The sequence below is a fragment of the Klebsiella sp. NPDC088457 genome, assembly GCF_044900465.1.
Taxonomy (GTDB): Bacteria; Pseudomonadota; Gammaproteobacteria; order Enterobacterales; family Enterobacteriaceae; genus Klebsiella.
Genome location: NZ_JBJDNH010000011.1, coordinates 56565 through 114235 on the forward strand (window position 1 = coordinate 56565; position 57671 = coordinate 114235).

General features: G+C 59.3%; 51 protein-coding genes (1 of these 51 only partly in view). 24 read left to right on the forward strand and 27 right to left on the reverse strand.

Going from position 1 to position 57671, the window contains the following annotated elements; translation table 11 throughout:
- The coding region (gene lipA / locus ACI2JR_RS09175; RefSeq protein ID WP_462478377.1) for a lipoyl synthase at window positions 1-875 on the forward strand (875 nt) is incomplete at its 5' end.
- Between the two features lie 238 nt (window positions 876-1113).
- Here the strand turns inward: lipA and tatE are convergent.
- Together tatE and ACI2JR_RS09185 are read right to left on the reverse strand one after the other, a co-directional pair.
- Entirely contained in the window at window positions 1114-1320 is a 207-nt protein-coding gene (gene tatE / locus ACI2JR_RS09180) for a twin-arginine translocase subunit TatE (protein WP_462478378.1), read from the reverse strand.
- 127 nt (window positions 1321-1447) lie between these two features.
- Window positions 1448-2236, reverse strand: a complete 789-nt coding sequence (locus ACI2JR_RS09185) for a deaminated glutathione amidase (RefSeq protein ID WP_462478379.1) — start codon at window positions 2234-2236, stop codon at window positions 1448-1450.
- A 90-nt stretch (window positions 2237-2326) separates the two neighbouring features.
- On the opposite strand from ACI2JR_RS09185, the gene crcB reads away from it, so the two are divergent.
- Complete coding sequence (crcB, locus tag ACI2JR_RS09190; RefSeq protein ID WP_132728891.1) at window positions 2327-2710, forward strand: fluoride efflux transporter CrcB; 384 nt, start codon at window positions 2327-2329, stop codon at window positions 2708-2710.
- Between the two features lie 57 nt (window positions 2711-2767).
- Here crcB and cspE read toward each other — a convergent pair whose 3' ends face one another.
- Both cspE and pagP read right to left on the reverse strand, forming a co-directional pair.
- Entirely contained in the window at window positions 2768-2977 is a 210-nt protein-coding gene (gene cspE, locus ACI2JR_RS09195; RefSeq protein ID WP_004859511.1) for a transcription antiterminator/RNA stability regulator CspE, read from the reverse strand.
- A 195-nt stretch (window positions 2978-3172) separates the two neighbouring features.
- Window positions 3173-3748, reverse strand: coding sequence for a lipid IV(A) palmitoyltransferase PagP (gene pagP / locus ACI2JR_RS09200; protein ID WP_165905688.1), 576 nt, complete (start codon window positions 3746-3748; stop codon window positions 3173-3175).
- A gap of 290 nt (window positions 3749-4038) precedes the next feature.
- Here pagP and dcuC point away from each other — a divergent pair, with 290 nt between their 5' ends.
- The 4 genes from dcuC to uspG all read left to right on the forward strand — a co-directional run bounded on the left by dcuC (window position 4039) and on the right by uspG (window position 7504).
- Window positions 4039-5400: an anaerobic C4-dicarboxylate transporter DcuC gene (dcuC, locus tag ACI2JR_RS09205; protein WP_462478380.1), complete on the forward strand. Its 1362-nt coding sequence runs from the start codon at window positions 4039-4041 to the stop codon at window positions 5398-5400.
- A gap of 82 nt (window positions 5401-5482) precedes the next feature.
- A complete protein-coding gene (rna, locus tag ACI2JR_RS09210) occupies window positions 5483-6280 on the forward strand; it encodes a ribonuclease I (RefSeq protein WP_462478381.1) in 798 nt (265 codons plus the stop codon).
- Between the two features lie 189 nt (window positions 6281-6469).
- Window positions 6470-6880 carry a nucleoside diphosphate kinase regulator gene (rnk, locus tag ACI2JR_RS09215; RefSeq protein ID WP_132728885.1) on the forward strand — a complete coding sequence of 137 codons (411 nt, stop codon included), beginning with the start codon at window positions 6470-6472 and terminating at the stop codon, window positions 6878-6880.
- 195 nt (window positions 6881-7075) lie between these two features.
- Complete coding sequence (gene uspG, locus ACI2JR_RS09220; RefSeq protein WP_132728883.1) at window positions 7076-7504, forward strand: universal stress protein UspG; 429 nt, start codon at window positions 7076-7078, stop codon at window positions 7502-7504.
- Between the two features lie 68 nt (window positions 7505-7572).
- Here uspG and ahpF read toward each other — a convergent pair whose 3' ends face one another.
- Window positions 7573-9138, reverse strand: coding sequence for an alkyl hydroperoxide reductase subunit F (gene ahpF / locus ACI2JR_RS09225; protein WP_462478382.1), 1566 nt, complete (start codon window positions 9136-9138; stop codon window positions 7573-7575).
- Between the two features lie 241 nt (window positions 9139-9379).
- On the reverse strand, window positions 9380-9943 hold the full coding sequence (gene ahpC, locus ACI2JR_RS09230) for an alkyl hydroperoxide reductase subunit C (protein ID WP_086871483.1): 564 nt from the start codon (window positions 9941-9943) through the stop codon (window positions 9380-9382).
- A gap of 409 nt (window positions 9944-10352) precedes the next feature.
- Between ahpC and dsbG the strand changes: the two genes are divergently transcribed.
- The 4 genes from dsbG (at window position 10353) to ACI2JR_RS09250 (ending at window position 14180) form a co-directional block, all read left to right on the forward strand.
- Window positions 10353-11099 (forward strand): thiol:disulfide interchange protein DsbG, encoded by a 747-nt coding sequence (gene dsbG / locus ACI2JR_RS09235; protein WP_462478383.1) that lies wholly within the window; start codon window positions 10353-10355, stop codon window positions 11097-11099.
- Between the two features lie 192 nt (window positions 11100-11291).
- On the forward strand, window positions 11292-12191 hold the full coding sequence (locus ACI2JR_RS09240; RefSeq protein ID WP_462478384.1) for a LysR family transcriptional regulator: 900 nt from the start codon (window positions 11292-11294) through the stop codon (window positions 12189-12191).
- Between the two features lie 154 nt (window positions 12192-12345).
- The gene (locus ACI2JR_RS09245) at window positions 12346-13569 is read left to right on the forward strand and encodes a phosphoadenosine phosphosulfate reductase (RefSeq protein ID WP_132728877.1); all 1224 of its coding nucleotides are present in this window, start codon (window positions 12346-12348) and stop codon (window positions 13567-13569) included.
- On the forward strand, window positions 13554-14180 hold the full coding sequence (locus ACI2JR_RS09250; protein WP_132728875.1) for an IbrB-like domain-containing protein: 627 nt from the start codon (window positions 13554-13556) through the stop codon (window positions 14178-14180). The genes ACI2JR_RS09245 and ACI2JR_RS09250 overlap by 16 nt, the downstream gene beginning before the upstream one ends.
- Here ACI2JR_RS09250 and ACI2JR_RS09255 read toward each other — a convergent pair whose 3' ends face one another.
- Entirely contained in the window at window positions 14181-15326 is a 1146-nt protein-coding gene (locus ACI2JR_RS09255; protein WP_165905697.1) for a pyridoxal phosphate-dependent aminotransferase, read from the reverse strand.
- A gap of 170 nt (window positions 15327-15496) precedes the next feature.
- Here ACI2JR_RS09255 and mtnC point away from each other — a divergent pair, with 170 nt between their 5' ends.
- Window positions 15497-16186, forward strand: a complete 690-nt coding sequence (gene mtnC / locus ACI2JR_RS09260; RefSeq protein ID WP_132728872.1) for an acireductone synthase — start codon at window positions 15497-15499, stop codon at window positions 16184-16186.
- A complete protein-coding gene (locus tag ACI2JR_RS09265) occupies window positions 16183-16725 on the forward strand; it encodes a 1,2-dihydroxy-3-keto-5-methylthiopentene dioxygenase (protein WP_132728871.1) in 543 nt (180 codons plus the stop codon). Before mtnC ends, ACI2JR_RS09265 begins: the two co-directional genes overlap by 4 nt.
- 51 nt (window positions 16726-16776) lie before the next feature.
- On the opposite strand, the gene ACI2JR_RS09270 is transcribed toward ACI2JR_RS09265, so the two are convergent.
- Entirely contained in the window at window positions 16777-19095 is a 2319-nt protein-coding gene (locus tag ACI2JR_RS09270) for a molybdopterin-dependent oxidoreductase (RefSeq protein WP_462478385.1), read from the reverse strand.
- Between the two features lie 416 nt (window positions 19096-19511).
- Between ACI2JR_RS09270 and ACI2JR_RS09275 the strand changes: the two genes are divergently transcribed.
- The 5 genes from ACI2JR_RS09275 to ACI2JR_RS09295 are packed head-to-tail and all read left to right on the forward strand — an operon-like array spanning window position 19512 to window position 24979.
- Complete coding sequence (locus ACI2JR_RS09275) at window positions 19512-20492, forward strand: sugar ABC transporter substrate-binding protein (protein ID WP_132728868.1); 981 nt, start codon at window positions 19512-19514, stop codon at window positions 20490-20492.
- A 44-nt stretch (window positions 20493-20536) separates the two neighbouring features.
- Entirely contained in the window at window positions 20537-22042 is a 1506-nt protein-coding gene (locus tag ACI2JR_RS09280) for a sugar ABC transporter ATP-binding protein (protein WP_165905696.1), read from the forward strand.
- A complete protein-coding gene (locus ACI2JR_RS09285; protein ID WP_132728864.1) occupies window positions 22039-23025 on the forward strand; it encodes an ABC transporter permease in 987 nt (328 codons plus the stop codon). Before ACI2JR_RS09280 ends, ACI2JR_RS09285 begins: the two co-directional genes overlap by 4 nt.
- A complete protein-coding gene (locus ACI2JR_RS09290; RefSeq protein ID WP_132728862.1) occupies window positions 23025-24023 on the forward strand; it encodes an ABC transporter permease in 999 nt (332 codons plus the stop codon). The genes ACI2JR_RS09285 and ACI2JR_RS09290 overlap by 1 nt, the downstream gene beginning before the upstream one ends.
- A gap of 11 nt (window positions 24024-24034) precedes the next feature.
- On the forward strand, window positions 24035-24979 hold the full coding sequence (locus ACI2JR_RS09295; RefSeq protein WP_132728860.1) for a carbohydrate kinase family protein: 945 nt from the start codon (window positions 24035-24037) through the stop codon (window positions 24977-24979).
- Window positions 24980-24994: 15 nt separating this feature from the next.
- Here ACI2JR_RS09295 and ACI2JR_RS09300 read toward each other — a convergent pair whose 3' ends face one another.
- From ACI2JR_RS09300 to mtnA, 4 genes are all read right to left on the reverse strand, one after another.
- Window positions 24995-26023 carry a 2-hydroxyacid dehydrogenase gene (locus tag ACI2JR_RS09300; RefSeq protein ID WP_132728858.1) on the reverse strand — a complete coding sequence of 343 codons (1029 nt, stop codon included), beginning with the start codon at window positions 26021-26023 and terminating at the stop codon, window positions 24995-24997.
- On the reverse strand, window positions 26020-27516 hold the full coding sequence (locus ACI2JR_RS09305) for an FGGY-family carbohydrate kinase (protein ID WP_462478386.1): 1497 nt from the start codon (window positions 27514-27516) through the stop codon (window positions 26020-26022). Before ACI2JR_RS09305 ends, ACI2JR_RS09300 begins: the two co-directional genes overlap by 4 nt.
- Before the next feature lie 25 nt (window positions 27517-27541).
- Entirely contained in the window at window positions 27542-28153 is a 612-nt protein-coding gene (locus ACI2JR_RS09310) for a methylthioribulose 1-phosphate dehydratase (RefSeq protein ID WP_132728854.1), read from the reverse strand.
- A gap of 386 nt (window positions 28154-28539) precedes the next feature.
- Entirely contained in the window at window positions 28540-29571 is a 1032-nt protein-coding gene (gene mtnA, locus ACI2JR_RS09315; protein ID WP_462478387.1) for an S-methyl-5-thioribose-1-phosphate isomerase, read from the reverse strand.
- Window positions 29572-29674: 103 nt separating this feature from the next.
- Here mtnA and mtnK point away from each other — a divergent pair, with 103 nt between their 5' ends.
- Window positions 29675-30874: an S-methyl-5-thioribose kinase gene (gene mtnK, locus ACI2JR_RS09320; protein ID WP_132728850.1), complete on the forward strand. Its 1200-nt coding sequence runs from the start codon at window positions 29675-29677 to the stop codon at window positions 30872-30874.
- A gap of 55 nt (window positions 30875-30929) precedes the next feature.
- Here the strand turns inward: mtnK and ACI2JR_RS09325 are convergent, their stop codons facing one another.
- Genes ACI2JR_RS09325 through ACI2JR_RS09340 form a run of 4 tightly spaced genes read right to left on the reverse strand, consistent with a single transcriptional unit; the run spans window position 30930 to window position 35768 of the window.
- Complete coding sequence (locus ACI2JR_RS09325; RefSeq protein ID WP_132728848.1) at window positions 30930-32174, reverse strand: LVIVD repeat-containing protein; 1245 nt, start codon at window positions 32172-32174, stop codon at window positions 30930-30932.
- Between the two features lie 9 nt (window positions 32175-32183).
- Window positions 32184-33251 (reverse strand): sugar ABC transporter substrate-binding protein, encoded by a 1068-nt coding sequence (locus ACI2JR_RS09330; RefSeq protein ID WP_132728846.1) that lies wholly within the window; start codon window positions 33249-33251, stop codon window positions 32184-32186.
- Between the two features lie 19 nt (window positions 33252-33270).
- Complete coding sequence (locus tag ACI2JR_RS09335; protein ID WP_132728844.1) at window positions 33271-34269, reverse strand: ABC transporter permease; 999 nt, start codon at window positions 34267-34269, stop codon at window positions 33271-33273.
- A complete protein-coding gene (locus tag ACI2JR_RS09340; protein ID WP_132728842.1) occupies window positions 34266-35768 on the reverse strand; it encodes a sugar ABC transporter ATP-binding protein in 1503 nt (500 codons plus the stop codon). Before ACI2JR_RS09340 ends, ACI2JR_RS09335 begins: the two co-directional genes overlap by 4 nt.
- A gap of 163 nt (window positions 35769-35931) precedes the next feature.
- On the opposite strand from ACI2JR_RS09340, the gene ACI2JR_RS09345 reads away from it, so the two are divergent.
- Window positions 35932-37029 carry an oxidoreductase gene (locus ACI2JR_RS09345; RefSeq protein ID WP_462478388.1) on the forward strand — a complete coding sequence of 366 codons (1098 nt, stop codon included), beginning with the start codon at window positions 35932-35934 and terminating at the stop codon, window positions 37027-37029.
- A 92-nt stretch (window positions 37030-37121) separates the two neighbouring features.
- Here the strand turns inward: ACI2JR_RS09345 and ACI2JR_RS09350 are convergent, their stop codons facing one another.
- The 7 genes from ACI2JR_RS09350 to entC all read right to left on the reverse strand — a co-directional run bounded on the left by ACI2JR_RS09350 (window position 37122) and on the right by entC (window position 44540).
- Window positions 37122-37319: a YbdD/YjiX family protein gene (locus ACI2JR_RS09350; RefSeq protein WP_032688939.1), complete on the reverse strand. Its 198-nt coding sequence runs from the start codon at window positions 37317-37319 to the stop codon at window positions 37122-37124.
- A 49-nt stretch (window positions 37320-37368) separates the two neighbouring features.
- On the reverse strand, window positions 37369-39474 hold the full coding sequence (gene cstA, locus ACI2JR_RS09355) for a pyruvate/proton symporter CstA (protein ID WP_462478389.1): 2106 nt from the start codon (window positions 39472-39474) through the stop codon (window positions 37369-37371).
- Between the two features lie 236 nt (window positions 39475-39710).
- Window positions 39711-40124, reverse strand: a complete 414-nt coding sequence (gene entH, locus ACI2JR_RS09360; RefSeq protein ID WP_132728833.1) for a proofreading thioesterase EntH — start codon at window positions 40122-40124, stop codon at window positions 39711-39713.
- Window positions 40125-40880: a 2,3-dihydro-2,3-dihydroxybenzoate dehydrogenase EntA gene (entA, locus tag ACI2JR_RS09365; RefSeq protein ID WP_462478390.1), complete on the reverse strand. Its 756-nt coding sequence runs from the start codon at window positions 40878-40880 to the stop codon at window positions 40125-40127.
- Window positions 40880-41731: an enterobactin biosynthesis bifunctional isochorismatase/aryl carrier protein EntB gene (entB, locus tag ACI2JR_RS09370; RefSeq protein ID WP_462478391.1), complete on the reverse strand. Its 852-nt coding sequence runs from the start codon at window positions 41729-41731 to the stop codon at window positions 40880-40882. The genes entA and entB overlap by 1 nt, the downstream gene beginning before the upstream one ends.
- Before the next feature lie 13 nt (window positions 41732-41744).
- Window positions 41745-43352: a (2,3-dihydroxybenzoyl)adenylate synthase EntE gene (gene entE, locus ACI2JR_RS09375; protein WP_132729031.1), complete on the reverse strand. Its 1608-nt coding sequence runs from the start codon at window positions 43350-43352 to the stop codon at window positions 41745-41747.
- Between the two features lie 9 nt (window positions 43353-43361).
- A complete protein-coding gene (gene entC / locus ACI2JR_RS09380; protein WP_132728827.1) occupies window positions 43362-44540 on the reverse strand; it encodes an isochorismate synthase EntC in 1179 nt (392 codons plus the stop codon).
- Window positions 44541-44729: 189 nt separating this feature from the next.
- Between entC and fepB the strand changes: the two genes are divergently transcribed.
- Window positions 44730-45689 carry a Fe2+-enterobactin ABC transporter substrate-binding protein gene (gene fepB / locus ACI2JR_RS09385; protein ID WP_132728825.1) on the forward strand — a complete coding sequence of 320 codons (960 nt, stop codon included), beginning with the start codon at window positions 44730-44732 and terminating at the stop codon, window positions 45687-45689.
- A gap of 103 nt (window positions 45690-45792) precedes the next feature.
- Here fepB and entS read toward each other — a convergent pair whose 3' ends face one another.
- The gene (entS, locus tag ACI2JR_RS09390; RefSeq protein ID WP_462478392.1) at window positions 45793-47034 is read right to left on the reverse strand and encodes an enterobactin transporter EntS; all 1242 of its coding nucleotides are present in this window, start codon (window positions 47032-47034) and stop codon (window positions 45793-45795) included.
- Between the two features lie 236 nt (window positions 47035-47270).
- On the opposite strand from entS, the gene fepD reads away from it, so the two are divergent.
- From fepD to fepC, 3 genes are read left to right on the forward strand one after another with little or no spacing between them, the layout of a single operon-like run.
- The gene (fepD, locus tag ACI2JR_RS09395) at window positions 47271-48278 is read left to right on the forward strand and encodes a Fe(3+)-siderophore ABC transporter permease (RefSeq protein ID WP_132728821.1); all 1008 of its coding nucleotides are present in this window, start codon (window positions 47271-47273) and stop codon (window positions 48276-48278) included.
- A complete protein-coding gene (gene fepG / locus ACI2JR_RS09400; RefSeq protein ID WP_165905687.1) occupies window positions 48275-49267 on the forward strand; it encodes an iron-enterobactin ABC transporter permease in 993 nt (330 codons plus the stop codon). Before fepD ends, fepG begins: the two co-directional genes overlap by 4 nt.
- Entirely contained in the window at window positions 49264-50058 is a 795-nt protein-coding gene (gene fepC / locus ACI2JR_RS09405) for an iron-enterobactin ABC transporter ATP-binding protein (RefSeq protein WP_132728819.1), read from the forward strand. Before fepG ends, fepC begins: the two co-directional genes overlap by 4 nt.
- Window positions 50059-50192: 134 nt before the next feature.
- Here fepC and entF read toward each other — a convergent pair whose 3' ends face one another.
- The 3 genes from entF to fes form a co-directional block, all read right to left on the reverse strand.
- Entirely contained in the window at window positions 50193-54074 is a 3882-nt protein-coding gene (entF, locus tag ACI2JR_RS09410) for an enterobactin non-ribosomal peptide synthetase EntF (protein WP_462478393.1), read from the reverse strand.
- A complete protein-coding gene (locus ACI2JR_RS09415; protein WP_132728815.1) occupies window positions 54071-54289 on the reverse strand; it encodes an MbtH family protein in 219 nt (72 codons plus the stop codon). The genes entF and ACI2JR_RS09415 overlap by 4 nt, the downstream gene beginning before the upstream one ends.
- 98 nt (window positions 54290-54387) lie before the next feature.
- Window positions 54388-55632, reverse strand: a complete 1245-nt coding sequence (gene fes / locus ACI2JR_RS09420) for an enterochelin esterase (RefSeq protein WP_462478402.1) — start codon at window positions 55630-55632, stop codon at window positions 54388-54390.
- A gap of 238 nt (window positions 55633-55870) precedes the next feature.
- Here fes and ACI2JR_RS09425 point away from each other — a divergent pair, with 238 nt between their 5' ends.
- Window positions 55871-57671: the 5' portion of a TonB-dependent siderophore receptor gene (locus tag ACI2JR_RS09425; protein ID WP_462478394.1), read on the forward strand. Its footprint extends 455 nt past the window's final position; 1801 of the gene's 2256 nt are visible here — the first part of the coding sequence; it begins with the start codon at window positions 55871-55873; its stop codon lies beyond the right edge, outside the window.

Here is a 57671-nt window from a genome sequence, read left to right on the forward strand (position 1 = left end):
GTGAAGCTCTGCTCAGAAAACCGGAATGGATGAAAATCAAACTTCCGGCTGACTCGTCCCGTATCCAGGGTATCAAAGCAGCGATGCGTAAGAACGGTCTGCACTCCGTGTGCGAAGAAGCTTCTTGCCCGAACCTTGCGGAATGCTTCAACCACGGAACAGCAACCTTTATGATCCTCGGCGCGATTTGTACCCGCCGCTGCCCGTTCTGTGACGTTGCACACGGCCGTCCGGTTACCCCGGATGCCAATGAGCCGCAGAAACTGGCGCAGACTATCGCCGATATGGGTCTGCGCTATGTCGTGGTCACTTCCGTTGACCGCGACGATCTGCGCGATGGCGGCGCCCAGCACTTTGCCGATTGCATCAGCGCTATTCGTGAGAAAAGCCCATCGATTAAGATCGAGACTCTGGTCCCTGACTTCCGTGGACGTATGGATCGGGCGCTGGATATTCTCAAGGTGACTCCGCCGGACGTGTTTAACCACAACCTGGAAAACGTGCCGCGTCTGTATCGCCAGGTTCGTCCAGGCGCCGATTACAACTGGTCGCTGAAGCTGCTGGAGCGTTTTAAAGAAGCGCACCCGCAGATCCCGACCAAATCGGGTCTGATGGTCGGTCTGGGTGAGACCAACGCAGAGATTATCGACGTCATGCGCGACCTGCGTCGCCACGGCGTGACAATGCTGACTTTAGGCCAGTACCTGCAGCCAAGCCGTCACCACCTGCCGGTTCAGCGCTACGTCAGCCCGGATGAGTTTGAAGAGATGAAAGCCGAAGCGTTGGCAATGGGCTTCACCCATGCCGCCTGCGGTCCGTTCGTTCGTTCGTCTTACCATGCCGACCTGCAAGCCAAAGGGATGGAAGTGAAATAAGTTTCGCCTCCCCCGACCGCTGGGTGGAACACCTCACGCAGCGGTCCGTTTATCCCCCACTTCACCGCTTTCTTTGCCGCCTGCCCCACTTATCTGGTAACACTTACTTGCACTTTTTTATACTGCGCCGATTGCAGGCAATAAAAAGAGGCCGCAACGGTCGTCGTTGCAGCCTCTTTCACCTTCAGACTCGCGCCTGTCGGTTAGCCCCTCCCGTCGTCGGGGAAGGCGCCGTTAATTACTCTTTATGAGAGAGCTTCTGTGCCGGAGTTTCTTCTTCCGCACTGGTTTTCTTCGCGCTATCGTCATTGTCGTTCATGGCTTTCTTAAAGCCTTTGATAGCGGAACCCAGGTCTCCACCCAGCGTACGTAGTTTCTTGGTACCAAACACTAAAATAATCAGTGCTGCGACAACCAGCAGTTTGGTAATACTAATCTCACCCATAGCTAACCTTCTTCTCTAAAACAAGCTGCGAATACGCCATCATACACGCGAACAATTAACGGCTATTTGACGCGCGGACACAATAGCAATCTGTAACAAGGTGAATCAAGCCTTGTTTAAAAAAACATCACAATAATTGCGGTGGCGCAAAACGACGGTTCTGCAACACCGGCAAACGCTCGCGAACCTGGCGCAGTGCGTCCAGCGAAATATCGGCCATGATCAGCTGCGGCCTGTCCGCCGCTCCCGCCAGCGTCGTTCCCAGGGGGTCGATAATACGGCTCTGGCCAATATTACGCGTTCCGCACTCGCCAGCCGCCACAATATAGCAGGTGGTATCCAGCGCTCGGGCGGCCAGCAGCGTGGCCCAATGATGCTCCTTCAGCGGTCCTCGTACCCATGCGGTGGGTAAAACCAGCACCTCAGCCCCCTTAAGCGCCAGCGCTAACGCCAGCTCGGGAAAGCGTAGATCGTAGCAGGTCATCAGCCCGACCTGCACGCCGTTGACGTCAATCAGCGGGGGGATGTGTTGCCCGGCATCAACCAGCCGTGACTCCTGCATATTAAACGCATCGTACAGGTGGAGCTTCTGATATTGGGCAATCACCTCACCCTGGCGTATCGCCACCAGCGTGTTGCTCGCACGACCGTCGCCAGACGGCACGTGTAACGTCAGGATCGTGGTCAGGTTATTATTCCGGCTCTCCTCGCGTAGCCGCTGCATAAAGCCGCCGTCTATCGCCTGCGCCGATTTTACCGATAAATCCGGGTCATTGTCGTCACGAGCCAGCAGGGCTTCCGGTAAAACCAGCAATGCAACTCCCACCCCGGCCGCCTGCTCCATCAGCGTCACGCAGGTTTGCGCATTGATTCGCCAGTCTGGCGTTACAGCAAATTGTCCAGCAGCAACCAACATCTTCGTCTCCCGTCAGGTAATTCGTAGCCAGCCACGTATTTTGCGCGTTAAACTTAAATCCCTATATTAACCAAATAGCAGGGAACGACAGTGTCACAACTACTTTTAGCCGTTTTTGTCGGCGGCGGTACCGGCAGCGTATTACGCTGGTGGTTAGGAATGAAGTTCAATCCGATGCATCATGCCATACCCATTGGCACACTCACCGCCAACCTGCTGGGCGCGTTTATTATTGGTGCCGGGCTGGCGTGGTTTAATCGCCTGACGGATATTGACCCGATGTGGAAGCTGCTGATCACCACCGGTTTCTGCGGCGGTCTGACCACCTTTTCCACGTTTTCCGCCGAGGTTGTCTTCCTGCTGCAGCAGGGCCGCATCAGCTGGGCGCTGCTGAACATTCTGGTCAACCTGCTGGGTTCATTCGCCATGACCGCCGCAGCATTCTGGCTCTTTTCTCACGCCGCCAGCCGCTAGCAACAGGCGAAAAAAAACCCGCTAAACGCGGGTTTTTATATTCTACTGACGCAAGGCTTAGATAGCGTTTACGTTTGCAGCAGAAGGGCCTTTGGCACCGTTAGTGATTTCGAACTCTACACGCTGACCTTCAGCCAGAGTTTTGAAACCGTTGGACTGGATTGCAGAGAAGTGTACGAATACATCTTTGCTGCCATCTTCCGGAGTAATGAAACCGAATCCTTTGGACTCATTAAACCACTTAACGTTACCTTTAATCTTAGACATCAAAATTACCTTTATATGAAAAAACGACACTAATACTGTGTCGGACACCAGTACATCAATTGTGGTGCCTTTTGTCCAGTCCAACTTTGCTAAAAAGTGACAAAAGTCGCTATCTTTTTTAGGAGGTCACGCTTTAGTTGTTGTTTTTCCACAGGACAAACGGTTTATCTCATTTGTGGCTAAGTTATGCCAAATTTAAAACTGAAAGCGGGCCCACGCAAAGTAAACGTTGCCGTTATTGTAGGTCCCCGGGATATAGGTCATCTGAAAAGTTGCGGGGCCATAACCGATTGATGCCAAAGGTAATACCACCGGAATCGGGATGTACTTCCAGTTATCACGCGCCGTCACGCCCAGCGTGTAGCCCAGCCCAAGATGAAAATTATCGTCCGCCAGCGGACGCCAGGTTTTTTCCCAGCCATAGCCGCCGATAGGCTCCCATTTGTTAAAGGAGTCCTTAAACGCCATCAGATACAGGCCATGCCAGTTGCCTTTCTCATCCCAGCGCGATGCGCCGAACCCCGCCCCCCAGGGACGCTCGTTATACTTGTCGGTCTTTTCTTTGTCGTAAGCAAAGCGGGCATGCCAGGTAATCGCGGGCACATACAGATCGTAGTGTTCAGGCTGCTGCCAGGTTTGCGCGACGTTATCGCTTAAGGTGTCGTAACCGTCGCGAATCGTCGAAGAAAATGACGCGTTAGCCGGGCCACAGGCGAGCAAAAACCCCAGAAAACCAAAGGAAAACAGTACGAACTGACGTAGTCTTAACACTTCTCTATTACCAATATCTATATTAAAGCGGATTAAAGTAACAAATATAATCTTAATATAACCTTAACGACATTAGGCAAAATCCTGATTTACGTGCAAAAAGGACCGATCTTTTCCCCCTGCGCTTTTGTGATGGCCGCCGCCTCTCTGACGATCGTTAGCGGGATCTCATCGATTTATTGATTTGCATCAGCATGTTTAGCCCATTTATTAGGCACATTCGCTCACTTAATTTTTTCATCAGCTTATTTATCAGCATATTCTTTGGGTTAAGGGCTTAGGGGTAAATCATGCTTACGCTAGTTGAGATCCTTATCGGGATTGTGGTCATTGTGGGCGTCGCCCGCTATATCATTAAAGGCTATTCCGCCACCGGCGTGCTCTTTGTGGGCGGCCTGACGCTGCTTATCATCAGTGCGTTAATGGGGCATAAGATTTTACCTGGCGAAACCAAAAGCACCGGCTATTCCGCCACCGATATTATCGAATACGTCAAAATCCTCCTGATGAGCCGCGGCGGCGATTTGGGCATGATGATCATGATGCTCTGCGGATTCGCCACCTATATGACCCACATCGGCGCTAACGATATGGTGGTGAAGCTGGCCTCAAAGCCGCTGCGCTATATCAACTCCCCCTACCTGCTGATGATTGCCGCCTACTTCGTGGCCTGCCTGATGTCGCTGGCCGTCTCCTCGGCCACCGGCCTTGGCGTCCTGCTGATGGCGACCCTGTTCCCGGTCATGGTCAACGTCGGTATCAGTCGCGGCGCCGCGGCGGCGATTTGCGCCTCGCCGGCCGCCATTATTCTCTCGCCGACCTCCGGCGACGTGGTACTGGCCGCGAAGGCGGCAGAAATGCCGCTGATCGATTTCGCCTTTAAAACCACCCTGCCGATCTCCATCGTCGCGATTGTCGCTATGGCCATTGCCCACTACTTCTGGCAACGCTATCTGGATAAAAAAGAGAACGTGGTTCATGAAATGCTCGACGTAAATGAGATAACCACCACCGCGCCATCTTTCTATGCGCTTCTGCCCTTTACGCCGATTATTGGCGTGCTGATTTTTGATGGCAAGTGGGGGCCTGAGTTGCATATTATCGCTATCCTCGTGCTCTGCATGCTGCTGACCGCCGTGCTGGAATTCTTGCGCGGCTTTATTTTTGCCGGGCTGGAGGTCGCTTACCGCGGGATGGCCGATGCCTTCGCCGGCGTGGTCATGCTGTTAGTCGCCGCGGGCGTTTTTGCTCAGGGCTTGAGCACCATCGGCTTTATTACCAGCCTGATCTCGATTGCCACGTCGTTTGGCTCGGCGAGTATTATTTTAATGCTGGTGCTGGTCATTCTGACCATGCTGGCGGCGATGACCACCGGCTCCGGCAACGCGCCGTTTTACGCCTTCGTCGAGATGATCCCCAGGCTTGCCCACTCGTCCGGCATCAACCCGGCTTACCTGTCGATTCCGATGCTGCAGGCCTCCAATCTCGGCCGTACCATTTCGCCGGTCTCTGGCGTGGTGGTCGCGGTGGCCGGGATGGCGAAAATCTCCCCCTTCGAAGTGGTGAAACGGACCTCGGTGCCGGCGATCGTCGGCCTGCTGGTGGTGATTATCGCCACCGAAATTCTGGTGCCGGGCACCGCAATTCAATAAACGCGAAAAGGCGCCAGCAGGCGCCTTTTTTATGCTTTAATAATTTCCTGTAAATTATTGCCATCCACTATCAGGAATAAAAATGTTCAGGAAGGATTTCGTCGCCATTGCCCTCTTGCTAACGGCAACTCAGGCCGGCGCTGAACCGCTTGTCGCCACGCAATATGGCGACTTTGACCGCTACGTACTGGCGCTATCCTGGCAAACGGGATTCTGCCAAAGCATGCATGACAGCAACCGCACCGAGCCGGAAGAGTGTCGTCTGCAGCAGGAGACGCCAGACAAAGCCGACTTCCTGACGGTACATGGTCTGTGGCCCAGCCTGCCGAAATCCATCGCCGCCCGCGGTGTCGACGACCGGCGCTGGATGCGTTTCGGCTGCGCCACCCGCCCCGTGCCCAACATGCCGGAGGTGAAAGCCGGGCGTAAATGCCAGGCCGCAGAAACCGGGCTGTCGCTCGAGATAGCGAACAAACTCAATAGCGTGATGCCGGGCGCTGGCGGAAATTCATGCCTTGAGCGTTATGAATATGCAAAACACGGCGTCTGTTTTGGCTTTGACCCGGATAACTACTTCGGCACGATGGTCCGCCTCGGCGGCGAAGTGAAGCAAAGCGCGCTCGGCGTTATCCTGGCGCAGCACTACGGGCAGAGCGTGAGTCGCGAAGCGTTTGATGCGGCGGTAGCGCAGGCCTACGGCAAGCAGAGTGTGAAGGCCTTCAAGCTGACCTGCAACGGCAACCCGGCCTATTTGACCGAGATGCAAATCTCCATCAAGGCGACGGCCATCAATACGCCGCTGACGGCAGACGCCTTCCTGCCCCAGCCTCATCCAGGCAACTGCAGTAAGCAATTTGTCATTGATAAAGTCGGCAGTTAACGATGCGGCGGCACAGGCCGCCGGTTTTACCAGCCCCCAGGCGCCCCTTGCGGCTATCATCGCTGATTGTGCGTTTAATCACTTCAAACCACCGGCAAGTCTCAGTATGATGGGATGACATTAACCCTTGCCCTTTTTCGGTGAGGGTTTTCTTTTACGGACAGGTTCCTGGATAACACGGAGTATGCGATGACCAGACCCGCAATCATCATTAATGAGCTCGATGCCGAGCGTATCGACAGGCTGCTCGAGCAGCCGGCCTTTGCTAATTCCCCGGTCGCAGATGCGCTGAACGACGAGCTGGATCGCGCGCAAATGCTGGCGCCGGAAGCAATGCCGCATGACGTCGTGAGCATGAACAGTAAAGTCAGGTTCCGCGATTTAACCAGCGGTGAAGAGCGCGTGCGGACGCTGGTGTTTCCCTCGCAGGTCACCGATAGCGCAACGCAGCTTTCCGTGCTGGCCCCCGTCGGCGCCGCCCTCCTTGGGCTAAAAGTCGGTAGCGCCATTCACTGGCAATTACCGGGCGGCGCGGCGGCCCATCTCGAAGTGCTGGAACTGCTCTACCAACCGGAAGCCGCAGGCGAGTTTCATCGTTAATCCCCCTGCTGCCTGAGGCGTCTAACGCTTTATTCAGAGGATGTCCACGCATCCTCTTTCTGTCTCTTTCTTCTCCCTGTTTCTGACAAAAGTTTACGCCCCCTTGCGCCTGAACTGACAGTTTTGCGACCTGAATGACACTATATCTTCCTATAATATGTTGATATAGAAACAGTCGAACAAGGAGGAATGCATATGTATAACACTATCATTATGCCCGTTGACGTTTTTGAGATGGAGTTAAGCGATAAGGCCGTCCGCCATGCGGAGTTTCTGGCCCAGCAGGAGGGGATTATTCACCTGCTCCACGTCCTGCCTGGCTCGTCCAGCTTCACGATGAGCCGCTTTACCGCCGACCTGCGCCGCTTTGAAGAGCATTTGCAGCATGAAGCGGAAACCCGGCTAAAAACCATGGCGGGTCATTTCAGCATCGATCCGGCGCGGATCAAAATGCACGTGCGTTTTGGGAACGTACGCGACATGGTCAATGAACTGGCGAACGAAATTAAAGCCGATGTGGTGGTGATTGGTTCGCGTAATCCCTCTATCAGTACCCATCTGCTCGGTTCGAATGCCTCAAGCGTCATCCGCCATGCCCATATCCCGGTGATGGTTGTCAGGTAACGCAGGCCGATAAAAAAAGAGGCTACCCGTGGGTAGCCTCTTGCATATGCAGGTGTAGTCTTACTTTATTATGCGGTTTTGGTACGAATCAGGTAATCGAACGAGCTCAGCGAGGCTTTCGCGCCTTCGCCCGCGGCGATAATAATCTGTTTGTACGGTACGGTTGTGCAGTCCCCGGCGGCAAACACGCCCTTGACGCTGGTTTCACATTTCGCATCGATGATAATTTCACCCATACGATTGCGCTCGATTGCGCCTTCCAGCCAGTTGGTGTTTGGCAGCAGGCCAATCTGTACGAAAATCCCCGCCAGTTCGACGTGATGTTCGTCGCCGCTGACCCGGTCACGGTACTGCAGGCCGGTCACTTTGCTGCCGTCGCCTTTCACTTCAGTGGTCTGAGCGTTAAGAATGATATCGACGTTTTTCAGGCTGCGGACTTTATCCTGCAGAACCTGGTCGGCCTTCATCTCTGGCGCAAACTCCAGCAGGGTCACGTGCTCCACCAGCCCAGCCAGATCGATCGCCGCTTCAACGCCGGAGTTACCGCCGCCAATAACGGCGACGCGTTTGCCTTTAAACAGCGGGCCGTCGCAGTGCGGGCAGTAGGTAACCCCTTTGGTCCGGTACTGATCTTCGCCCGGTACGTTCATATTGCGCCATTTTGCCCCGGTGGCAATGATCACGCTACGCGCTTTCAGCACCGCCCCGGAGGCGGTTTCAATCTGATGCAGGCCGCCTTCTACCGCTGCCGGTACCAGTTTCGCTGCGCTCTGCGAATCAATAACATCCACATCATAGTCGCTGACGTGGGCTTTTAACGCCCCGGCCAGCTTCTGACCTTCCGTTTTCGGTACCGAGATGTAGTTTTCGATATCAACGGTATCCAGCACCTGGCCGCCGAAGCGTTCGCCCATCAGACCGGTACGAATCCCTTTACGGGCGGAATAGACCGCCGCGGCAGCGCCCGATGGGCCGGAACCGACAATCAGCACATCGTAGGCATCGCGCTTGTTCAGCTCTTCCGCCGCCCGTTTTTCCGCGCCGGTATCAACTTTAGCGACAATCTCCGCCAGCGTCATACGGCCCTGACCAAACTCCTGACCGTTCATAAAGACCGCCGGCACGCCCATCACGTTGCGGCCGGTAATCTCGTTCTGAAAGGTCCCGCCGTCGATAGCCGTATGCTTGATATTTGGGTTCAGCACCGCCATCAGGTTCAGCGCCTGCACCACATCCGGGCAGTTGTGGCAGGAGAGCGAGTAGTAGGTTTCAAACTCGAACTCACCGTCCAGATCGCGAATCTGCTCCAGCAGCGACTGGGTTTCTTTTGACGGATGGCCGCCGGTCCACAGCAGCGCCAGCACCAGAGAGGTAAACTCATGCCCCAGCGGAGAGCCGGCAAAACGCGGACCCTGCAAAGAGCCAGGATTGGCGATCAGGAAAGAAGGCTTGCGGACAGGCAAGCTGTTGTCTTCTTTAAAGGTCACCTTCGGCGAAAGTTCGGCGATTTCAGCCAGCAGTTCCTTGATTTCTGCCGATTTTGCGCTGTCATCCAGCGTGGCAACCAGCTCAACAGGTTTCGTCAGCTTCTCAAGGTAGGCCTTGAGCTGGGTTTTCATGTTAGTGTCGAGCATTTTTAATCTCCTGCTTAAAAAACATCATCATGCAAACGGCCTCGTTCAGGCTGCCTGAATACGCTTGCATCATGGTGCTGGAATAAAACGGGCGCAAACGCGCCCGGATATGAGGCAAATTCCCACTATTTCTTGTCACAGGAAGGCGGCAGGCTTATGAAGCCCCGGGAACTTACAGGGGTAAGTGACCGGGGTGATAAGCGTAGCCAACGCACCTGTGGCATGAAAGACGCCGGAATTTTTAGATTTTACCAACCAGGTCCAGGGATGGAGCCAGAGTCGCTTCGCCTTCTTTCCATTTAGCCGGGCAAACTTCGCCTGGGTGGGAAGCAACGTACTGAGCCGCTTTGATTTTACGCAGCAGGTCAGAAGCGTCACGGCCGATACCCTCAGCGGTAACTTCGATAGCCTGGATGATGCCCTGCGGGTCAACGACGAAGGTTGCACGGTCTGCCAGGCCTTCATTTTCACGCATGTTGTCGAAGTTACGGGTCAGCGCGCCAGTCGGGTCGCCGATCATCGCATATTTGATTTTAGCGATGGTTTCAGAGCTGCTGTGCCATGCTTTGTGGGTGAAGTGGGTGTCGGTAGAAACGGAATACACGTCTACGCCCAGTTTCTGCAGCTCTTCGTAATGGTCTGCAACGTCGCCCAGTTCAGTCGGGCATACGAAGGTAAAGTCAGCCGGATAGAAGAAGAAAACGCTCCAACGGCCTTCGGTGTCTTTCTCGGTAACTTCGATGAATTCACCGTTTTTGAATGCCTGGTTTTTGAAAGGTTTGATTTTAGTGTTAATTAAGGACATCTATACTTCCTCCGTGTTTTCGTTGAGGTCTAAGTTAACGAACTTTTGCCGATTCGACCAATGCGTTTGCATTATCAAATCAATCAGCGATATCTAACAACCGCAACAAGACAGCTTTGTGAATCTGTCGCGGCGATCGCCATGTTTCGCCACTTTTCGCATCCCCTGGAGCGGAAAGTAAAAAGGCCGCCTTATTCAGGCGGCCCCGTTACCTGAAATACCCACAGGTAGGTTCAGTGCCAGACAGGCTGGCTATGTGTTGCGCTCTACATTACCTTAATGTCACAGCAGGGCCGATTACACCATCCGCCCCCCCAAAGGGCAATCCGTCTTTGGGCAGGTCATACCTATAGCTGTAATAGGCTGCGCCATCTGTTCACCCTATCCGTTGATTTAACAAGGAATAGTCATGTTAAAACGTCTGTTTTTGCTCTGTTTTTTACCCCTCTGCAGCTATGCTGAGGAGCTCCCCGCTCCCGTAAAAGCGATAGAAAAACAGGGTATTACCATTATTAAGCCCTTTACCGCGCCGGGTGGGGTAAAAGGCTGGCTGGGTAAATATCAGGATATGGGGGTTGCCATCTACCTGACCCCCGACGGCAAGCATGCTATTTCGGGCTATATGTATGACGAAAATGGCAACAACCTGAGTGAACAGCTGTTCCAGAAAGAGCTCTACACGCCGGCGGGCCAGGCGCTGTGGCAGAAAATGGCGGCCGCCAGCTGGCTGCAGGACGGTAACAAAGAGGCCCCGGTCATTCTGTATGTCTTTGCCGATCCCTTCTGCCCGTACTGCAAACAATTCTGGCAGCAGGCTCGCCCATGGGTAGAAGCGGGCAAAGTGCAAATTCGCACGCTGCTGTTGGGCGTCATCAAACCGGAAAGTCCGGCGACGGCGGCGGCGATTCTCAGCACCCGCGATCCGGCCAAAACCTGGCATGACTACGAACAATCCGCCGGGAAAATGACAATCGCCATCCCGGCGGATCTCTCTGCGGAAAAGATGAAGATCGTCAGCGATAACCAAAAGCTGATGGATGAGCTGGGAGCGAATGCGACACCTGCCATTTATTATATGAATAAAGAGAACATGCTGCAGCAGGTCGTCGGCCTGCCGGAAGCCGATAAATTACCGCTCATGATGGGTGAAAAATAACCGCTTATTCGTATCTTCACCGCCAGGCTCCCGGGGATAAAAGAGCCTGGCTAAATTCCTTGCGGTAATATACATTCGACTGTGGTCGATTAAAAAGGCTCAAATAATTCATCAAGCCAATAATAAAGCACAACAAAATATAATTAACAGATAATTTATTCTTTTATCTCTGACTGAAATCGGATGTTAGCCATGGCGAATCTTTACGGCCTCAAAAAATTCGATCTTAACTTGCTGGTTATTTTTGAGTGCATCTATCAACACCTGAGCATCAGCAGAGCGGCGGAAACGCTGTTTATTACGCCCTCCGCCGTGAGTCAATCCCTGCAACGCCTGCGCAATCAGCTCAACGACCCGCTGTTTATTCGTTGCGGAAAAGGAATCACGCCGACGACGGTGGGCATCAATCTGCATTATCAGCTGGAGAAAAGTCTTCACCAGCTCGAACAGATGATTAATCTCAGCCACGATTCTGATTTAACAACCCGCTTTGTCATTTATAGCCCGCAGCTCTTTATGTCCCCCGAATCCACGCGCTTGATTCAGGCGATCTACCAGATTCCCAATGTGCAGGTGGAACACCACGAACTTCAGCTCAGCGCCGGGTCGGTTGAGAGCTTACTCTCATACCGTAAGGCCGATCTGATCTTGAGTTTATCCCCGCTGTCCCACCCGGAGACCGTATGCCAGCCCTTCCACGAGGTTAGGATGGCGCTGGTTTGTCGCCAGCACCACCCGCGGGCGGCGGTATTGACCTCTTCCGAGGCCATCGCCCAGGAAGGTTTCACCTGTTACCTCACCAATGAGCCGGGAGTCAAAGCGTTCCATTCGCAGATAAAAAAGCTCTTTCCTGCGCGCACCATCGCCTTTCGCAGCGACTCGCTCATCGCTATTCTCAATATGATTAATCAAACTGATTTGATCGGTTTTATCCCTGAAACCGTCTGCCAACATCCCTTTTTTAATCGCGGGTTGAAAGTCCTTCCGCTTAATATTCCTCTGCCGTCATTGATGATTTATCTCATTTACCATCATACGCAGATGGGCAGCCCTGTTTTCGCCTCTTTCATTGAAAAAATAACTATTTCCTGAACAGACGTCACGTTTAAACAATTCACCACATAAATATCAAAAACCAATATATATAAATACCAAATACAAAAACAACTAAAAATGACGACCGTTATTTTCTGGGGTAGCATATTATTGAACCCGCATCGTCAATTGTATTCAAGGAATAGTGGTCGTGACATTAATCAAGTATCCATTACCAGAATCCGTTCTGCAGGCCGCGGAGCAACGAATCGAATGGGTAATGGCTAATTTCCCGCGTCTGTGCGTCTCTTTTTCCGGAGGCAAAGACTCTACCACCATGTTGCATCTGACCGCGCTTTGCGCCCGGCGGATGGGACGTAAAATCAGCGTGCTGTTTATCGACTGGGAGGCGCAGTTTTCCTGCACCATCGCCCATTGCGAGGCGCTTCGGCAAATGTATCAGGACGTGATTGAACAGTTTTTCTGGGTGGCCCTGCCGCTCACCACCCAAAACTCGCTCAGCCAGTTCACCCCGGAATGGCAATGCTGGGAACCCGGCACTGCCTGGGTCCGGCAACCTCCGCCACACGCCATTACCGATCCGCACTATTTCCCTTTTTACTGTCCGGGCATGAATTTCGAAACCTTTGTCCGCGAATTCGCCGACTGGTTTGCACAAAACCGCCCCGCCGCCGTGCTGGTGGGGATCCGGGCAGATGAGTCGCTTAATCGCTTTATGACTATCGCTTCACAACGCAAACAGCGCTTCGCCGACGACAGGCCGTGGACGACTTCCGCGCCGGGCGGCCACGCCTGGTATATCTATCCGATTTATGACTGGAAAACCGCCGATATCTGGACCTGGTTTGCCAAAAGCGGGCTTGCCTACAACCCGCTCTACAACCTGATGTATCAGGCCGGCGTACCGCTGCGCTACATGCGCATTTGTGAACCTTTCGGCCCGGAGCAGCGCCAGGGGCTGTGGCTTTATCACGTGCTGGAGCCTGAGCGCTGGGCCACGCTATGCCAGCGCGTGAGCGGCGTGCGCTGCGGCGGCATCTATGCCGGGTACGATAATCAGTTTTACGGCCATCGCAAGCTGGTCAAACCCGATCATCACACCTGGAAGAGCTACGCCCTGTTTCTCCTCGACAGCATGCCGGAAAAAACGGCCGAGCATTATCGCAATAAAATTGCCGTCTACCTGCACTGGTATCAAAAGCACGGGATGCCGGAGATTCCTGACAGCCAGAAAGCCGATACCGGGGTGAAAGATATTCCTTCCTGGCGGCGTATCTGTAAGGTACTGCTGAATAACGATTACTGGTGCCGGATGCTCTCCTTCAGCCCGACAAAATCCCGCCACTATCAGCGCTACCGCGCACGAATGAGCCAAAAACGTCAGCAATGGGGAATCTTATGCGACAACAGTTAAGCGAAGACATTGCGCGCTATCTCGGCGCTCTGCAGGGTGCGGAAAGAATCGCCGCGCTGAATGAGCTGCGCCAGCTACTGCATCACTATAGCCCGTTCCGGTCGCAGCCCGTTGATTGTGTCTTATGGGTCAGGCAGGAGCGCGTTTCCCCCAATGATTACAACCCCAATAATCTCGCCCCGCCGGAAAAGCGTCTGCTGCGCACGTCGCTAAATACGAACGGTTTTACTCAGCCTATCGTGGTGCTCAAGCAGGCGGATGAGCAGTACACCATCGTTGATGGCTTCCATCGCCACCTGCTGGCAAAAGACAAAGGACGGTTAAGCACGCAGCTAAACGGCTATCTCCCGGTCAGCTGCCTCGCGAGCGATAGCGCCACGCGCGATACCTTAATGGCGGCAACCATTCGCCATAACCGGGCGCGGGGCCGCCATCAGATCCATGCCATGGCGGACATCGTGCAGGAGCTGGCGCATCTCGGCTGGAGCGATGACAAAATCAGTCAGGAGCTGGGGATGGACGCCGACGAAGTATTACGCCTGAAACAAATTAACGGGCTGCTGGAAATGTTCAGCGACCGGCAATTCTCTCAGGCGTGGACCGTGAAATAGCTACAGCCGGCACAGGCGCTCCGCCGCGGCGAGCAGCGTCGCCGGCTGTTTCGCAAAGCACAGACGGATCAGCTTGTGCGGGAACGGATCGGCGCAGAAGACCGACAGCGGAATGGCCGCCACGCCCACCTCGGTGGTCAGCCAGCGGCAGAAGCTCACGTCATCCAGATCGGAAATCGCGCGGTAGTCAGCCAGCAGGAAGTAGGTGCCCTCGCAGGGCAAGATCTCCAGACGGCTGGCGCGCAGGGCATCGATAAACAGGTCGCGACGCTGGCGGTAGAACTCCGGCAGCTGGCGATAGTGTTCCGGTTCGTGGCGCAGCATGTCGGCGATAGCCAGCTGAGCAGGTGTGTTCACCGCAAAAGTCAGGTATTGATGCACCTTGCGCAGCTCGCCGCTTATCGCCGCCGGCGCCACGCAGTAGCCGACTTTCCAGCCGGTCATGTGGAAGGTTTTGCCAAATGATGACACCGCCACCGCCCGCTCGCGCAGCTGAGGATGGGCCAGCACGCTGGCATGCCCCTGCGCGGCAAAGCAGATATGCTCGTAGACCTCATCGCTGATCACATAAATTTCGCGATCGGCAATTGCCTGCCACAGCGCGGCAAAATCCTCACGCTGCCAGACCGTCGCCGAAGGGTTATGCGGCGTATTGAGGATCACCAGCCGGGTGCGTTCGCTAAGCGCTGCGGCAAACGCCTGCCAGTCAACGCGAAAATGCGGCGGCTGCAGGGCAATGCGTTGCAACACGCCGCCGGACAGTTCGACCGCCGGCGCATAGCTGTCGTAGCTGGGGTCAAAGCAGATAACCTCATCGCCGGGGCGCACCAGCGCGGTGATCGCCGCGTACAGCGCTTCCGTGGCGCCCGCCGTCACGGTAACCTCGCTATTCGCATCCGGACGATAGCCGTACAGTTCTGCGGTTTTATCGGCGATCGCTTCACGCAATGCCGGAACGCCGGTCATCGGCGCGTACTGGTTAGCCCCTTGCGCGACATGAAACGCCAGGCGCTCCTGCAGGTAGCGCGGCCCGTCAAAGTCCGGAAATCCTTGCGATAAATTTATCGCCTGGTGCTGCTGCGCGAGGGCGCTCATCTGCGTAAAAATGGTGGTGCCCAGCGAAGGGAGTTTACTTTCAGGAATCAGTGGGTTATTGCTCATTTTATAATTACCGATTGTAATGCTGTTGTTGAAGCCACTATAACACGATGTTAATATTTGGCAATCAAGACGCTTAGACGTCTAAATGATAATGTTATGTCGGTTACCGCCTGAAGCAGCCAACATCACGGCGCACCGCCCACTCTGGAGAGACCATGATCCGCGCTATCGTGACCGATATTGAAGGCACCACCAGCGACATTCGCTTTGTACACAACATTCTGTTTCCGTATGCCCGTGAACGCATCGCAGGGTTTGTCAGCGCCCAGCAGTACGCTGAGCCGGTGCAGACGATCCTCGATAATCTGCGTACGGAAATCGGCAACCCCGCCGCCAGTAGCGCCGAGCTGATTGATACGCTGCTGGCCTTTATGGACGAAGACCGCAAGTCGACGGCGCTGAAGGCGCTCCAGGGCATTATCTGGCGCGAGGGCTATGTTAACGGCGACTTTACCGGCCATCTCTACCCGGACGTTTTGCCGGCTCTGGAAAAATGGAAATCTCAGGGAATTGATTTATATATATATTCCTCCGGCTCGGTGGCGGCGCAGAAATTGTTATTTGGCTACAGCGATGAAGGTGATATTACTCATCTGTTCAACGGCTATTTCGATACCCTGGTAGGCGCGAAGCGCGAAGTGCAGTCCTACCGTAACATTGCTGAACAACTGGGGCACCACCCTGCCGCCATCCTGTTCCTGTCCGATATTCATCAGGAGCTGGATGCCGCGGAAGCAGCCGGTTTTCGCACTATCCAGCTGGTACGTGGCGACCGTGACCCTGCCAGCCATCATCCGCAGGTTCAGCGTTTTGACGACATTCACCCGGAGCAGATCCCAGCATGAGCGCATTAACAATTTATTCAGATCAGGACGCGGCGACCGCCATCTGGCACAGCACGGATGGCGATGAAATTCAGCAGCAGTTAAACGCCAAAGGCGTACGCTTCGAACGTTGGCAGGCCGACCGCGATCTCGGCGTCTCCCCGACGCCGGAAACGGTAATTGAGGCCTATCAGCACGCGATTGACAAACTGGTCGCGGAAAAAGGCTATCAGAGCTGGGACGTGATCAGCCTGCGCGCCGATAATCCGCAGAAAGAGGCGCTGCGCACGAAGTTCCTCAGCGAGCACACCCACGGTGAGGACGAAGTCCGTTTCTTCGTCGAAGGCGCGGGGCTGTTCTGCCTGCATATCGGCAACGAAGTTTTTCAGGTGCTGTGTGAGAAGAACGATCTGATTTCCGTACCGGCCGACACGCCGCACTGGTTTGATATGGGTTCAGAGCCTAACTTCACCGCGATTCGAATTTTTGATAACCCGGAAGGCTGGGTGGCGAAATTTACCGGCGACGACATCGCCGACGCTTACCCGCGGCTGGCGTAACCTCCGGCATACTCCCCGGCGGCGCCCCCCGCGCCACCGGTTCCTTACCGACTACGGCATTTCCACGCTGACGAACGTCGGCGGGTCGAAAGCGGTAATCGGCGGCAGCGGTTCACGCCACGGCGCGATCTCCACCCGACAGGTCTGGGCGCTACAGCCCTGACCCAGGCGCGAACTGCCGCGATCTTCGGTCAACACGTTCGGGTTGCCATGCTTGTCCAGCGATCCTTTGACTTTAGGATCCAGCGGATCGTACCAGGCCCCCGTTGACATCTGCACCACCCCCTTGAGGATCTGCTCGCTGAGATGCACCCCGGCGAGAATCGCCCCGCGGGTGTTATACACCTTCACCACGCTGCCTTCGGTAATGCCCCGCGCCTGTGCATCCTGCGGATGCATCCACAGCGGCTCCCGGCCCTGAATTTTCGTCGCCCGGCTGACGCTGCCGTGATCGTACTGGCTGTGCAGGCGGGTGCGCGGCTGGCTGGAGAGCAAATGCAGGGGCCAGCGCTCGGCCTCTGCCTGCTGCCGGGCCGCCTCTTCTGCGTCCCACCACGGATGGCCCGGGCATTCGCGATAGCCAAAAGCGGCTATCGTTGCCGAGTAGAGTTCAATTTTGCCGGAGGGGGTGGATAGCGGATAGCGCTGCGGGTCGGCGCGAAACTCCGCCAGAAAGACCTGCGGTTTTTCCGGGACGCGATATTCCAGCACGCCCTGTTGCCAGAACTCATCGAACGAAGGCAGCTCAATCCCCTCTTCCTGCGCCCGCGGCCGCGACGCTTCGTAAATCTGCCGTAGCCACTGGCCGGCGTCCCGCCCTTCGCTAAACCGCTCGCCAACGCCGAGGCGCGCCGCGAGATCGCAGAAAATCGCGTAATCGTCGCGCGCCTCGCCCACCGGCGGGATCTGGGCGCTCATGGCGATCATAAAGCCGTCGTGACCGCCGCTGCCGATATCTTCACGCTCCAGCGAGGTGGTCACCGGCAGCACGATATCGGAGAATTTGGCCTGCGCGGTCCAGTACTGTTCGTGGACCACCACCGTTTCCGGCCGCCGCCACGCTTCACACAGTTGGTTGAGATCCTGATGGTGATGGAACGCGTTCCCCCCCGCCCAGTACACCAGACGGATATCGGGGTAGCGCAGATGCTGGCCGTCAAACTCGTACTCCTCACCGGGATGCAGCAGCATATCCGCCAGCCGCGCCACCGGGATCACGCTCCTGACCGCGTTTTCCCCGGCCGGCAAGCGCGGGCCGGAGAAGGCTTTACGCGGGGCCCCTGCCAGATTGGTGCAGGCGTAGCCGAAGCCCAACCCGCCGCCCGGTGTGCCAATTTGCCCCAGCAGGGCGGTCAGCGCCACCGTAGCCCAGTAGGCCTGCTCGCCCTGGCGCGCGCGTTGAATGGACCACGAGATATTCACCATCGTGCGCTGGCTGGCCATCATCCGCGCCAGAGAGACGATCTGTTGTTCAGCAATACCGGTAATCGCCGCCGCCCAGCGCGGCGTTTTCGCTACCCCGTCACTCTCCCCGAGCAGATAGGCGCGATACGGCTCAAAGCCTACCGTATGGCTGGCGACAAATTGCGCATCGTACAACGATTCCACGATCAGTACGTGGCACAGCGCCAGCAGCAGCGCCGTATCGGTGCCCGGACGGATCGCCAGCCACTGCGCGCTTTCCACGGCGCTCAGATCGTTACGTACCGGGCTGATGTTAACAAAGCGCGTCCCCCCTTCCTGCATTTTATCCAGCCAGTGCTTCAGCATATGGTCGTTGGCGCCGCCGCCGTTGACCTGCGAATTACGCAGCGGCAAACCGCCGATGGCGACAAACAGCTGGCACTCGCGCGCCAGCTCAGAGAAATGAGTATGCTGGCGATGCAGCGGACTGAGCGGCCCGAGCACATGCGGTAAAATGCGCTCGCCGGCGGCGCTACTGTAGGTATTGGTGCTGGCGGTGTAGCCGCCGAAAGTTTTCAGGAAACGATGCAGCTGGCTCTGGGCATGGTGAAAACGTCCGGCGCTGGCCCAGCCGTAGGAGCCGCCAAAAATCGCCTCGTTACCGCAGCGCGCCTTCACCGAAGTCAGCTCGCGGGCCAGCAGGTCAAGCGCCACCTCCCAGCTCACCTCCACGAATGGCTCTTTGCCACGCCCCTCGCGGGAAGCCGGGCCGTTTTTCAGATAGCCTTCCCGCACCGCCGGACGGCGAATGCGCGTATTGCCGGTGACGGCATCGGGGAGCGACTGACCGATACGCGAAGGATGCTTATCCCAGGGGACCGGCGTGACCGCATCGATATGGCCATCGCGGGCCTGTACCTGCCAGGTTCCCCAATGCATCACGGTCAGATTATGCTGTTTTCTCATAGTGCCTGTTTTCTTCTCGCCCGATAAAGAGCGCTATCATAGAGCGCGATCCTCGGGAAGATAAAACGCCACCCACCATATAATATGCTGGGTATATAGCAATTAACGCCCCACACCGCTCGCCCCGACGGCTTATTTACCAGATATCACACCACTTAAATCATAATAATTAAGCAGCAACGATTATTTGTACTAAAAATAGTAGCTCAGTCGTTATATCCACAATATAAAAGAGGGTTAATTTTTGCATCATGAAATATTTTCAGCTTACCAATGATAAAATTAAGTTTTCCTCGGCTAATCCTGCGATATAACATTGTTGGAATAACTTAGACATATTTCGTATTTGAGGTTGCGTGCTCGTTATTGTCATGCTACGACTCCGCAGCCACCTTCATCACAGGATCATAATAAGAATGTCGCAGAGAAAAAAATTATTACCCGCCGCACTGGGTCTGCTCTCGCTCGTCTCCATTAGCGCATCGGCCGCTGAAGCCCTGTCGCTTCAGGGGAAAACCATCGGCGTCGCCGTGGTTGGCACCCAGCACTTCTGGGATCGTGAAGCCTACAAAGGCGCAACGGAGGAGGTGGAAAAACTCGGCGGCAAGGTCATTGGCGTCGACGGCGGCCGCGATAATCAGGTCCATGCCAACAACCACGATATTTTACTGTCACGCAAGGTCGATGCGGTAATTAGTATTCTCGGCGACAGCGCGGTTGAGCCTAAATTTAAAGCCCTGCGCGATGCCGGCATTCCGGTATTTACCGTTGACCATGTGTCAAAATATTCGGTCAATAACACCACTTCCGACAACTACACCCTGGGCTCGACCATTGGCCGCTATATGGCGGATGAATTAGGCGGTAAAGGCAACGTTGCCGTATTCAATGCATTCTCCAGTTCACTGCGTATTTGTGGCATTCGTTACGATCAGTGGAAATATGTCCTTAAGGATTATCCGGATATTCATATTATTCAGCCGGAGCTGGCCGAACAGTTTGCTAACTCCCCGGAAGACGCACGTAAGAAAACCCTCGAATTACTCAGCCAGTATCCTAAAGGCAAACTCGATGCGATTCACGTCGCCTGCTGGGATCAGCCGGCCATCGGTATCGTTCAGGCTCTGGAAGAGACCGGCCGCGACAAAGACGTGAAGGTCACCGCTATCGATGCCGGTCCGGAAACGCTGGAGATCATGGCGGAACCCGACAGCCCGTTCGTCGCTAACGTGGCTCAGCAGCCGCATCTGATTGGCCAGACCTCCGCCGACAACGTCGCGCGCTACTTCGCCAAAGAGAAACTGCCGCTGCAAACCTTTATCCCGGTGGTCCCGGTAAAAGGGCCGCAGGAGGCGAAAGCGGTCTATAAACAGCTGGGATATGGCGAACTGCAGTGATCAATCAACACCTCGGCGGGGCGCTCCCCGCCGCTGGTCTGGTCATGAATCAGATCAGCAAAAAGTTCGCTAACGTCACGGCATTAAATGCGGTCACCCTGCAGCTCAAACCCGGTGAGATCCACGGTCTGATCGGCGAAAACGGCGCCGGAAAATCGACCCTGATAAAAATTCTCGCCGGAGTTTACCAGGCCGATAGCGGCACCGCCACCCTCGAAGGTGCAACGCTGCCGCTCGGCAACCCGGCGGCCATTGAGGCGCTGGGCATCCGCGTAATCCATCAGGAACTCAACCTGATCCCCCACTTTACCGTCGCCGAATCGGTGTTTCTCGGCCAGGAATACCGTACCCGCTGGGGAACCCTCGACAGACGCCGGATGAATGCCGCCACCGAGACTTTTTTCCGCGATAACTGGCAGTTGACGATCGATCCGCGCCGGCTGATCCGTCATCTGAGCCTTGCCGAACGCAAGCTGGTGCAGATTGCCCGCGCGCTGATCGACGGCGCCGCCAGGCTGGTGGTATTCGATGAACCCACCGCCCCGCTGGAGGCCCAGGAGGCGAGCCTGGTGTCGTCGGCGATTCTGCGGCTGCGGGAACAGGGGATCGCGATTCTCTACATCTCCCACTACCTCAACGAAATCGCCGCCCTCTGCGATCGCGGCACCGTTCTGCGCAACGGCGAAGTGGTGGGTTACCCGGACAGCGCCCTGCTGCAGGATACCGATGCGCTGATCAAAATGATGGTCGGTCGGGAAATCGAACAGCTCTACACCCCACGACAAACCCGCGCGCCGCAAACCGATGCCGCCGCGCCATTGCTCTCGGTTCGCCACCTCAGCGATGGCCAGCAGCTGCACGATATTAGCTTTGATATTCAGCCGGGCGAAATCGTCGGCATCGCCGGATTACTGGGCGCAGGTCGCGACGTACTGGTCGATCTCCTCTACGGCCTGCAGCGCGTAGGCAGCGGCGAGATTCGCATCGACGGGCAAGCCAAACGCATTCGTACGCCGAAACAGGCGATCCGCGCCGGGATGGCGCTGGTGCCGCGCGACCGTCGCCATCAGGGCCTGATCCTACCCTTCTCCACCGCCGATAATATCAATCTCGCGTCGCTGTCGGAGACCGCGACGCTGGGCTGGGAACACCGCGGCCGGGCGCAGCAGAAGGCGCAGACGTGGATAGAACAGCTCTCCATCCGTCCCGGACGCCCGGAATTAGCGGTGCGCTTTATGAGCGGCGGCAACCAGCAAAAAGCCATTCTGGCCCGCTGGCTGGGTACCGACGCGCGGCTGTTTATTCTCGATGAACCCACCCTCGGGGTCGATATCGGCGCCCGCAGCGATATCTATCAACGTACCCGTCAGCTGGCGGATCGCGGACGCGCGGTACTGGTCTCCTCCAGCGACGCGCCGGAGCTGCTGGGATTATGCGATCGGATCCTCGTGATGTGGCGCGGCACGCTGGTGGCCAATCTCGCCACCCAGGGCCTCACGCTCGACGCGCTGCTGGCGACGATTAACGGTGGACAGGAACAACAGATATGAGTGCTGGTATCCAGCGTCGCGCTCTGCCGGGCATGACGACGCTTATCGAAAAATTTCCGCTGATTCTCTTTTTGGCGCTGCTGGTCTGGCTCAGCCTCCAGTCGCCTTTCTTTTTAAGCTGGCAGAATATCAGCATGATGCTGGTGCAAAGCGTCCCGCTGGCGATTCTCTGTTTCGGCTTGGTGTGCGTGATTGCCGTCGGCGGCGATGACGTGGTATCCGGCGGTATCGACCTCTCGCTTCCCGCTATCGCCGTCCTCGGCGTCGCGCTGCTGAGCCTCGGCATGGTCGAATGGAACACCCCGTATCTGCTGCTGTTACTGCTGCTGATCGCGGTATGTCTCGCCTGCGGAGCGGTGAACGCCATCCTGGTGCTCGCCGCCGGCCTGCCGCCGCTGCTGGCGACGCTCTCCACCTCCGTTGCTTTTACCGGCCTGACGGATCTGCTGACCGGCCAGCGCCGCATCGCGGTCAACGACCCGCTGATGGTCGCTTTTCGCGACAACGCGGTGCTCGGGGTTCCCTGGCCGCTGATCTATCTGCTGGCGGTGTTCATCCTGTTTCAGCTGCTGGTACACCACTCGCGCTTCGGCCAGCACTTACAGGCGGTAGGCGGCAACCGCGATATGGCGCAAATGAGCGGCCTCAACGTCCGCCGTCTGACCATTATGGTCTGGCTACTGGCGGGGATCGCCGCCGGACTGGCGATTTTACCGCTGCTCAGCCAGGGTTCCGGCAGCTCCAGCGGAACCGCTACGCCACTGCTGCTGGAAACCGTGCTGGCGACCTTTATCGGCGCGGCCTTCTCACGCCGCCGCGTGGTCACCATCTGGGGCGCGCTGCTCGGGGCGGTACTGGTGAACGCGCTCTCCAACGGCCTTGGCCTGCTGGGGGTGAATATCTTCTGGATGGGCGCCATCAAGGGCGGCCTGATCCTCATCGTACTGGCGGCCTCGGCGGTCAGACATCAAGGAGGCCGCTGATGAGCCAGCTGACGCTCAAATCCTCAGCCAGCGGGGCGGGTAGCCGCCCGCTGGCGTGGCTGTCGCGGGCCGGGTTCGGCATTATCACCCTGCTGGCGATCGCCCTGTTTGGCTGGGCCAACCCGGTCTTTCTGACGCTCGATAACTGGGCGAACTTACTGCAGGGAAGCGCCATTCTGCTGATCGTGGCGATGGCGATGACCTTAATCGTCAGCGCCGGCGCCATCGACCTTTCGGTGGGCGTGGCGCTCGATTTCGGTGCCGCCTTTGCGCTGGTGGCCTTAAAAACCTGGCACCTGCCGTGGCAGGCGGCGGTGGGCTGCGCCCTGCTTGGCGGGGTGATTATCGGCCTGCTGAATGCCTTCCTGATTCTTATCTGTCAGATTCGTCCGTTCCTGGCCACCCTTGGGACCTGGTTTATCGCCAGCAGCATGGAGCGGATTTATACCGATGGCGGCGGCTCCATCTCCTACCGGAGAATGGCCCCTGAATATCATGACCTCGCGGTCGGGAATATCGCCGGCGTTCCAACCCCGGTGGTGATTGTCCTCGCGCTGTGGCTGTTGGCCTGGCTGGTTACCGAACGCACCCTGTTTGGCAAATATGTCCGCGCCATCGGCCAGAACGCCGAAGCGGCGCGAATCTCCGGGATCCGTGACCGTCTGACCCTGCTGTGGGTGCTGGTGGCGGCCTCAGCGCTCTGCGCCGTCGGCGGGGTGATTCTCTCCGCCAACCTGCGCCAGTTTACCCCGCTGGCCGGCCAGGCCTATTTGATGGATGCCATCGCCGCGGTGTTTATCGGCACCGCCTTTAATCGCCACGGGCGGGTCAGCATCGCCGGCACCCTCGGCGGCGTGCTGTTTCTCGCCATCGTCGATAACGGCCTGAATCTGATGGGGCTTAACTACCTGGTTAAAGATGCGCTGGTCGGCGTCATTCTGGTGGTGGCCCTCGCGCTCTCCTTCTGGCAGGCGCGTCTGCGCCAGCAGCATCGTTAAACGGAGCTTTAATGGCAGCTTTTGACGCCGTATTTGTCGGCCTGACTATTCTGGATATCGCCGGTCGCCCGGTGAGCGACATCCCGCCGCGCGGCGGGGTGGCCTTTATCGAGCAAATCCGGCTGAACCCGGCCGGTACCGCCGCAGGCGCCAACATCAACGCCGCGAAACTCGGCGTGCGTACCGCAGCGGTCGCCTGCCTCGGCGAAGATGAAAAGGCGGATTTTATTCTCGCCAGCTATCGCCGCCTGGGAATCGATTGTTCATTGATTCAGCGAACCTCACGGCTGGAAACTTCGGCGACTATTCTGCCGATCCGCCCCAACGGCGAGCGCCCGGCCCTGCACTGCCGCGGCGCCTCTGACGCCCTGTTCGTCAGCGAAGAGCAGTTCGCCGCGATTCTCGACTGCCGCTTTCTGCATCACGGCGGCAGCGGGCTGCTGGCGGCCATGGATCGGGGCCAAAGCGCGCGTCTGCTGGCGGCGGCGAAAGCCCGGGGAATTGTCACCAGCTTCGATTTAATCGCCCCGCATGAGAACACGCTGGAACTGCTGCGCCCGCTGCTGCCTTCGGTGGACTATTTTATGCCTTCGCTGGAAGAGGCAAGCTACCTTAGCGGACGCACCGATCCCGCCGACATCGCCCGCTTCTTCTTCGATCTTGGCGTCGGCAACTGCATTCTGAAGGATGGCGAAAACGGCTCGTGGCTGCTGAGCGGCGACGGCGGCGTCGAACATATCGCCCCGTGGCGCGTTAACGCGGTAGACACCACCGGCTGCGGCGACAGCTACTGCGGCGGTTTTATCGCCGCCCTGGCCCGTGGGCTGAGCGTAAAAGCGGCTTGTGAAGTGGCATCGGCGGTCGCCGCGCTGGTGGCGACCGGATTGGGATCAGACGCCGGGGTTGTCGACTGGGATCATACCCTGGCGTTTATGGCGGCCAACCGGGCCGGATAATCTCCGGCCCGCGGCTTAGCGCCACTGATAGAGCAGCGGTTCGCCAGCGACATAGCGCTGGAGGTCGGCGGCAATCATCGCCGTATGCTTAGCGATGCTCTCCCGGGTGGCGCCGGCGATATGCGGCGTGATGATCACGTTATCTAACCCGGTGATAAACGGATGGTCGCGCCACAGCGGCTCACGGTGGTAGACATCCAGCGCCGCGCCGCCGAGCGGACCGTGGCGCAGCGCGTGAATCAACGCCTCTTCATCCACTACCGCGGCGCGCGAGGTGTTAATCAACAACGCTCCGGGCTTCATACTGTTCAATAGGGCGGCATTCACCAGGCCGTCGCTGTGCGCGCCGCTGCTCAGATGCAGGCTGACAATATCCGCTTCGCGGAATAACGCCTCCAGGGTGGTTTTCCGCAGTCCCGGTTCGTTGATATCTTCGCCGGCGACAAACGGGTCCACCACCAGCACCGCCATACCAAACGCCCGCGCAATACGCGCCACGCGGCGACCGATATTGCCATAGCCAATCAGCCCCAGCGTTTTGTTGCGCAGCTCGCTACCTTTAAACACTTCATAGGGGCTCTCGGGGCTAACGTCCCAGACCACATCGCGGCGCAGTCCGGCCTGAGTGGCCACCGCCGCGTTCTCTGCATTGGTGAACGCCCCGCGCTTCAGCGCGGCGTGGGCCTGCGGAATATGCCGCGCCAGGCTCAGCATCAGCCCGATGGTCAGCTCCGCCGCGGCGTCAGCGTTACGACCCGGCGTATACAGCACGCGGATATTCCGCGCCTGCGCCGCTTTGGTATCGATATTGACCGGATTGGCGCGGGTACAGGCAATCACCTTCAGACGCGGGCAGGCCGCGATCACCTCTTCCGTAACATCGTCATAGCTGGTGACCAGAACATCGGCATCGTGCGCGAGGTCAATCAGCTGGCGCGCGCTCAGTTTCGGTTTGCCCAGCGCCCATCCTTCCACCAGCAGCTCGCCGAGTTGCTGGAAGGCTGCGAGATCGCCGGAATGTTCGGCGGTAAAAACGATTTTCATGAATAGGGTTCCTGAGAAAGACGTTGAAGTGCATCCTGTCGGGCTTGCCAGACGGGCAGCATCTGCTCGCGCAGCAGCCGGTAAACCGGGTACAGCGCGGCGTAGCGGGCGTGAGCCTGCGAATCGGGCTGATAGCGGGTCTGCTCCAGCTGCGGATGGTGCGCCAGCCCATCGACGCTACGGGCCGCCAGTATCGCCGCCCCGCGGGCGCTGAGTTCATTAAAGGCGCTGGAGACCACCGTGCGGCCGGTGCAGTCGGCAATAATCTGCAGCCAGGTGGCGGACGCCGCGCCGCCGCCGGTCAGGTACAGCTCTCCCCCCCGGGGATATCCCTGCAACGCATCGACAATCGCGTAGGCCAGCCCCTCAAACACCGCCCGCTGCAGCTCGGCGCGGGTGGTGTGCTGACTAATGCCAAAATAACCGGCCCGCGCATCGGGGCTGAAAAACGGCGCCCGTTCGCCGTTAAGATAGGGTTGCCAGAACACGCCGCCGCTGCCCGGCTCGACGGCGGCGATAGACTGCTCCAGCAGCTGGAGGTCCGCCGTCAGCGAAATATGCTGTTGCAGCCAGTCGATATTCGGCGTGCCGGCCTGCATCGGGAAGAGATTGATAAAGCTTCCCGACTCGGTGTGAGTCACGTAGCGCGTGCCTTCATTCACCGTCTGGCGGCCGTGGCAGACAATCCCGGTACAGCAGGTAGTGCCGAGAATCGTGTAGATATCGCCATCGTTGACCGCGCCGCAGCCCAGCGCGGCGCTGCATACGTCGAGCGCGCCAGCGGCCACCGGCGTGGCGGCAGGTAGCCCGGTCAGGGCGGCCACCTCATCGCGCAGCGTGCCTGCCGGCGCATCGGGAGCCAGCCGCGGCGGGAACAGGTGCCGCAGATCGGCCAGCCCCATTTCGTTAAGCACGACTTCGGACAGCTCGCCGCTCTGCTGATTAAGCAGCGAAGTGCTGGCGTCGGTAAAATCAAGCGCCGCCACGCCGGTTAAGCGAAAACGCACCCAGTCTTTGGCGAAAAACAGGTAGCTGGCCTGCGCCAGCCGCTCCGGTTGATGCTGCTGGAGCCAGCACAGCTGCATGCTGGTATTGCACGGTTGCAGATGGGTGCCGGTGTCGGCGAAAAAGCGCCGGTCGAACCCCGGGCGGCGTAACAGCTCGCTCATCAGAGCGCGGCTGCGGGTGTCGCTCCACAAGATCCCCGGGCCAACCGGTTCGCCTTCGGCATCGCTCAGCCAGACGCCTTCGCCCTGCCCCGCAAGCCCAATCGCCCGCAGACGTCCGGCCTTCAGTTCCGGCTGCCGGGCAATCTGTTGCAAAATGGCAATCACCGATTGCCATAGTTGCGCCATATCCTGCTCGGCAAAACCGTTCGCCGACAGATGCGGCCCGGTATCCGCCGCCGCGCTGGCTCGCGCCTGAAAGTGCTCATCAAACAGCACCGCCTTCACCCGCGAGGTGCCAATATCGATTCCCAGATAAAAATCCATGCCTGATCCGATCGCTGAGATAAACTTAGTCACGCTCGTAGCGGCGACGCAGCAGCTCGCACTCGAACAGGAATTCCAGCCCTTCCAGCTGGCGTCGCGCTTCTTCGATATCTTTCCCCCAGCAGGTCAGGCCGTGGCCGCGCAGCAGAAAACCATAGCGCAGCGGGCGGGTCTGCGCATCATCTTCGATACGCGCCGCCAGGGCATCAATATCCTGATCGTTATCGAAAATCGCCACCGGTACGGTATCGAGGTGGCTGCGTTGTCCGGTCAACGTTTTCTGCATTTCGTAACCTTGCAGCGCCAGGGTATCTCCCTTCTCAATTCGCGACAGCACGGTGGCGTTGACGGTGTGTACGTGCAGAACGACGTTAGCCTCCGGGAACAGGCGATAAACCAGCGTATGCAGGCCGGTTTCGGCAGAGGGCTTACGCCCGGAAGGGGCCCGGTTAGTGGCAATCTCAACCTGCAGGAAATCGTCGGTGGTCAGGCTGCCTTTATCGCGCCCCGACTCGCTGAGCCAGCACCAGGTCTCATCCTGGCGCACCGACATGTTGCCGCCGGTCGCCGGCGCCCAGCCTTTCGCGCCGATCCAATGACAGGTGGTGACCAGTTGCGCGAGTCTTTCTTGCCACATAGCAGTTCCTTAATTTAGCGATGATGTATTTAGCCGTCTAAATGGCTATTTACCCGATACTAACACCGCCCGCGCGACGGAACAATATTTCCCATCAGGCAACTTAAAGACACCGTTATGCTCGATATTCATATAAAACCCCCGCTTTTAACAATCAAACAACTGAAGGTTTGCATGATGGCAATATTACCGCTGGCAGGAGCGTGTTAAGGCAGTGATTCATACTGCACAGGATGGGGGGAAAAGAAGAGCGGAGCGCCGGGAAGCAACGAAAAAAACGGCGACGGCGCGCCGCCTCCCTTTACCGTCGCCAGGCGGTTCACCCGGCTGGCCTCAGCTGCAGAGGCCTTTCGGCCAGCGGTTTTGTAAAGTGAAATATGAAGAGTTCATGAGTCGCTCTGCGGGGCGAACGCCCCGGCGGCCACCTGGGCTGGGGTCACCACCCCGCTGTCCAGCACCCAGCCGTCGATTAAGGCGGCCGGCGTGACGTCAAACGCCGGGTTGTAAACCGGCGCATTCTGCGGTGCCCACTGCACGGAACCGAAACTCCCGGCCACCCCGGTGACCTCCGCTGCCGCCCGCTGCTCAATCGGAATCGCCTCGCCGTTCGGACAATGGCGATCGAGGGTGGTTTGCGGCGCCGCCACGTAGAACGGAACTCCGTGGTATTTCGCCAGCACCGCCAGCGAGTAGGAGCCGATCTTATTCGCCACATCGCCGTTCGCGGCGATACGGTCGGCCCCGACCCATACCGCATCCACCTGCCCTTTGGCCATCAGGCTGGCGGCCATCGAATCGGTAATTAGCTGGTAAGGCACGCCCAGCTCCCCCAGCTCCCAGGCGGTAAGCCGGCCGCCCTGCAGCAGCGGGCGCGTCTCATCAACCCAGACGTTTGCCACCAGCCCTCGCTGATGAGCCAGCGCAATCACCCCCAGCGCGGTACCGACGCCGGCCGTCGCCAGGCCGCCGGTATTGCAGTGGGTTAACAGGCGACTGCCCGCTTTCATCAGCGCGCAGCCGGTCTCAGCAATGCTGGCGCACAGCTGTTTATCTTCTTCAATCAGGCGCAGCGCTTCCGCTTCCAGCGCCAGGGAATAGTTCTCTTCTGCCAGCGCCAGCTTCATGCGATCGAGGTTGTTCATCAGGTTAACCGCCGTCGGACGCGCCGCGCGCAATGTGTCCAGCGCCTGCGCCAGTTCATCCCGGCTGAGGCCGCGTTGCGCCAGAAGTGCGAGCAACAGGCTGGCCGAAAGGCCGATTAACGGCGCGCCGCGCACCCGCAGCGCGTGAATATGGTCCACCAGTAACGCAACGTTATCCGCCGCCAGCCAGCGTTTTTCCTGTGGCAATGCCTGCTGATCAAGAATAAAAAGCTGATTTTCGCTTACCCGCAGGCTGGTGGTCTGTAGTGTCTGCATATCGTTAAATCCCTGTTGCGTTGTTGTATTACATTGTGTCAGGATGAAATCCAGAAGTATAGACGTCTGAACGGCTTAATCAGAACTTTTGAGGATCGAGGCAATGTCGCAATACCATACCTTCACCCCCGGCGATGCCGTGGCTTACGCACAACAATTTGGCGGCATCGATAATCCGTCGGAACTGGTGTCCGCGCAGGAAGTGGGGGATGGCAACCTCAACCTGGTCTTTAAGATTTTTGATACTCAGGGCGTCAGCCGCATTGTCGTTAAGCAGGCCCTGCCCTACGTCCGCTGCGTGGGCGAATCCTGGCCGCTGACCCTCGATCGCGCCCGTCTTGAGGCGCAAACGCTGGTGGCGCACTATCAGCACTGCCCGCAGCACACGGTGAAAATCCACCATTTCGATCCCGAGCTGGCGGTGATGGTGATGGAAGATCTCTCCGATCATCGCATCTGGCGCGGCGAGCTGATCGCCAACGTTTACTATCCGCAGGCCGCGCGTCAGCTGGGAGAATACCTGGCGCAGGCGCTGTTTCACACCAGCGACTTTTATCTCCACCCGCATGACAAAAAAGCTCAGGTGGCGCAGTTTATTAACCCGGAGATGTGCGAAATCACCGAAGACCTGTTCTTCAACGACCCTTATCAGGTTCACGAGCGCAACAACTACCCGGCCGCACTGGAAGCCGACGTCGCCGCCCTGCGCGACGACGCGCAGCTCAAACTGGCGGTGGCCGCGCTGAAGCAGCGTTTCTTTTCGCATGCCGAAGCGCTGCTGCACGGCGATATTCACAGCGGTTCCATTTTCGTGGCCGAGGGCAGTTTTAAAGCCATCGACGCGGAATTCGGCTATTTCGGCCCGATAGGTTTTGATATCGGCACCGCCATCGGCAACCTGCTGCTGAACTATTGCGGCCTGCCGGGGCATCTGGGCATTCGCGATGCCGCCGCCGCCCGCGAACAGCGTCTGCGCGATATCCAGCAGCTGTGGAGCACCTTCGCCGAGCGCTTCCAGGCGCTGGCGACGGAGAAAACGCGCGATGCGGCGCTGGCTTACCCCGGCTACGCCTCGCTGTTCCTGAAAAAGGTCTGGACCGACGCGATTGGCTTCTGCGGTACCGAGCTGATTCGCCGCAGCGTCGGGCTGTCCCACGTCGCCGATATCGACACGATCCAGGATGACGCGATGCGCCATGAATGCCTGCGTCATGCAATCACGCTCGGCAAAGCGCTGATCGTGATTGCCGAACGTATTGAGAACGTCGACGATCTGATCGCCCGCATTCGTCAGTACAGCTGAGCCCCGTAGGCCGTAGCACCCCGGTAGCGCTACGCTTACCGGGGCTCGCGATCCCTTACCCCAGATATTCGATCACCGACAGTCCGCCGTTATAGTCGGTGCTGTAGATGATCCCCTGCGCATCCACGAACACGTCGCACGACTGAATTACCCGCGGGCGACCCGGACGGGTATCCATCATTTTCGCCGGGGCGGCAGGCACCAGCGCGCCGGTCTCCACCGGCCGATAGGGATCAGAAATATCGTAGGCGCGCACGCCCGCATTCTGGTAAGTGGCGAAGATCAGCGTTGAGCTGATAAAGCTGCCGGGACGGTTTTCATGCAGGTTATGCGGGCCAAAGTGCGCCCCTTTCGCCACATAGTCGGTCTCCTGCGGCTGCGGGAACGTCGAGATACTCACCGGGTTGGTCGGCTCGCGGATATCAAACAGCCAGATCAGTTTTTCACCGTCCTGCTGGTTATCGAGTACCGCCTCATCCAGCACCACCAGCAGATTACGCTGCGGCAGCGGCAGCGCCGTATGGGTGCCGCCGCCAAACGGCGGGCTCCAGTTACGGTGGCTAATCAGCTTCGGCTGAGTCCTGTCCTTCACGTCGAGCAAGGTCAGGCCGCCGTCACGCCAGCTGCCGTAGGCGGTATCCCCGGCGATAATGGCGTGATGCAGCGCGTAACGTTTCCCCTGCGGCCAGCTCGGCTGCTCCCCCGCCGCCTGATGCATCCCCGGCAGCCACCAGCGCCCGGCGACCTCCGGCTTACGCGGGTCGGCCAGGTCAATGGTCAGGAAGATATAGTCGCTGAACCCGTCAATCAGCGCGGAAACATAGGCCCAGCGGCCGCCGACGTACCAGATGCGATGAATACCGATGCCGTTGAGCGACAGAAAGCTGATTTCCCGCGGCTGTTCGGGACGAGAAATATCAAAAATACGCAGCCCGGCGCTCCAGCCGCGATCCTGGACATCGCTAACCGTTTCGCCGACCGAGCGGGTGTAATAGACCTTCTCATCGGCAAAGCGGGTATCGGCAAACAGGTCGCGGGCGTTGATCACCAACAGTAAATCATCATGGGCCTGCAGATGAACGTTCCAGGTGCCTGCCGGCGCGGCGATGTAGTTCACCGTTTGCGGATGCCGCGGATCGCGCACGTCGACAATCGAAAAGCCCTGCGACACCATATGGCCGATGTAGGCGTAGCCGCGGTGAACCATCAGCTGAACGCCGTCCGGCCGGCCGCCCTGATCGCTATGCCCGATCAGCCGCATATTGCGGCTGTAATCGGGACGCGGAAGTGCCGTCGCCATCGCTGCTCCTTAGCCTTTGTTTTTCGCTTCCAGCGTGGCGAACCACGGCGCGATAAAGTCCTCGGTCTGCCCCCAGCCCGGGATAATTTTCCCCAGGGACGCGACGTTGACCGCCCCCGGCTGCGCCGCCAGCAGCGCTTGCGGAATAGCTGCCGCCTTGAAGTCATAGGTAGCAGGGGTCGGTTCGCCGGCGATTTTATTCGCCACCAGACGGACGTTAGTCGCCCCGATAAGTTTCGGATCCACCGCGACGCTGACCTTCCACGGGCTGCCTGATTCACGCATCAGCTGCAGATCCTGGTTGGAGATATCGATACTGTAGAGTTTAATTTCGGTCCGCCCGTTCTCCTTCAGCGCCTTATAGGCTCCCTGACTGAAGGCATCCCAGGTCCCCCAAATCGCATCAATTTTGCCTTTCGGATACTTGGCTAAAATCGCCCCGACCTTATTGGCGGTATCGCCCTGCACATCGGAAGAGACGGCGCCAATCGATTCCAGCTCCTTAATCCCCGGGTTTTGCTTGAGCAACGCCTGATAAGCCACCTGACGGCGTTCCATCGGCGGGAAACCGGCAACCCACAGCTTGATAATATTGGCTTTGCCGTTGAAATCTTTCACCAGCTGGCCAAAGGAGAGATCGGTCAGCGAGGCGTCATCCTGCTGGGACACGGTAACCCCCGGGATCTCGCCGCTGATGGCGGTATCGAACACCGCCACTTTAATCCCGGCATCCACCGCCTTCTTCACCAGCGCGGTGGCATACGGGTCGCGCCCCTGGGAGAGAATAATCCCGTCGTATTTCTGGCTAATCGCCTGGTTAACGAAATCCTGGAATTTGGCATCATCACCGTTGCTGAGGAAGGTGCTCATCTTAAAACCGAGCTTTTTGCCCTCCTGAATCGCGCCGGAGACAAACTGGGTGGTGTTATCGTCAGAGCCGAGGTTACGGATCACCGCAATCCGGATTGGTCCGTTATGTTCGGCGATAGCGGCCGGTACCGGCGCAGGCGTTTCAGCCCAGGCCGCCACGGAATTCAACAGCCCCAGCGCAATAACAGACAGCGTGATTTTTTTCATGTGTATACCCTGTAAATGATTAAGTGCGGCGCTGAAAATAAGTCAGTGCTAACGCGCCAGCCAGCACCAGTCCTTTAATAATGTCCATCGCGTAGTACGGCACCGACAGCATCACCAGACCGTTGGAGAGGACGCCAAGAATCACCGCCCCCACCAGCGTCCCGAGGGCGTTCGGTTTACCTGACCCCGCCAGGGAGAAGCCGATCCACGCCGCCGCCACCGCATCCATCAGATAGCCGCCGCCGGCATTAACCTGTGAAGAGCCGATACGCGAGGCCAGCAAAATCCCGCCCAGCCCGGCCAACAGCGAAGCGATAACGTAGGCCGCCACTTTATAACGGGTGATACGCAGACCGGAGAGCCGCGCGGCTTCCGGATTGCCGCCGATGGCATACATCCGTCGCCCGTGGGTGGTGAAAGAGAGCGCCAGCTGCGCGACCAGCGTCACCACCAGCATGACGATAACGATGGTCGGCACCTGCCCCAGCGAGCCAAAGGCTGCCGGAATCGTCCCTTCAGCCATATCGCCGCCCGGCATGACCATGTTCTCGGTAATGGACCCGCCGTAGCTGTAGGTCATCGCCACGCCCTGAATCACAAACAGGCTGGCGAGAGTGGCGAGCATGTCGGGAATACGCAGTACCACGATTAAAAAGGCGTTAAACAGCCCCACCAGCGTACACAGCGCGAGGGTGAGCAGAATCGCTTCCGTGGTGCCGAAGCCGTGCCAGACAAACAGCGAAATCACCAGCGCGTTAGCCAGCGAGGCGGTTGACCCTACCGAGAGGTCGAAACCGCCAATGGTCAGCGAGACGGAGACGCCGATGGCAATCACCGTCACGATGGCGATAGAACGCAAAATGTTGATGATATTGAACGGGTCAAGGAAGTTGTCCGCGGCGAGGCCAAATACGGCGATCAACAGCACCACGGTCAGCAACATGCCCCATTTATAAAGAAAATCAAAAAATCGCTGACGGCCCGATGCCGTCGCGTTCACTGCCAGGGCCTTGCTCACGCTGCTGCTCCTCCGGTGGAGTAATAAAGTAGAGTCTCTTCCCGGGCCTCAGCGCCCGGAATTTCTGCCACAATGCGGCCATCCCACAATACACAAATACGGTCGCACAACCCCACCAGCTCCGAGAATTCGCCCGAGGCGTAAATCACCCCTTTGCCCTCTCGCGCCAGCCCGTCGATCAGGTTGAACAGGTCGGTTTTTGCTTTTACGTCGACGCCTTTGGTCGGCTCATCGAAAATCAACACGTTGGCGTTGCCGCGCAGCCACTTGCCGATCGCCACCTTCTGCTGGTTGCCGCCGGACAGACGGCGTAGCGTCTGGGCCGGGCCGGTGGTGCGAATGCCGATACGGGCAATCACCTCCTCCGCCCAGCGCCATGCCTGGCGGTGGCCAAACAGGCTCCAGCGCGAAAAGCTATTATCGGCGCTGACCGCCAGGTTCATGCCGATCGGCTCTTCAATAAAAATGCCCTCTTTGCGCCGCTCTTCCGGCACCAGCGCCAGCCCGCGCGTCACCGAGTCCGCCGGGTCGCGAGGCCGCCACGGCTGGCTATTCAGCTCCCCGCGGGTCAGGCGGCTTTTACTGGCGCCGAACAGCGCTTTGCACAGCTCGGTTTTCCCCGCCCCCGCCAGCCCTGCGATCCCCAGGATTTCCCCTTTGCGCAGGCGTAGCGAGATGTCCTGCAGTAGCCCCTCGTCGTGCAGACCTTCCACCTGCAGCAGAATCTCCTCGCCGTGCGGCGGGCGCCGCGCTGGAAAAATGTCGCTCAGCTCGTGGCCGAGCATCTTCTCAACAATCTGCTCGCCGCTGAGATCCGCCATCGGACCGCTTTCAATCAGCCGACCGTCGCGGAGTACCGTCAGGGTGTCGCAAATGGCCTTCAGTTCATGAATACGGTGGGAGATAAACACCACGCCAATCCCCTGCTGCTGCAGACGGCGCACCACCGTGAACAGCCGTTCGCTTTCATGCCGGTCCAACGGCGCGGTGGGTTCATCAAGAATGAGAAAACGACAATGGTGCGACAGCGCGCGGGCCAGCAGAATTTGCTGCTTCTCCGCCAGCGTGCAGCTATCGATGGGACGCCGCACGTCAAGGGCGACGTCCAGCTGGGCCAGCGCCTCGCGCGCCTGTTCGCGCACCCGCCGCCAGCTGAAGCGCTGAGCCGGCTCCGCGAGGCGATCCAGCATAATGTTTTCCGCGATACTTAAGCCCGGCACCAGCGCCACGTCCACCTCCTGCTGCACCAGATGGATCCCCAGCAGCTTAGCATCGCGCGGCGAGCGAATATTCACCGGCTGGTTATTGATAACAATCTCACCTTCATAGTGCGCGTGCGTCCCGCATAGCACCGCCATCAGCGTCGATTTCCCCGCGCCGTTCGCGCCGGTCAGCGCGTGCACCGATCCCCCATGCAGGGTGAACGCCACGTTGCTGAGCGCCCGAAAGCCGGAAAAGGCGAGGTTAATGTTGTTCATCTCAAGGCGATTCACTGCCATCCCCTGCTACCCTTTACGATTAATATTCTGATTTAACGAATTTTTCACAGCTGACCTTGACTGACAACTGCGTAAAAGGCATAAGATAAAACGAAATAATATTAGCCATCTGGATGTCCAGACATAACATCAGGTTAGCGAAACGAGAATAAGGACAGCGTTCATGAGCAACAGCGATATCCGCGTGGTACCCGGCCCCGCCAACTATTTTTCCCATCCCGGCAGCCTGGCGCGCCTGGCGGATTTTTACAGCGCAGAGCAGCTTTCCCGCGCGCTCTGGATTTACGGTGAGCGCGCGATCGCCGGCGCTGAGCCCTTCCTGCCGCCAGCGTTCCACGCCGTCGGTGCCAAAAAGGTGCTGTTTAAAGGGCATTGCAGCGAAAGCGACGTGGCGCAGCTGGCGCAGACTGCCGGTGATGACCGCGCGGTGGTCATTGGCGTCGGCGGCGGCGCGCTGCTGGATACCGCCAAAGCCGTGGCCCGGCGCTTAGCTCTGCCGGTGGTGGCAATCCCCACCATCGCTGCGACCTGCGCCGCCTGGACCCCGCTGTCGGTGTGGTACAACGACGCCGGGCAGGCGCTGCATTTTGAAATCTTCGACGACGCCAACTTCCTGGTGCTGGTAGAGCCGCACATCATCCTCCACGCCCCGGCGGAGTATCTGCTGGCGGGGATCGGCGATACGCTGGCGAAATGGTACGAAGCGGTCGTGCTGGCGCCGCAGCCGGAAACTCTGCCGCTGACCGTACGGCTGGGGATTAACGGCGCGCTGGCGATTCGCGATGTGCTGCTGGAAAACAGCGAAACGGCGCTGGCCGATCGGCAGCGCGGTGAACTGACCCAGGCGTTTCGCGACGTAATCGACGCTATTATCGCCGGCGGCGGGATGGTGGGCGGTTTAGGCGAGCGCTATACCCGCGTCGCCGCCGCGCACGCGGTACATAACGGCCTGACGGTGCTGCCGCAGACCGACAAATTTTTGCACGGCACCAAGGTGGCCTACGGCATTCTGGTGCAGAGCGCTCTGCTCGGCCAGGACGATGTTTTAGCCCAGCTGGTGAGCGCCTGGCAGCGCTTTAACCTGCCCACCACGCTGGCGGAGCTCGACGTGGATATCCACAACCCGGTCGAACTGGATAAGGTTATCGCCCATACTCTGCGTCCGGGGGAGTCGATCCACTTCCTGCCGGTCGAGCTGACCCCGCAGACCCTGAAGGCGGCCTTTGAGAAAGTGGAAAACGTCCGTCGGCAGGTGCATTAACGGCTAAAAAAACGCGGAAACGGCCAGCGGGCCGCCGCGCCGGCTCAGGCGAGAGCCGGAGGGACGGGGGAGTGAAGGACTGAGGGAACGGTTTAACAGCACTTTGCGCCGCCTTTACCGCCATAGCGCGCGTCCTGACGCTCGCGGAAAAATTCTTCATAGGTCATCGGCGTCTGCTCGGGATGCGTCTGGCGAATATGCTCGACGTAGTTATCGTAATCGGGCACGCCAATCATCATTTTTGCCGCCTGGCCCAGATACTTCCCGGCTTTGGAAAGGGTATCAAACATGTTGGCCTCTCAGAACAGCCCCTTTCCGCAGGCGGAAAGGGGCTAAGTGTTAATGTGCGCGCTTCACCTGGGTCACCAGCTGCTCAGCATTGGCAGGAAGCGGCTCGTACGGCGTCTCTTTTGACGTAGGTTGCTCCTCTTTCAACGCCGCCAGCGCGGTTTTGATTGAGAACAGCGCCAGTACCACCACCACCACCATAAAGAAGATGGTTAATCCCGCATCCAGCCGGTTGTTAAAGACCAGCTGCGCCAGCTGTGATTCGGTGTACTGGCCAGGAATATTGCCGCTATCGATCATCGCCTGGAACTGATTGGCAATCGCCAGGAAACCCACCTTCGTATCCGGGCTGAACGACTTCTGCCACCCGGCGGTCAGGGTACAAATCAGCAGCCAGGCCGTCGGCAACAGGGCGACCCACGCATAGCGCTCGCGTTTCATTTTAAACAGTACCACCGCGCAGAGCATCAATGCCATACCGGCCAGCATCTGGTTGGCGATACCAAACAGCGGCCACAGCGTGTTAATCCCGCCGAGCGGATCGACCACCCCTTGATGCAGGAAGTACCCCCAGGCCAGTACGCACAGCGCGGTGGCCAGCAGGTTCGCCGGCAGCGAGTTGGTTCGCTTCAGTCCCGGACTCACCACCCCCAGCAGATCCTGCAGCATAAAGCGCGCCGCACGGGTGCCCGCATCCACCGCCGTCAGAATAAACAGCGCTTCAAACAGAATGGCGAAGTGATACCAGAAGGCGACATCCATCAGCCCCCCCAGCGAACCGTGCAGGATATAGGCCATCCCGACCGCCAGCGTTGGCGCCCCGCCCGCCCGGGAGATAATCGACTGCTCGCCCACTTCTCTGGCTATCTGGCGCAGCGTTTCCGGGGTGATGCTAAAGCCCCAGCTGCTCACCACCTGCGCGGCGGAAGCGACGACATCGGTGGCGCCCGCCGGCGCGAGGACCGCCATCGGGCTGTTCATGGCAAAGTAAACGCCCGGGTCGATAACGCAGGCCGCCACCAGCGCCATAATGGCGACGAAAGATTCCATCAGCATACCGCCATAGCCGATAAAGCAGGCCTGGCCTTCGTTCGCCAGCATCTTCGGCGTGGTGCCGGAGGCGATCAGCGCATGGAAACCGGAGACCGCGCCACAGGCGATGGTAATAAACAGGAACGGGAACAGGCTGCCGGACCATACCGGGCCGCTGCCATCAATAAATTTCGTCAATGCCGGCATGGTCAACGTCGGGCGCATAATCAGGATGCCGATCGCCAGGCCGACGATGGTGCCGATTTTCAGGAAGGTCGACAGGTAATCACGCGGCGCCAGCAGCAGCCATACCGGAAGAACGGCAGCGATGAAGCCATAGCCCACCAGAATCCAGGTCAGCTGTACGCCGGTGTAATCAAACCACGGCGCCCACGTTGGGCTTTCCGCCACCCATCCGCCGGACACAATGGCGAACACCAGCATCACCAGACCGATCACCGACACTTCGCCAATGCGCCCCGGGCGCAGGTAGCGAATGTAGATCCCCATAAAAATGGCCAGCGGAATGGTGAAGGCGACGGTATAGGTCCCCCACGGGCTGTGGGTCAGGGCTTTCACCACGATCATCGCCAGTACCGCGAGGATAATCACCATGATCATAAAACAGGCGACCAGCGCCAGCACGCCGGCGGTCGGCCCCATCTCCTCTTTCACCAGCTCGCCAAGCGAGCGCCCGTCGCGGCGGGTGGAGACAAACAGTACCATAAAGTCCTGCACGGCCCCCGCCAGCACCACCCCGGCGAGGATCCAGATCATTCCCGGCAGGTAGCCCATCTGCGCCGCCAGCACCGGCCCCACCAGCGGCCCCGCGCCGGCAATGGCCGCAAAATGGTGACCGAACAGCACTTTCTTATCCGTCGGGACATAATCGAGCCCGTCGTTATGCCGCACGGCGGGCGTCATCCGCGTCGGGTCAACCGCCAGTACATTGTTGGCGATGTAGAGTCCATAGAAACGATAGGCGATCAGATAAATACAGACTGCCGCCACGACAATCCATAGCGCATTAATCTGCTCACCCCGGTTTAAGGCGATGTAGCCGAGGGCAAAGGCTCCGACAACGGAGAGCAATGTCCAGATGAGGTATTTCCCTGAATGATTCATCGTTGTGTTCCACAGGTAGGGTAATCAGGATGTTACATTTTGTTTCTAGAACACAACGCCGGGTTTAACAACATTGAAACCGTACAGATGTCGTGCAAAGGCAGGGATTTATCTCACATTGCTAGCGAGATCACTTCTGAGGGGAAAATGGAATGTATCGCCCGCAAGAAAGCGCTACATGATACATCGTCAGTCCCCCCCTCCGGATCGCGGCGTAGGGGGGGCGAGCAGATTATTTAGCCGAGCACCGCGGTGCCCAGGCGGCAGGTGCAGCAGCGACGGCCCCGCTCGTCGAACACCGCAATTTCCCAGCTCTGGCCCTGGCGCCCCAGATGCAGCGGGCGGCACTCGCCGCGTACGCGACCGCTGGAGACCGCCCGATGGTGGGTGGCATTCAGTTCGGTGCCCACCACGCACTGACCCTCTTCGGTCATCAGCCAGCCGGCCATCGACCCAAGCGTCTCCGCCAGCGCCGCGGACGCGCCGCCGTGCAGCAGGCCAAACGGCTGGTGGGTACGGGCATCAACCGGCATTTCCGCCTCCAGCAGCCCCTCTTCCAGCCGGGTGTAGATAATGCCCAGGTGGGCCACCATCGTATTCTCGCTGGTGGCGTTAAGCGCATCCAGCGTCAGCTGACGTTTCCAGACCATTTATGCCCCCAACGTCGAGCCGCCGTCGACCACGATATCCTGCAGCGTAATATGGCTGGCGTGACGGGAGGCGAGGAACAGAATCGTGCTGGCGATCTCCTGCGGACGGGCGATTTTCCCCAGCGGAATACCGAGTTTAAACTGCTCGCCGAAACCACGGATACGCCGCTGCTCGGCATCATCGCTAACCCACAGCGTGCGCTGCATATCGGTATCGGTGGAACCCGGTGAAACCAGATTACAGCGCACTCCGCTTCCCGCCAGCTCCAGGCCAACGGTCAGCGTCAGGCTTTTCAACGCCGCTTTCGATGCGCCATAGGCGCTCATCCCGATGCGTGGCGTATGGGCCGCGTCAGAGGCCACGGTGACAATCGCCCCGCCCTGCTGGCGACGGAACTGAGCCATCGTCTGCTGAAACAGGTTAAACGCGCCGCCTACGTTGACGGCAAAGGTCTGCTGCCAGTCCTGCAGACTCAGCTCATCGGTCGCGCCCATGCGCAGAATGCCCGCCGCGTTAACCAGCACGTCGAGACGCGCCATGCCGTTCAGCAGCCGCCCGCACACCTCAGCCACCCGTTCCGGGTTGGCAATATCCAGCGTTTCCGTGGCGAACGGGTAGGTCTCCCCGTCAAAGGCGAGATCGAAACCGGTCACCTTCGCGCCGGCCTCAACGAACGCCAGCGCCGTCGCGTAACCAATGCCTTTACCGGCGCCGGTGACCCATACGGTTTGCCCCTGAAAATCCAGCCCGGCCATTATTTCACCTCACGGGACAGCAGCGCCCACCAGGCATCGATCGTCGGTTTTTTCGCCAGCGCCACGAAGTCGATATCGCCGTGCACTTTACGCCAGCGCGCGGCCAGCGCCATCATGCGCACCGAGTCCAGCCCGTAGTCGATCAGATTTTCATCATCCAGCGGCTCGTCGGACTCATCCAGCAGCGGTAGAATCAGCGCCCGCAGCGCCGCTTTGGATGCCGGAAGCGGCAGCAGCTCTTCGGTCATCACCACCCGGCCGGAACGCCCGGCGACATATTTCAGCGCCATCAGGTGCTCCTCACGGCTAAAATCCGCCAGCGCGTCGGCAACGAAGAACGGCTTAATATCGCGCATAAAGGCGTCGGTGGCGGTGGTCATGCAGCCGATATGGGCATAGACGCCGGTGATGATCAGCTGGTCGCGGCCGGTCTCTTTCAACATCTCTTCCAGCGGCGAACGGTGGAACGCGCTGTAGCGCCACTTCACCAGCACGGTGTCGTGTTCATCCGGCGCCAGGGCGGCAATCACCTGCTGCTGCTCCGGTGAACGGGTCAGACCCGGTCCCCACATATCATTGAGCAGGGCGCGGTCTTCATCGCTTTGCTCTTTCGGCTGCGCGGTGTAAAACACCGGAATGTTATTCTGTTTGCAGAAATCGCGCAGCGCGGCAATGTTCGCCACCACTTTCGCCATCATGGCGCTGTCTTCCCCCCAGAAGTTGAGGAAATATTCCTGCATATCGTGGATCAACAGCGCGGCGCGGGACGGCTCAAAAGCCCAGTTGACTTTGTTCGCCGGGATATCGCTGGCTTCCGGCAGCGCGTAAGCCTGTAATTTAGGGATGGCCATTCTGTCTTCTCCTTCAGCCCGGCTCGCGTGCGGCCAGCCACTGACGTAATTGTTTTTTATCCACTTTACCTACCGGCGTCAGCGGCAGTGCATCAACGCACTCCACGCGATCCGGCAGTTTAAATTCTGCCACGCCCTGTTCGCGCAGGAAGCGGCGGACCGCGACCGCACGCAGCGGCTCTTTCACCACCAGATAAGCGCAGCTCTTCTCGCCCAGCAGGCTGTCCTCCATGCTGACCAGCGCGGCATGGATCACCGCCGGGTGACGCAGCAGCAGGTTTTCCACCTCTTCCGCCGCGATCTTTTCGCCGCCGCGGTTGATCTGATCTTTTTCACGCCCCTGCACGGTGATATAGCCGTCCTCGTCGATCGAGATCAGATCGCCGGAACAGTAAAAACCGTCGGCATCAAACGCTTCTGCATTGTGCTGCGGGCTTTTGTAGTAGCCGCGGAAGGTGTACGGCCCGCGGGTCATCAGGCGCCCGACTTCTCCACGCGGCAGCGGATTACCATCGGCATCCGCAACCCACACTTCATCATCCGGGCACATCGGACAGCCCTGGGTATTGATGATGCGTTCCGGGCTATCGTTGAGGCGGGTGTAGTTCACCAGCCCTTCCGCCATGCCAAAGACCTGCTGGAGCTGGCAGCCAATCTCCGCCGGAATGCGTGCCGCCAGCGTCGCTGACAGGCGCGCGCCGCCAACCTGCAGCAGCGTCAGCGAACGCAGCTGGCCGTTCCCGGCGCCCTCGCGGATCGCCTGTAACCACAGGCTGACCGCAGGCGGCACCAGCGAAGCCACGTTGATCTGATGTTGTTCAATCAACGGGAAACACAGCGTCGCGCTCGGATCGGCGGCCAGGATCACCCGGCCTCCGGCGAGGAAGACGCCGAGCGAACCCGGTGAGCTCATGGCATAGTTGTGGGCGGCGGGCAGCGCGTTGAGGTAGCGCGTGTCGGCGCTGATAGCGCAAATTTCGTTACTGCGACGGATACTGTAGTCGTAGTCGTTATGGGTGCGAGGGATCAGCTTTGGCGTCCCGGTACTGCCGCCGGAGAGCTGGAAAAAGGCCACTTCATCGGCAGGGGTCGGATTGGCGATAAAGTTATCCGCCTGCTGCTCGATGGCTGCCGCCAGGTCATATTCTCCGCGATCGTTACGCAGCAGCACCACCCGCACCGAGCCATGCTGTTCGACAAAGGCATTAAGGAAACTGTCGTCGGCAAACAGCCCATGATCGCGATCGGCAATCAGCAGCGCGGGTTCAATTTGCGTCGCGTAGGCGTTCAGTTCGCTACGTTGATGGCTGAACAAGGCATTGACCGGCGCCACCCCAATCCGCAACAGCGCGAAGAAGGTCACGTAAAATTCGGCGACGTTACCCAGCTGCACCAGCGCGGTTTCACCGCGTTTCAGCCCCATACGCTGCAGCGAGGAGGCCAGATTATCCACGAGCTGGTTGAACTGACGATAGCTGTAGTGCCTGTCCCCGTCGATAATGGCGACGGCATCGCTGTCGGCGTGACGGGTAATCAGATTGGTTAACGGCAGATCCTGCCAGTAACCTTTCTCACGGTAGCGGGCGGCAAAACTTTCCGGCCAGCGGTTAAATTCAATCATCATCGCCTCTTAATTCAAGCCGAATACGTTCAGCATGGTAGTCAGTTTGACGCCAGTTTCGCGCCACTCTCCCAGCGGAGAGGAGGCCGGGACAATGCCGGCGCCGGCAAACAGACGCAGCGTACGCTCGTGCAGGCGGGCGCAGCGAATCGTCACCACCCATTCGCCGTTGCCTTCGTCATCGCACCAGCCGACAATGCCGCCGAACAGCTGGCGATCGAACGGCTCCAGCTCGGCAATCAGACGTTTCGCCACCTGATGCGGGAAGCCGCTCAGAGCCGGCGTCGGGTGGAGCAGGCAGGCCAGCGACATGGCGTTCTCCGGCGCCAGCGCGGTGCCTTCAATCGGCGTCGCCAGATGCCATAGCGTCGGGGTGGTGACCAGCTGCGGGGAGTCCGGCAGCGACAGCTGACGGCAGCGCGGAGTCAGCACCGTTTTCATCGCCTGCGTCACCAGTTCGTGCTCATGGCGATCTTTACCTGAAGCCAGCAGTTTGTTGCCCGCTTCGCGATCCAGCACGTCATCCGGCTGACGGCGGGCGGAACCGGCCAGCGGCAGAGAACTGAAACGCTCGCCCTCTTTACGCAGCAGCAGTTCCGGGCTGGCGCCCAGCAGCACGCCGCCGTCCGAGAGCGGCACATGGAAGTTAAAGCTGGCCGGGTTTTGCGCGATCAGACGTTCAAGCAGCGCGCCGCTGTCCACGCGATCGCGGGTGGTGATATCGATTAAACGCGACAGCACGACCTTGTCCACTTCCGGTGTGGCGGTCAGTTCAGCGGCGCGTTCAACCATCGCCATAAATGCATTCTGCTCAGGAATTTCCTGGCGCTGAACGATATCCATTGGCGGCGTCCGGGAGGAAGCATAGCGTGCCGACTGCTGTTTCCCGGTGCGGGAGAAATTTTGCCAGCTCTCGGGGATAAACAGTTCAGACGGCTGGTTGGTATCAAACGGAATCGCCCCGACCATCACCGGTTTGCGGATCCCGGCAGCCTTCGCTTGCGTAAACGCGGCCGCCATTTGCTGCTGGAATTCCCCGCTCAACAGCGCGCCGTCGGCGGCCGGATGGGAAAAACGGCGAAAGCAGCCTGAAGTACTGAAACTGCGGTACGGCGACATAAAGAAGAAGCTTTCCGCTGCCAGGGTCATATTCTTTTCCTGTATATCCTCGGCCAGTGACGTTTCCATATCATCCTCCAAAAAAACGATAAAGATATTACGAATAATTATCATTTATATTTTGGTTGGCTAACCTAAAAGGTATTGCCTGCCATGTCAACCGTACAAACGACATGTTGTGCTACTTAGGCTTGCATCCGCGCGATACAAAGTTGAAAATGAGACGCATTTATCTCAACTTAATCAGGATGCGAATTCGTGAATTTGTCCACTTTGTGTCGCCGTACCTTCCTGGCCTGCGGGCTGGCGCTTTTAGGAATTACCTCAGCCCTGGCGGCCGACTGGCCGCGCCAGGTGACCGATAGCCGCGGCACGCACACGCTGGAAAGCAAACCCCTGCGTATCGTCTCCACCAGCGTGACCCTCACCGGCTCACTGCTGGCGATTGACGCGCCGGTGGTTGCCAGCGGAGCAACCACGCCGAACAACCGCGTGGCGGACGACCAGGGGTTCCTGCGTCAGTGGGGCGCCGTCGCGAAGGAACGTAAGCTGGCGCGTCTGTATATCGGCGAACCCAGCGCGGAAGCCGTCGCCGCACAGATGCCGGACCTGATCCTGATTAGCGCCACCGGCGGAGATTCCGCGCTGCCGCTGTACGACCAGCTCTCTACCATTGCCCCAACGCTTATCATTAATTACGACGATAAAAGCTGGCAGGGGCTGCTGAGCCAACTGGGGCAAATCACCGGTCAGGAAAAACAGGCCTCGGCGCGCATTGCTGAATTCGACAAACAGCTCGCCGCGCTGAAGCAACAGATGAAACTGCCGCCGCAGCCGGTTAGCGCGCTGGTTTATACTGCCGCCGCCCATAGCGCCAACCTGTGGACGCCGGCGTCGGCGCAGGGTCAGATGCTTGAACAGCTGGGCTTTACGCTGGCGACCTTACCCGCCGGGCTGCATGCCAGCCAGAGCCAGGGGAAACGCCACGATATCGTCCAACTGGGCGGAGAGAATTTAGCCACCGGCCTCAACGGGCAAAGCCTGTTCCTGTTCGCCGGCGATAGCAAAGACGCGGCGGCAATTTACGCCAACCCGCTGCTGGCCCATCTTCCGGCGGTCGAGAACAAACGCGTTTATCCACTGGGCACGGAAACCTTCCGCCTCGACTACTACAGCGCCATGCTGGTGCTGCAGCGTCTCGCCACCCTCTTCGGCTGATGCCTGTTCCCGGCGGGCGCCGCGCTTTGCCGGGCGACTCACCCGCCAATCATCTCTCTGTGACCCGGATCAGGCGTTGACCCCGCTATCCGGGCTATCGGTTTCAGACCTCGGCGACCGTTTCAGGACGCCTGAAGCGGCGCAGCTCCCCCAGCAGCCCGATCAGCATCACGCCGACAATAACCAGCGCCCAACCGCTGGCGCTCGCCGAGGCGACCGGCGTCATCATCGCCCCCAGCCCACCCAGCAGCGCCGCGCCGATGGCATCGCCGGTGACGTTCTGCGCGGTCCACAGGCCGTTGATCCGCCCGAGCATCGCTTCCGGGGTTTGGGTCTGAATCAGAGTGTACTGCAGCAGCGAACTGATCGCGCTCAGCCAGCCAAACAGCGCCAGGCACAACGCCCCCAGCTCCCAGAACGGCATCAGGCTGAACAGCGCGATGGCAAAAAACGACCCGACCGTGGTCATCAGCATCAGGGCCCCCGGTTTAGCGGTTTGCGCCAGCTGACCGCTGGTCAACGCCCCCAGCGCCGCCCCCAGCGGAATCGCGGCATATAGCAAACCAATCTGCGAGGCCGACATCTGCCAGCCGTCGGCCAGCGCCGGATAAAGAACTCGCACCGCGCTGGCCATGGTTAACAGACCGCCCAACAGCGCAATACCGCCAATCAGCGGACTATTGAAGAGGAATTTCAACCCCGCCAGCAGCGACTTCAGCGGATGTTCACGCTGCTGCGGCGGCGGTGGCAGCAGCGGCAGACGCAGCAGGGTCAAGGTGGTGATAAACGTTCCGGTCGCCGCCAGGCCATAGTTCCAGGCGACGCCGCCGGTCGCCAGCAACAGGCCGCCAATCATCGGCGAAATCACCGACCCCAGACGCACCGTCAACATGGTGATGGCGCCAGCCTGCATCAGATTCTCGCGCCCGACCAGCGCCGGCGTCGCCGCCAGCAGCGCCGTCACGCCAAGCGAGGCAAAGAAACCGTCCCAGATACCCAGCAGATAGATGGCGATTAACGACGGTTCGGGCAACAGCGCATTGAGACACAGGCCGATAAACCCGACGCCGCAGGTTCCCCGTGCCAGCAGAATCAGGCGTTTACGCTCATAGCGGTCTGCCAGCACTCCGCCGACCATCAGCCCGATAAACATTGAGCAGCCGGTCAAGGTTACCGATAGCCCTACCTGCCAGGTGGAGTGGGTCATCATCTGGATCTGCACCGGGATCGCCACGCCCAGCAGGCCAAGCGACAGGATTGAGATAAAACGAGCAATAAACACGGCGCGAAACGCCGGGTGAGTTTTCAGCAGGCTGAGGTTCAGCAGCCGGGATTGTCGGTTCATGACAGCGCCTTGTGATTATTTCCATCTCCGCGTTATCCTTCAGGCTGCGTCGCTGTCGGCGGCAATTCCATAGCCCGCTCATACGGTTAGCTGTACTTCCAGGCAGAGGGGCGTTTGCCGCCGCGATGCATTCTGAATGATCTTGCGTATACCATTCTGGTGGGCGGCCATGCTAACATAACTGCATAGAATCGATAACGATAATTACTATCATTATCAAGCCAGGGATGTGAATTATGTCGTTTTCTACGACCACGGTGCGCGCCGTTGCCGTACCTGGTCTGTTGCTCGTCTTAGCCGTTGCGATTGCGCTCAGCCTGCTCGTCGGCGCCAAACCTCTTCCACTGAGCGTCGTCGTGGATGCCTTTTCCGGCACCTGTCAGAGCGCCGATTGCACCATCATACTTGATGCCCGACTACCGCGAACCCTCGCGGGGCTGCTGGCCGGCGCGGCGCTGGGTCTGGCAGGCTCGCTGATGCAGACCCTGACCCGCAACCCGCTAGCCGACCCGGGTATTCTCGGCGTCAACTCCGGCGCCAGTTTCGCCATCGTGCTCGGCGCGGCGCTGTTTGGCATCCATTCGCCGCAGGAGCAGCTGCTGATGGCCTTCTGCGGCGCCTTTGCCGCCTCGCTGCTGGTGGCCTTTACCGGCAGCCAGGGCGGCGGCCAGCTCAGCCCGGTGCGTCTGACGCTGGCGGGGGTGGCGCTGGCGGCGGTGCTCGAAGGGCTCTCTAACGGTATTGCGCTACTCAACCCCGATGTTTACGACCAGCTCCGCTTCTGGCAGGCCGGCTCTCTGGATGTGCGCACGCTGCAAACGCTGAAAATCGTCCTGCTGCCGGTGCTGATCGCGTCCGCGGTGACGCTGCTGTTAAGCCGGGCGCTGAACAGCCTGAGCCTCGGCAACGACACCGCCACCGCGCTCGGCAGCCGGGTTGCGCGCACGCAGTTTATCGGCCTGCTGGCGATTACCGTTCTTTGCGGCAGCGCCACGGCGGTCGTCGGCCCGATCGCCTTTATCGGCCTGATGATGCCGCATATGGCGCGCTGGCTGGTGGGCGCCGACCATCGCTGGTCGCTGCCGGTCACCCTGTTGGCTACCCCTGCCCTGCTGCTGTTTGCCGATGTGCTGGGCCGTCTGCTGGTTCCCGGCGAGCTGCGGGTCTCGGTGGTCAGCGCCTTTATCGGCGCGCCGGTGTTGATTTGGCTGGTCCGTCGCCAGCCGCGTGGAGGTGCAATGTGATCGCCCCTTCCCGCCGTCTGCTGCTCAGTTGCCTGATTCTGCTGGCCGCCAGCCTGCTGGTCTCCCTTTGCGGCCTCGGCAGCGGTCTGGTCCCGCTAAGCGTCGATCGGGTCATTTCCGCCCTGCTGGGCGATGCGCCGCGTAACATCACCATGGTGGTCACCGAATGGCGGCTACCGCGGGTGCTGATGGCCCTGCTGATCGGCGCGGGGCTTGGCGTTAGCGGAGCCATTTTTCAGTCGCTGATGCGCAACCCGCTGGGCAGCCCGGATGTCATGGGGTTCAACACCGGCGCCTGGAGCGGCGTGCTGGTGGCGATGGTGATCTTCGGCCACAACCTGACGGCGATCGCCCTCGCGGCCATGGCCGGCGGCGTGCTGACCGCGCTGGTGGTCTGGCTGCTGGCCTGGCGTAACGGCATCGAGACCTTTCGCCTGATTATCATCGGGATCGGCGTTCGCGCCATGCTGGTGGCCTTCAATACCTGGCTGCTGCTGCGCGCCTCGCTGGAAACCGCCCTCTCCGCCGGGCTGTGGAATGCCGGGTCGCTCAACGGCCTGACGTGGGGTAAAACCTGGCCCTCCGCGCCGCTGATTCTGCTGATGCTGGTCTGCGCGGCGCTGCTGGCGCGGCGCATGCGGCTGCTGGAAATGGGCGATGATACCGCCTGCGCGCTCGGCGTAAGGGTTGAGCGCTCCCGCCTGCTGCTGATGCTGGTGGGCGTGGTGCTGACCGCCGCCGCCACCGCGCTGGCCGGGCCGATTTCGTTTATTGCCCTGGTGGCGCCGCATATTGCCCGTCGTCTGAGCGGCACCGCGCGTTGGGGGCTGACCCAATCGGCGCTGTGCGGCGCGCTGCTGCTGGCGCTGGCTGACTACAGCGCCCAGCGTCTGTTTATGCCCTATCAGCTTCCGGTGGGTGTGGTCACCGTCAGCATCGGCGGTATTTATCTCATCGCGTTGTTAATTCAGGAGTCCCGCAAAAAATGACCGCAGTCTCTCCCCGTTTGCGCGGCGACCAGTTGACCCTGGCGTACGGCAAAAAGATCATCGCCGAATCGCTGAATGTAACCATCCCGGACGGCCATTTCACCGCGATTATCGGCCCCAACGGCTGTGGGAAATCAACCCTGCTGCGAACCCTGAGCCGCCTGATGACTCCGACCAGCGGTCACGTTTACCTCGATGGCGAACAGATCCAGCGCTATGCCAGTAAAGAGGTGGCAAAACGCATCGGCCTGCTGGCGCAAAACGCCACCACGCCGGGCGACATCACCGTTCAGGAGCTGGTCGCGCGCGGTCGTTACCCGCACCAGCCGCTGTTTACCCGCTGGCGTAAAGAGGACGACGAGGCGGTGAACAAAGCGATGAAAGCCACCGGTATTCGCGACCTGGCGCAGCAAAGCGTGGATACCCTTTCCGGCGGCCAGCGGCAGCGGGCATGGATTGCGATGGTGCTGGCCCAGGAAACCGCCATCATGCTGCTGGACGAGCCCACCACCTGGCTGGATATCAGCCATCAAATCGATCTGCTGGAGCTGCTGAGCGAACTGAATCGCGAGAAGGGCTACACGCTGGCGGCGGTGCTGCACGACCTCAACCAGGCCTGCCGCTACGCGACGCATTTGATTGCCCTGCGCGACGGCAAAATTGTCGCCGAGGGGGCGCCGAAAGAGATTGTGACCGCGGAGCTGATCGAGCAGATTTACGGCCTGCGCTGTACGATCATTGACGATCCGGTGGCGCATACGCCGCTGGTCGTGCCGCTGGGGCGTCGTTAAGCGCCTCTTTTCCCACCGGATCTTAAGCATGAAAAAACCCCGGTCGCGCTGCGCTTACCGGGGCTACGGGATGGTGCGGTCGGGTCGGATAGCCCGGATAAGGCGCCTGCGCCGCTATCCGGGAGCAAGATGAACTAACCCAGAATGTCCCGCATGACCGGGCCAATCGCTGCAAAGGCCTGCGGCGAGATGATCTCCACGTGAGCGCAGTCCTGGCTAAAGACCTCCAGTTCACCGACCCAGGGTCCCCACGCCACGTGCGGATCCATCCCCGGCTGGCGCGTTTTTTCCGCCACAAACAGCGTCGCTTTACCATCAAACTTCGCGCTGTGGGCGGTGGTCAGCAGACGCACCGCATCGGCATAGTTGCCCTCGATAACGCTGAACAGCTCGCCGGATGCCTGCCCCTGCTGGGCGGCGAGGAAGGCTTCGCGCTCGCGGTCAATCTCCGCCAGCACTTCCGGATCCAGACCGTTAGCCTCTTTCTCCGCCCAGTTCTGCGTCTCCGGCGGCCAGGTATCCAGCAGCCCGAGGAACGCCACCTCTTCGCCGCGCTGGCGTAAACGGGCGGCAATGCCCTGCGCCAGCGTCCCGCCGAGGGAATAGCCAAAGAGGTAATACGGCCCGTGCGGCTGCTGGGCCAGCAAGGTTTGCAGGTGCTGCTCGCACACCTCATCGAGATTAGCGGCGCGCATCATCGGCCCTTCCGGGCGCGGCGACTGAATGCCGGTAATCGACCAGCGCGGGTTGAGGTAGCGCGCCAGCACGCTGAACTGCCAGGCAAAACCCGATGCCGGATGGAAACAGAACAGCGTCGGGCCGTCGCTGTCACGCAGCGGCAGAATCGCATCAAAGCCCAGGCGCTGCGCCTGTTCATCGCTGAGATCGGATGCCAGCAGCGCGCTCAGTTTCCCGACCGTTGAGGCCACCATCACCTGCCCTGGCGTGACCTGACGATCCAGCTCGCGACCAAGCTGCGCCGCCAGGCGCATCGCCAGCAGCGAGTGACCGCCAAGGGCGAAGAAGTCGGCTTCGATGTCGTTCACTTCGCAGCCCAGCAGCCGGCTGAACGCCTGCGCGACCGTAGCTTCAATACCCGGCTCCGGCGGACGACCGCCGCGCGCGTTGTCCAAGGTCGGCAGCGGTAGCGCTTTACGATCCAGTTTGCCGTTGGCGCTCAGCGGCAGTTCCGCCAGCTGTATCAGCACCACCGGCACCATATGCGGCGGTAGCTGTTGCGCAAGCCGCGCTTTCAGCGCCGCGGTATCGAGCGGCAGCCCTGATTCTGCAACCAGGTACCCCACCAGCTGGCGGGCATCGCCGCCGGTCGCCGCCGCCTGATTAAAGACGCAGGCATGGGTCACCGCCTGGGCGACGTCCGGTAATGCCGACATCACCCGATCGATTTCCCCCAGCTCAATGCGCTGTCCGCGAATTTTCAGCTGATCGTCGCTGCGCCCAAGATACTCGACCGCGCCGTTATCCAGCCAGCGCGCCACGTCGCCGGTACGGTACATCCGTTCGCCTGCGGTATACGGGTCGGCAATGAAGCGCGAGGCGGTCAAATCCGGGCGTCCCAGATAGCCCTGCGCCAGCTGGATCCCGGTCAGGTAGAGATCCCCGGCCACCCCCGGCGGCACCGGACGCAGGGTGGCATCGAGTATACGCAGCCCGGTATTCCAGACCGGCCAGCCAATCGGCACGCTGCTGCCGGTGACCGCCGCCAGATCCGCCCCACAGGCCGGGTACCAGCTGACGTCCACCGCCGCTTCGGTCGGGCCATAGAGGTTATGCAACGGCGCGCCGGTCAGGGTCTCCCATTCGCGACACAGGCCGGTGGGTAACGCTTCGCCGCTACAGAAAACGCGTTTCAGCGTCCGGCAGCTCGCCACGTTGTCCGCATCCAGCGAGGCGACAAACGCCGCCAGCATTGAGGGGACAAAGTGGGTGGTGGTCACGCCGTAATGGGCGAAGAATCGCTGCATCGCCAGCGGATCGCGATGCGCTTCCGGCTCGGCCATCACCAGCCGTGCGCCGGCGATGAACGGCCACCAGAACTCCCAGACCGACACATCAAAGCTGCACGGCGTTTTTTGCGCCACCACATCCTCGGCGGTGAGCGGATAGTGGTTTTGCATCCACAGCAGACGGTTAACGATCGCCGTTTGCCCGACCATCACCCCTTTCGGACGGCCGGTGGAGCCTGAGGTAAAGATAATGTAGGCGGTGTGTTCCTCCCGGGAGAGCGCCAGCGGAGTGTCATCATCCGCCGCAAGCGGCTGCTGATAACACAAGGTTTCAAGACCCGGAATATCGCTAAAACGGGCCAGCTGATCTTCCGCGGTAATCAGCAGCGAAGGACGCGCGTCCTCCAGCATCATACGCAGGCGGTCGTCCGGATAGCCGGTATCCAGCGGCAGCCAGGCCGCGCCGGCCTCGACGATCCCGTGCAGCGCCAGGGTGAGGAACGCCGAACGCGGCAACGCCACCGCCACGCTATCGCCGGGCTTCACGCCGCGATCGCGCAGCAGCCGGGCCAGCGCCACAACCTGCTGGCGCATTTCCCGGTAGCTGAACTGCCAGGTCGCGTCCGCCAGCGCCGGGGCATCCGGCGTTTTCGCCGCCTGCTCCGCCACCAGCGCGCTCAGCGTCGTCACCGGCAGCGCGACGCCGGTATTGTTGACCTGCGCCAGTCGTTCCGTCTCGTGGTCTGACAGCAGATTGGCCTCGCCACAGCGCAGCGCCGGGTCGGCGGCAAACTGGGCCAGCAGCGCAGATAAACGCGCCACGTGCGTTCGCAGCGTCGCTTCGTCATAGCGCTCTTTATTCGCCAGCACTTCCAGCGACAGGCCGCCGGACTCATCCGGGAACAGCGCCAGTTCAAGGTCATTCACCGGACCGGTCGCCAGGGTGTGGGTCACCGCCTGCACGCCGTCGATATCGAGGACATAATCAAAGACTTTGACGTTTAATACCGGGCCAAACAGCGGCTCATCGCCGGCCGCCTTGCCGCTATCGCGGACGATCTGTTCGGCATCATAGCGCTGGTGGCGGCGCATTTTTTTCAGCTGCGCGGCCAGACGCAGCGCCAGCTCCGCCAGCGTCTCTTGCGCATCAATATTCACCGCCAGCGGCAGGACGTTAAGCACCGGTCCGCTGGCGGTCAGCGCCGCCGATCCCATCCGACGCATAAAGATAAAGCCTGCGGCGTAATCCATCCGGCTGCATAAGCGCCCGAGCCAAAGCGTGGTGAGCGCCAGCGCCAGGTCGGCACGCTGGCACTGCGGGGCGCCGGCGGCCAGACGGCTGAACAGACCGGCATCCAGCTCCAGCTTCAGACGCCAGATATCGGTGCTGGTCGCGCGCCCGGCCAGCGGCGCGGCAGAGAGCGACGCCGGCGACGGCAGCATTTTACGCTGCTCCATCCAGAACTGCTTATCGCGCTGCCAGGCATCGCTGCCGTAATAGTGCTGGTACTCCTCCACCACCTCGGCGAAGGGAGTAAAGGGAGAAGGCGGTGTCTCTTCGCCACGCTGCCAGGCGCGATAAATCGCGGCGATCTGGCGGGTAATCGCGGGGAAACTGAAGCCATCGACCAGTAAATGGTGATAACGCTGATACCAGTACCAGCAGTCATCGGCCACGCGCAGCAGCTGGTGACAGACCAGCGGATTCCCGCCATCGACGCGCAGATTTTGGCCGAGGTCGGCCTGCATTAACGCCAGCGCGGCGCCGTGCGGGTCGCTCGCTTCGCGCAGATCGCCATATTCAGGTTCGGCGAAGGCGCGGTGCTCATCGACCCACTGCCAGACTTCGCCGTTATCTTCGCAAAAACGCATGCTGAGGGTGTCGGCCTGCGCCAGCCCGGCGACAATCGCTCTGCCCAGCAGCGCCGGGTCCAGATTGCCGCGCAGTTCAACATAGTGGGCCACGCTCCAGGCGCCGGGCAGCGTAGAGAGACGCTCCGCCATCCAGATCCCTGCCTGTGCCGCCACCAGCGGTAAACGAGTGCTCATGATCGGCTCCTTGAGGTCGCATGGTGCGCGGGGGTGAGGGTTGACCAGTTCGCCGCCAGCCAGGTATTACACGCTTCTAAGGACTGCGGCGGGCATTCCACCGCCCAGCCTTGCGGCAATGCGCAGTGGTGCGGCCACAGGCTGTACTGCTGTTGTTCATTGCGCAAAATGTAAAACTGCCCTTGCGGATTATCGAAGGGGTTGCTGAATTGCATACCAAACTCCTGTCTTTACTCTACATCCTGCAAGCAATCCCGGCGGTGGCTGCCGCCTCGATGCATCCCGAATGATGTTGAGTCTGAAGCGCGCTCTGCTATTGCGCGCGGCTCAAAGGCTGCCACAGCTGGATTAACCCTGCTGTCAGCCCGCCGCGCCAGCAAAGCGCATCGTGCCCGCCGTCAACCTGACGCCAGAAAATCGTCTGCTGTGTCTGCTGTAGTTGTAATAAAAGCGCCCGATTGGCGCGAAAAATAAGCGGTTCACGCTCACCGGCTTCCAGCCAGATTCGCAACCCGCGCGGATGAATCTCCCCCTGGCTCAGGCGTTCAATCAGCAGGCCCGTCTGCGCGCCGCCGCGATGCGGCCACCAGTAGGAGCCTGACTGACTCAGGACGCAGCCAAACCGTTGCGGCCAGTACAAAGCGGCAAACATCGCCGCCAGGCCGCCAAAGCTCTGCCCGGCGACAACGGTACGATCGGCGCGATCGCTGAAGGGGGCGATGCGGCGCACCTGAGGCAGCAGCTCTTCCTGTAGCGCCAGCCAGAAATCACGATTGCAGGGCAGCTCCCGGCCGCGATGGACGTTATCAATGACATCGATCAGCAGATAGACCGCCTGCGGCAGTTTAGCGTCGTGCGTCAGTCCGGCCAGCGCAGGCCAGACCGGCATGCTTTCAGCCCAGAACTGGCCATCCAGCAACACCGCCAGCGGGCGCTCTTCAGGCGCGTCATCGCCGGTGGCGTAAACCCATACCCGCCGCGTATTGCCAAGGCGCGGGCTGTGCCATTCGATACAGACCGGCGGTTGATAAAGCGCATCGCGCCGCGACCAGCCCGGCTGTTCCGGCGCCTGCGGCAGTTCCAGCGCCGAGACCGCATGGCCGCGTCCCCCCTTCCAGCTTTGCGGGTTTAACGGGTCGGCAATGGCGCGCGGCAGCAGCTTGCGCCAGCCTTCGCGCAACAGGGTGCGATCCGGGCTGCCGCCGGCGAAAATCTCGGGGGCGAAATCGTCATCACGATCGGAGGGAATAAAGCAGTAGCTGCCGCGCCAGGTGGGTGATAGCGTGGTTTGCCAGTGCCAGACATCGGTGCCGGGCACCCGCTGTAGAGTTTGCGGTACGGCATTTTGGTGATGGTCGGTGACGCCGGTGATATAAATCCACACCCGTCGGGTCGCCGAGGTCGCCTCGCTGCCCGCCGGATCCCGCCACCAGAAGGTGACCCGACACGCATCGTCCAGCGCCTCAGACCGTGGGCCCGTTATCCCCTGCCACCAGTCATCACTTCCTGTCTTTAGCATTCCTTCATTAACCTTATGTTTATCGTGATATTTATCAATAAACGTAATCTTTTGTTGATAATATTATTGATAACTATTTTCATTTGCAATAGCGTATTAGCGCACTTTTGGAAGCGTCATATCTAATTAAACAGGTCAGCGCGCGCGTACGGATCCAGTGATGGCGTCGCCTTCGCACCCGACTGACAACATTTATGTGGCAACATTTATGCCGCCTCCTCTCCCGGTGGGAAGGGGTTAACGGGGACAGCGGCAACGAAGAGCAGGACTTACTAAAATGAATAACAGGATCAAATCCCTGGCGTTACTGGTCAATCTGGGAATTTATGGGGTCGCCTTCCCGCTGTGTGCGGAAGAGACCAGCACCGGCAAAAAAACGGCCCCCGAGGAAACGATGGTCGTCACCGCCGCCGAGCAAAACCTTCAGGCGCCGGGCGTATCAACAATCACCGCCGATGAAATTCGTAAACGTCCGCCGGCGCGCGATGTCTCCGAAATTATTCGCACCATGCCGGGGGTGAACCTGACCGGCAACTCCACCAGCGGCCAGCGCGGTAACAACCGCCAGATCGATATTCGCGGCATGGGTCCGGAAAACACCCTGATCCTGATTGATGGCAAACCGGTCACCAGCCGTAACTCCATCCGCCTCGGCTGGCGCGGCGAGCGCGATACCCGCGGCGATACCAGCTGGGTGCCGCCGGAACTTATCGAACGCATTGAAGTCATTCGCGGCCCGGCTGCGGCACGCTACGGCAACGGCGCCGCCGGCGGCGTGGTCAATATCATTACCAAAAAAGGTGACGGTGAATGGCACGGTTCCTGGGACTCTTATTTCAACGCCCCGGAGCATAAAGATGAAGGCGCCACCAAACGCACTAACTTCAGCCTCAACGGCCCGCTGGGCGGCGATTTCAGCTTCCGCCTGTTAGGTAACCTCGATAAAACCCAGGCCGATGCGTGGGATATCAACCAGGGCCACCAGTCAGAACGAGTCGGTAACTACGTCGATACGCTACCGGCTGGTCGTGAAGGGGTTGAAAACAAAAGCATCAACGGCGTCGTACGCTGGGACTTTGCACCAATGCAGTCACTGGAGTTTGAGGCGGGCTACAGCCGCCAGAATAACCTCTATGCAGGCGATACTCAGAACACCAATAACGACAATAAAACTAATGGGCTGGTAAAGAAAAACTACGGTAAAGAAACCAACCGCATCTACCGACAGAATTATGCGCTGACCTGGAATGGTGGCTGGGATAATGGAGTCACTACCAGCAACTGGGTGCAATACGAGCATACCCGGAACTCCCGTCTCGGCGAGGGGTTAGCGGGTGGTCTTGAGGGATTGTTCAACAGCAATAAGTTCACGGATATTAACCTTGCTGATGTCATGGTACACAGTGAAATCAGCATTCCACTCGCTCTGCTGGTCAACCAGAACCTGACACTGGGTACCGAATGGAATCAGCAGCGAATGAAGGACATGAGCTCCAACGGCCAGGAATTAACGGGCAGTAATACTGGGGGAGCTATTCCTGGCATTGACTCATCTAACCGTAGCCCTTACTCGCAGGCAGAGATATTCTCACTATTTGCGGAAGACAATATGGAGTTGACCGACTCCACCATGCTGACCCCGGCGCTGCGCTTTGACCATCACAGCATCGTCGGCAATAACTGGAGTCCATCGCTAAACCTGTCGCAGGGGCTGGGAGATGACTTCACCCTGAAAATGGGTATAGCGCGTGCCTATAAAGCGCCGAGCCTGTACCAGACCAACCCGAACTACATCCTGTACAGTAAAGGCCAGGGTTGCTATGCCAGTTCCGGTGGCTGCTATCTAATGGGTAATGATGACCTGAAGGCGGAAACCAGCATTAACAAAGAGGTTGGTCTTGAATTTAAACGCGACGGCTGGCAGGCCGGTGTAACCTGGTTCCGCAACGACTATAGAGACAAAATTGAAGCCGGTTATTCTGCTATTGGCAGCAATAGCAGCGGTACCGATATCTACCAGTGGGAAAATGTACCGAAAGCCGTGGTTGAAGGCCTGGAAGGGACGTTGAACATCCCGG

Bases quoted from the DNA above. Each gene is read 5' to 3' on its own strand.
- tatE (WP_462478378.1), bottom strand. From the start codon at position 1,320: ATGGGTGAGATTAGTATTACCAAACTGCTGGTTGTCGCAGCACTGATT.
- ACI2JR_RS09185 (WP_462478379.1), bottom strand. From the start codon at position 2,236: ATGTTGGTTGCTGCTGGACAATTTGCTGTAACGCCAGACTGGCGAATC.
- cspE (WP_004859511.1), bottom strand. From the start codon at position 2,977: ATGTCTAAGATTAAAGGTAACGTTAAGTGGTTTAATGAGTCCAAAGGA.
- dcuC (WP_462478380.1), top strand. From the start codon at position 4,039: ATGCTTACGCTAGTTGAGATCCTTATCGGGATTGTGGTCATTGTGGGC.
- rna (WP_462478381.1), top strand. From the start codon at position 5,483: ATGTTCAGGAAGGATTTCGTCGCCATTGCCCTCTTGCTAACGGCAACT.
- rnk (WP_132728885.1), top strand. From the start codon at position 6,470: ATGACCAGACCCGCAATCATCATTAATGAGCTCGATGCCGAGCGTATC.
- uspG (WP_132728883.1), top strand. From the start codon at position 7,076: ATGTATAACACTATCATTATGCCCGTTGACGTTTTTGAGATGGAGTTA.
- ahpF (WP_462478382.1), bottom strand. From the start codon at position 9,138: ATGCTCGACACTAACATGAAAACCCAGCTCAAGGCCTACCTTGAGAAG.
- ahpC (WP_086871483.1), bottom strand. From the start codon at position 9,943: ATGTCCTTAATTAACACTAAAATCAAACCTTTCAAAAACCAGGCATTC.
- dsbG (WP_462478383.1), top strand. From the start codon at position 10,353: ATGTTAAAACGTCTGTTTTTGCTCTGTTTTTTACCCCTCTGCAGCTAT.
- ACI2JR_RS09240 (WP_462478384.1), top strand. From the start codon at position 11,292: ATGGCGAATCTTTACGGCCTCAAAAAATTCGATCTTAACTTGCTGGTT.
- ACI2JR_RS09250 (WP_132728875.1), top strand. From the start codon at position 13,554: ATGCGACAACAGTTAAGCGAAGACATTGCGCGCTATCTCGGCGCTCTG.
- mtnC (WP_132728872.1), top strand. From the start codon at position 15,497: ATGATCCGCGCTATCGTGACCGATATTGAAGGCACCACCAGCGACATT.
- ACI2JR_RS09265 (WP_132728871.1), top strand. From the start codon at position 16,183: ATGAGCGCATTAACAATTTATTCAGATCAGGACGCGGCGACCGCCATC.
- ACI2JR_RS09270 (WP_462478385.1), bottom strand. From the start codon at position 19,095: ATGAGAAAACAGCATAATCTGACCGTGATGCATTGGGGAACCTGGCAG.
- ACI2JR_RS09275 (WP_132728868.1), top strand. From the start codon at position 19,512: ATGTCGCAGAGAAAAAAATTATTACCCGCCGCACTGGGTCTGCTCTCG.
- ACI2JR_RS09280 (WP_165905696.1), top strand. From the start codon at position 20,537: ATGAATCAGATCAGCAAAAAGTTCGCTAACGTCACGGCATTAAATGCG.
- ACI2JR_RS09285 (WP_132728864.1), top strand. From the start codon at position 22,039: ATGAGTGCTGGTATCCAGCGTCGCGCTCTGCCGGGCATGACGACGCTT.
- ACI2JR_RS09290 (WP_132728862.1), top strand. From the start codon at position 23,025: ATGAGCCAGCTGACGCTCAAATCCTCAGCCAGCGGGGCGGGTAGCCGC.
- ACI2JR_RS09295 (WP_132728860.1), top strand. From the start codon at position 24,035: ATGGCAGCTTTTGACGCCGTATTTGTCGGCCTGACTATTCTGGATATC.
- ACI2JR_RS09300 (WP_132728858.1), bottom strand. From the start codon at position 26,023: ATGAAAATCGTTTTTACCGCCGAACATTCCGGCGATCTCGCAGCCTTC.
- ACI2JR_RS09305 (WP_462478386.1), bottom strand. From the start codon at position 27,516: ATGGATTTTTATCTGGGAATCGATATTGGCACCTCGCGGGTGAAGGCG.
- ACI2JR_RS09310 (WP_132728854.1), bottom strand. From the start codon at position 28,153: ATGTGGCAAGAAAGACTCGCGCAACTGGTCACCACCTGTCATTGGATC.
- mtnA (WP_462478387.1), bottom strand. From the start codon at position 29,571: ATGCAGACACTACAGACCACCAGCCTGCGGGTAAGCGAAAATCAGCTT.
- mtnK (WP_132728850.1), top strand. From the start codon at position 29,675: ATGTCGCAATACCATACCTTCACCCCCGGCGATGCCGTGGCTTACGCA.
- ACI2JR_RS09325 (WP_132728848.1), bottom strand. From the start codon at position 32,174: ATGGCGACGGCACTTCCGCGTCCCGATTACAGCCGCAATATGCGGCTG.
- ACI2JR_RS09330 (WP_132728846.1), bottom strand. From the start codon at position 33,251: ATGAAAAAAATCACGCTGTCTGTTATTGCGCTGGGGCTGTTGAATTCC.
- ACI2JR_RS09340 (WP_132728842.1), bottom strand. From the start codon at position 35,768: ATGGCAGTGAATCGCCTTGAGATGAACAACATTAACCTCGCCTTTTCC.
- ACI2JR_RS09345 (WP_462478388.1), top strand. From the start codon at position 35,932: ATGAGCAACAGCGATATCCGCGTGGTACCCGGCCCCGCCAACTATTTT.
- ACI2JR_RS09350 (WP_032688939.1), bottom strand. From the start codon at position 37,319: ATGTTTGATACCCTTTCCAAAGCCGGGAAGTATCTGGGCCAGGCGGCA.
- cstA (WP_462478389.1), bottom strand. From the start codon at position 39,474: ATGAATCATTCAGGGAAATACCTCATCTGGACATTGCTCTCCGTTGTC.
- entH (WP_132728833.1), bottom strand. From the start codon at position 40,124: ATGGTCTGGAAACGTCAGCTGACGCTGGATGCGCTTAACGCCACCAGC.
- entA (WP_462478390.1), bottom strand. From the start codon at position 40,880: ATGGCCGGGCTGGATTTTCAGGGGCAAACCGTATGGGTCACCGGCGCC.
- entB (WP_462478391.1), bottom strand. From the start codon at position 41,731: ATGGCCATCCCTAAATTACAGGCTTACGCGCTGCCGGAAGCCAGCGAT.
- entE (WP_132729031.1), bottom strand. From the start codon at position 43,352: ATGATTGAATTTAACCGCTGGCCGGAAAGTTTTGCCGCCCGCTACCGT.
- entC (WP_132728827.1), bottom strand. From the start codon at position 44,540: ATGGAAACGTCACTGGCCGAGGATATACAGGAAAAGAATATGACCCTG.
- entS (WP_462478392.1), bottom strand. From the start codon at position 47,034: ATGAACCGACAATCCCGGCTGCTGAACCTCAGCCTGCTGAAAACTCAC.
- fepD (WP_132728821.1), top strand. From the start codon at position 47,271: ATGTCGTTTTCTACGACCACGGTGCGCGCCGTTGCCGTACCTGGTCTG.
- fepC (WP_132728819.1), top strand. From the start codon at position 49,264: ATGACCGCAGTCTCTCCCCGTTTGCGCGGCGACCAGTTGACCCTGGCG.
- entF (WP_462478393.1), bottom strand. From the start codon at position 54,074: ATGAGCACTCGTTTACCGCTGGTGGCGGCACAGGCAGGGATCTGGATG.
- ACI2JR_RS09415 (WP_132728815.1), bottom strand. From the start codon at position 54,289: ATGCAATTCAGCAACCCCTTCGATAATCCGCAAGGGCAGTTTTACATT.